The 57671-nt window shown below is 50.6% G+C and carries 46 protein-coding genes (1 of these 46 only partly in view); 18 read left to right on the plus strand and 28 right to left on the minus strand.

Features of this window, described 5'->3' with window-relative positions:
• Positions 1-677 precede the first annotated feature (677 nt).
• The 7 genes from DW896_RS18460 to DW896_RS18490 form a co-directional block, all read right to left on the minus strand.
• On the minus strand, positions 678-1151 hold the full coding sequence (locus DW896_RS18460) for an N-acetylmuramoyl-L-alanine amidase (RefSeq protein ID WP_008664709.1): 474 nt from the start codon (positions 1149-1151) through the stop codon (positions 678-680).
• 46 nt (positions 1152-1197) lie between these two features.
• The gene (locus DW896_RS21550; RefSeq protein ID WP_005837396.1) at positions 1198-1299 is read right to left on the minus strand and encodes a smalltalk protein; all 102 of its coding nucleotides are present in this window, start codon (positions 1297-1299) and stop codon (positions 1198-1200) included.
• Between the two features lie 156 nt (positions 1300-1455).
• Positions 1456-1968: an HU family DNA-binding protein gene (locus DW896_RS18465; RefSeq protein ID WP_005837397.1), complete on the minus strand. Its 513-nt coding sequence runs from the start codon at positions 1966-1968 to the stop codon at positions 1456-1458.
• A 252-nt stretch (positions 1969-2220) separates the two neighbouring features.
• A complete protein-coding gene (gene dnaB, locus DW896_RS18470) occupies positions 2221-3600 on the minus strand; it encodes a replicative DNA helicase (protein ID WP_035449314.1) in 1380 nt (459 codons plus the stop codon).
• The gene (locus tag DW896_RS18475) at positions 3590-4246 is read right to left on the minus strand and encodes a hypothetical protein (protein ID WP_005831106.1); all 657 of its coding nucleotides are present in this window, start codon (positions 4244-4246) and stop codon (positions 3590-3592) included. The genes dnaB and DW896_RS18475 overlap by 11 nt, the downstream gene beginning before the upstream one ends.
• A gap of 187 nt (positions 4247-4433) precedes the next feature.
• Positions 4434-4736 carry a DUF4248 domain-containing protein gene (locus DW896_RS18480; protein WP_022400565.1) on the minus strand — a complete coding sequence of 101 codons (303 nt, stop codon included), beginning with the start codon at positions 4734-4736 and terminating at the stop codon, positions 4434-4436.
• 320 nt (positions 4737-5056) lie between these two features.
• Positions 5057-5494: a hypothetical protein gene (locus tag DW896_RS18490; RefSeq protein WP_022400566.1), complete on the minus strand. Its 438-nt coding sequence runs from the start codon at positions 5492-5494 to the stop codon at positions 5057-5059.
• Positions 5495-6029: 535 nt separating this feature from the next.
• On the opposite strand from DW896_RS18490, the gene DW896_RS18495 reads away from it, so the two are divergent.
• The 8 genes from DW896_RS18495 (at position 6030) to DW896_RS18535 (ending at position 15437) form a co-directional block, all read left to right on the plus strand.
• Positions 6030-8051: an LruC domain-containing protein gene (locus DW896_RS18495; RefSeq protein WP_009038283.1), complete on the plus strand. Its 2022-nt coding sequence runs from the start codon at positions 6030-6032 to the stop codon at positions 8049-8051.
• Between the two features lie 144 nt (positions 8052-8195).
• On the plus strand, positions 8196-8675 hold the full coding sequence (locus DW896_RS18505; RefSeq protein ID WP_119993676.1) for a hypothetical protein: 480 nt from the start codon (positions 8196-8198) through the stop codon (positions 8673-8675).
• Complete coding sequence (bioA, locus tag DW896_RS18510; protein WP_119993678.1) at positions 8672-10906, plus strand: adenosylmethionine--8-amino-7-oxononanoate transaminase; 2235 nt, start codon at positions 8672-8674, stop codon at positions 10904-10906. The genes DW896_RS18505 and bioA overlap by 4 nt, the downstream gene beginning before the upstream one ends.
• Before the next feature lie 34 nt (positions 10907-10940).
• The gene (locus DW896_RS18515; protein WP_119993680.1) at positions 10941-12131 is read left to right on the plus strand and encodes an 8-amino-7-oxononanoate synthase; all 1191 of its coding nucleotides are present in this window, start codon (positions 10941-10943) and stop codon (positions 12129-12131) included.
• A gap of 6 nt (positions 12132-12137) precedes the next feature.
• Positions 12138-12827, plus strand: coding sequence for a pimeloyl-ACP methyl esterase BioG family protein (locus tag DW896_RS18520; RefSeq protein ID WP_057252819.1), 690 nt, complete (start codon positions 12138-12140; stop codon positions 12825-12827).
• Positions 12812-13588 carry a malonyl-ACP O-methyltransferase BioC gene (gene bioC, locus DW896_RS18525; RefSeq protein ID WP_057252817.1) on the plus strand — a complete coding sequence of 259 codons (777 nt, stop codon included), beginning with the start codon at positions 12812-12814 and terminating at the stop codon, positions 13586-13588. The genes DW896_RS18520 and bioC overlap by 16 nt, the downstream gene beginning before the upstream one ends.
• Complete coding sequence (bioD, locus tag DW896_RS18530; protein WP_119993682.1) at positions 13588-14235, plus strand: dethiobiotin synthase; 648 nt, start codon at positions 13588-13590, stop codon at positions 14233-14235. Before bioC ends, bioD begins: the two co-directional genes overlap by 1 nt.
• A 29-nt stretch (positions 14236-14264) precedes the next feature.
• The gene (locus tag DW896_RS18535) at positions 14265-15437 is read left to right on the plus strand and encodes a glycosyltransferase (protein ID WP_119993684.1); all 1173 of its coding nucleotides are present in this window, start codon (positions 14265-14267) and stop codon (positions 15435-15437) included.
• Positions 15438-15442: 5 nt separating this feature from the next.
• Here the strand turns inward: DW896_RS18535 and DW896_RS18540 are convergent, their stop codons facing one another.
• Positions 15443-16687 (minus strand): ABC transporter permease, encoded by a 1245-nt coding sequence (locus DW896_RS18540; protein WP_008664730.1) that lies wholly within the window; start codon positions 16685-16687, stop codon positions 15443-15445.
• A gap of 10 nt (positions 16688-16697) precedes the next feature.
• A complete protein-coding gene (locus tag DW896_RS18545; RefSeq protein ID WP_005837410.1) occupies positions 16698-17903 on the minus strand; it encodes a pyridoxal phosphate-dependent aminotransferase in 1206 nt (401 codons plus the stop codon).
• A 262-nt stretch (positions 17904-18165) separates the two neighbouring features.
• Here DW896_RS18545 and DW896_RS18555 point away from each other — a divergent pair, with 262 nt between their 5' ends.
• Positions 18166-19401 carry a fucose isomerase gene (locus tag DW896_RS18555; protein ID WP_005831144.1) on the plus strand — a complete coding sequence of 412 codons (1236 nt, stop codon included), beginning with the start codon at positions 18166-18168 and terminating at the stop codon, positions 19399-19401.
• Here DW896_RS18555 and DW896_RS18560 read toward each other — a convergent pair whose 3' ends face one another.
• The 13 genes from DW896_RS18560 to DW896_RS18620 all read right to left on the minus strand — a co-directional run bounded on the left by DW896_RS18560 (position 19402) and on the right by DW896_RS18620 (position 36276).
• Positions 19402-22005: a PAS domain-containing sensor histidine kinase gene (locus DW896_RS18560; RefSeq protein ID WP_044467993.1), complete on the minus strand. Its 2604-nt coding sequence runs from the start codon at positions 22003-22005 to the stop codon at positions 19402-19404. It abuts the gene before it with no gap.
• A gap of 93 nt (positions 22006-22098) precedes the next feature.
• Positions 22099-23346, minus strand: coding sequence for an ABC transporter permease (locus DW896_RS18565; RefSeq protein WP_044467994.1), 1248 nt, complete (start codon positions 23344-23346; stop codon positions 22099-22101).
• Positions 23347-23382: 36 nt separating this feature from the next.
• Positions 23383-24615 carry an ABC transporter permease gene (locus DW896_RS18570; RefSeq protein ID WP_016274404.1) on the minus strand — a complete coding sequence of 411 codons (1233 nt, stop codon included), beginning with the start codon at positions 24613-24615 and terminating at the stop codon, positions 23383-23385.
• Between the two features lie 6 nt (positions 24616-24621).
• A complete protein-coding gene (locus tag DW896_RS18575; protein WP_044467995.1) occupies positions 24622-25860 on the minus strand; it encodes an ABC transporter permease in 1239 nt (412 codons plus the stop codon).
• A gap of 31 nt (positions 25861-25891) precedes the next feature.
• Complete coding sequence (locus tag DW896_RS18580) at positions 25892-27190, minus strand: ABC transporter permease (protein WP_005831154.1); 1299 nt, start codon at positions 27188-27190, stop codon at positions 25892-25894.
• Between the two features lie 52 nt (positions 27191-27242).
• Complete coding sequence (locus tag DW896_RS18585) at positions 27243-27866, minus strand: GIN domain-containing protein (protein ID WP_005831156.1); 624 nt, start codon at positions 27864-27866, stop codon at positions 27243-27245.
• A 41-nt stretch (positions 27867-27907) separates the two neighbouring features.
• On the minus strand, positions 27908-29167 hold the full coding sequence (locus tag DW896_RS18590) for an FtsX-like permease family protein (protein WP_005831158.1): 1260 nt from the start codon (positions 29165-29167) through the stop codon (positions 27908-27910).
• 15 nt (positions 29168-29182) lie between these two features.
• Entirely contained in the window at positions 29183-30457 is a 1275-nt protein-coding gene (locus DW896_RS18595; RefSeq protein ID WP_009038276.1) for an ABC transporter permease, read from the minus strand.
• A 51-nt stretch (positions 30458-30508) separates the two neighbouring features.
• Complete coding sequence (locus DW896_RS18600; RefSeq protein WP_022400800.1) at positions 30509-31174, minus strand: ABC transporter ATP-binding protein; 666 nt, start codon at positions 31172-31174, stop codon at positions 30509-30511.
• Positions 31175-31333: 159 nt separating this feature from the next.
• Complete coding sequence (locus DW896_RS18605) at positions 31334-32629, minus strand: ABC transporter permease (RefSeq protein ID WP_022400801.1); 1296 nt, start codon at positions 32627-32629, stop codon at positions 31334-31336.
• A gap of 16 nt (positions 32630-32645) precedes the next feature.
• Complete coding sequence (locus DW896_RS18610) at positions 32646-33965, minus strand: ABC transporter permease (protein ID WP_119993686.1); 1320 nt, start codon at positions 33963-33965, stop codon at positions 32646-32648.
• Complete coding sequence (locus tag DW896_RS18615; RefSeq protein ID WP_061411533.1) at positions 33962-35209, minus strand: efflux RND transporter periplasmic adaptor subunit; 1248 nt, start codon at positions 35207-35209, stop codon at positions 33962-33964. The genes DW896_RS18610 and DW896_RS18615 overlap by 4 nt, the downstream gene beginning before the upstream one ends.
• A gap of 143 nt (positions 35210-35352) precedes the next feature.
• Positions 35353-36276, minus strand: a complete 924-nt coding sequence (locus DW896_RS18620) for a glucosaminidase domain-containing protein (protein ID WP_008664751.1) — start codon at positions 36274-36276, stop codon at positions 35353-35355.
• Positions 36277-36377: 101 nt separating this feature from the next.
• Here DW896_RS18620 and cdd point away from each other — a divergent pair, with 101 nt between their 5' ends.
• The 6 genes from cdd (at position 36378) to DW896_RS18650 (ending at position 44504) form a co-directional block, all read left to right on the plus strand.
• Positions 36378-36860 carry a cytidine deaminase gene (cdd, locus tag DW896_RS18625; protein ID WP_005837423.1) on the plus strand — a complete coding sequence of 161 codons (483 nt, stop codon included), beginning with the start codon at positions 36378-36380 and terminating at the stop codon, positions 36858-36860.
• A 358-nt stretch (positions 36861-37218) separates the two neighbouring features.
• Entirely contained in the window at positions 37219-38853 is a 1635-nt protein-coding gene (locus DW896_RS18630; RefSeq protein ID WP_119993688.1) for an ABC-F family ATP-binding cassette domain-containing protein, read from the plus strand.
• Positions 38854-38958: 105 nt separating this feature from the next.
• Complete coding sequence (locus DW896_RS18635) at positions 38959-39498, plus strand: flavodoxin family protein (protein ID WP_022400806.1); 540 nt, start codon at positions 38959-38961, stop codon at positions 39496-39498.
• Between the two features lie 32 nt (positions 39499-39530).
• Positions 39531-41027 carry a 4Fe-4S binding protein gene (locus DW896_RS18640; RefSeq protein ID WP_119993689.1) on the plus strand — a complete coding sequence of 499 codons (1497 nt, stop codon included), beginning with the start codon at positions 39531-39533 and terminating at the stop codon, positions 41025-41027.
• A gap of 48 nt (positions 41028-41075) precedes the next feature.
• Positions 41076-42479 carry an aldo/keto reductase gene (locus tag DW896_RS18645; RefSeq protein ID WP_005837427.1) on the plus strand — a complete coding sequence of 468 codons (1404 nt, stop codon included), beginning with the start codon at positions 41076-41078 and terminating at the stop codon, positions 42477-42479.
• Between the two features lie 153 nt (positions 42480-42632).
• Complete coding sequence (locus tag DW896_RS18650; protein ID WP_371413398.1) at positions 42633-44504, plus strand: TonB-dependent receptor; 1872 nt, start codon at positions 42633-42635, stop codon at positions 44502-44504.
• On the opposite strand, the gene DW896_RS18655 is transcribed toward DW896_RS18650, so the two are convergent.
• Together DW896_RS18655 and DW896_RS18660 are read right to left on the minus strand one after the other, a co-directional pair.
• Positions 44501-45952, minus strand: a complete 1452-nt coding sequence (locus DW896_RS18655) for a hypothetical protein (RefSeq protein ID WP_022400810.1) — start codon at positions 45950-45952, stop codon at positions 44501-44503. The genes DW896_RS18650 and DW896_RS18655 overlap by 4 nt on opposite strands.
• Before the next feature lie 22 nt (positions 45953-45974).
• Positions 45975-47528 carry an AAA family ATPase gene (locus tag DW896_RS18660; RefSeq protein ID WP_008664763.1) on the minus strand — a complete coding sequence of 518 codons (1554 nt, stop codon included), beginning with the start codon at positions 47526-47528 and terminating at the stop codon, positions 45975-45977.
• A gap of 528 nt (positions 47529-48056) precedes the next feature.
• Between DW896_RS18660 and DW896_RS18665 the strand changes: the two genes are divergently transcribed.
• Complete coding sequence (locus DW896_RS18665) at positions 48057-48695, plus strand: HU family DNA-binding protein (protein ID WP_005832241.1); 639 nt, start codon at positions 48057-48059, stop codon at positions 48693-48695.
• 105 nt (positions 48696-48800) lie between these two features.
• Positions 48801-49607 carry an NAD(+) diphosphatase gene (gene nudC, locus DW896_RS18670; protein WP_016274387.1) on the plus strand — a complete coding sequence of 269 codons (807 nt, stop codon included), beginning with the start codon at positions 48801-48803 and terminating at the stop codon, positions 49605-49607.
• Positions 49608-49897: 290 nt separating this feature from the next.
• Here the strand turns inward: nudC and DW896_RS18675 are convergent, their stop codons facing one another.
• The 3 genes from DW896_RS18675 to DW896_RS18685 form a co-directional block, all read right to left on the minus strand.
• Positions 49898-51640 carry a phospho-sugar mutase gene (locus tag DW896_RS18675; protein WP_119993693.1) on the minus strand — a complete coding sequence of 581 codons (1743 nt, stop codon included), beginning with the start codon at positions 51638-51640 and terminating at the stop codon, positions 49898-49900.
• 81 nt (positions 51641-51721) lie between these two features.
• Complete coding sequence (locus DW896_RS18680) at positions 51722-53365, minus strand: C69 family dipeptidase (protein WP_008664769.1); 1644 nt, start codon at positions 53363-53365, stop codon at positions 51722-51724.
• Between the two features lie 36 nt (positions 53366-53401).
• Positions 53402-55069, minus strand: a complete 1668-nt coding sequence (locus tag DW896_RS18685) for a M23 family metallopeptidase (protein WP_044468296.1) — start codon at positions 55067-55069, stop codon at positions 53402-53404.
• 198 nt (positions 55070-55267) lie between these two features.
• Here DW896_RS18685 and ald point away from each other — a divergent pair, with 198 nt between their 5' ends.
• Complete coding sequence (gene ald, locus DW896_RS18690) at positions 55268-56374, plus strand: alanine dehydrogenase (protein ID WP_009038263.1); 1107 nt, start codon at positions 55268-55270, stop codon at positions 56372-56374.
• A gap of 76 nt (positions 56375-56450) precedes the next feature.
• On the opposite strand, the gene DW896_RS18695 is transcribed toward ald, so the two are convergent.
• On the minus strand, positions 56451-57671 hold the 3' portion of the coding sequence (locus DW896_RS18695) for an MFS transporter (protein WP_005832250.1). 3 nt of this gene lie beyond the right edge of the window; 1221 of the gene's 1224 nt are visible here — the last part of the coding sequence; its start codon lies off the right edge, out of view — the gene reads right to left on this strand; it ends in the stop codon at positions 56451-56453.

Genomic DNA, 57671 nt, shown 5'->3' on the forward strand with positions numbered 1-57671 from the left:
AAAAGTTTATCTTTACCTATTTATATAAAACAGGTATTGACGGTTCTTTTGTTTTACCCAGGTACGACGCGCCTTAATCATTAGTTTCCAATTATTAATTTGCGAAGCACCTGCTCTTGTACTACTTGTATTGTTTATGTAAATCTGTTCAAAGATCGCTCGTTTCACGATTGCTGTTCTTTTCAGAAAGCGGATGCAAAGGTAAGAACTTTAAAGCATATCTTCCAAATATTTTCGGAAGTTTTTTTTTCATTTTTCTCTTTCCTGTATTTTCAAATCCTTTAAACAAGGATAAGAAAAGCAAAACAAGAAAAGTTCTTTTTCTTTGCGAGTCGGACTGCAAAGATAAGGAGAATTATTAATAAGTTCCAAATGTTTTTCGAAAAATATTTTTATCTCTTTTTATTTCTCTGTGTCACCTTCCACACTTCTGTTTCAGTATTTCAATCTTACCACTTTCCTTCTCTTGGAAAGCGGGTGCAAAGGTATAGGATTTAACAATACAAGCCAAACATATCTATCATTTTTTTTAATAAAAATGAAACTTTTTTGTAACTTACTGATTCATAAATGCATTTCGCATGAACAATTTTGAAGAAAGGAAAAAGAGAGAAAATAACTATACATTATATATATACGTGCGCGCGAAGAGCACGAAGAAAGAGAATAAAAACATTTTATAAGCATGCCGGATTGGGTGGTGGCGGTTCTGTCAGTATAGTCGCCGCATCAAAGCAGGGACATTGTTTCACCCACTCTTCCGGCTCTATCTCCCCGTTATGGTTCAGGTCGGGGCTCAGGTCGCGGTGACCGCACAGCCGGGAACCGGGATAATCCTTCAGCAACAGCAACACAAGCACACGCAGGGAGTGCCTTTGGAAAGGGGTGCGTGTATCGGCAGGGCGACCACACTCGTCAAGACCGCCTTCGTAACAGACCCCGATGCTCTTGTCGTTCCAACCGCGGGCATGGGCACCGGGCAGGGCCAAGGGACGGAGGGACTTGATGTCACCGTTCTTGCGGATATAAAAATGATAGCCTGCGCCGGAGAAGCCCCGGCGCAGGTGGTCTGTCGTCAAGTCGTGCTCCGTATAGCAGCGGTCGCAGCGGGTGGCGGAACAATGGACGACGATAAGATTGATGAATCTCATGAGAATTAAAAATTAGAAATTAAAAATTAAAAGTGAAGGAAACCCGCTACACTGTCATGGCATGGGCGCTCAGGGCACCAATAAGCGCGGAGGCTACAGCGATTATCACTTTCAGAATCTTATCCCAAACAGATGATTTTGTACTCATAAAATTAAGGATTAATAGTTAAGAATTAATGGTTAAGGATTAGTGATTAAGGATTAAGGGCTAATGATTAATGGTTAATCATTAGGGATTGATTAGCGATAAGCGATTTGCTTGTGTTCATTAACCATTAATCACTAACCCTTAATCATTCCTTCTTTATCCCAGCGGATTTTCGCCCTGGTCGCCGTCGTCGCCGGAGCCGCCTCCGGAACCACCGCCTTGATTGCCGCCGCCGGAGCCGCCCTCCTCGGGCTTGTCGAGCACAAAGCCCACATTCGCCGGGCTGCGGGTCACGGCGGTACTGCCGTTCACCAGCTTCAGCTCCTTGTCGGGGATAAAGCGGATATTCACCTTCGAGATATTGCGCACCGTACATTTGTCCGAGGCCTCCATGCCGGGACAGCGGAACGTCATGTGGAAAGTGCCCAGCTGGTTCAGCTTCACCTTGTCGCCATTGGCAAGGTTGCCTTGAATCTCCTCCACCAGGGCTTCGATGACGTGCTTCACGTCGCCCTTCGTCATGGCACAGTTTTTCTGAATGGAGGCGGCAAGGACATCGATGTCCACGGTGCCGCAGGTCTTGGGTTTCTGACGGAGATAGTACAACATGGGCGAAGCCGGGTTGCTCACGATTTTACGGCGCTGGAAGCGCTCTACAATTACATCCATAAATTTAAAAAGTTAAGGTTTAAGTTAAGAAAAATGAGTTATAAGAGAGAAGTGGGTAAGGGAAGGGATAGGGCGCCCGAATCAATGATTATTCCTTTTCTTAAGCACATTACAAAGATACAACATTAAGAAGCGGAAGTCAAGTGTTTTGCCATTTTTTTTACTACAAAAAACACGGAGACACAGAGTTTTTCAAGCAATAAGAAAAATCTCCGTGTCTTTGTGTCTCTGTATTCTATAAATTTCCATCCATCACTTTGCATTCCTCGTCAGCCACTCCAATGGTGGTATGTAGTCCACCAGTTTTGTCATGCTTTGGTTATGATGGAAATAGACTTCACCGGTTTTGCCATTACGGTGCTTGGCTATGATGACGATACCCAGGCCATCGGTGGGATAAGTACTCTTCTTATCGACGGTCTTGCCGTAGAGGGCAGGGCGGCAAAGCAGCATTACCATATCCGCATCCTGCTCTATGGCGCCGCTCTCGCGCAGGTTGCTCAGGGTGGGGCGATGGTCTATGCTACCGTCGCTCGCCCGGTTCAGCTGACTCAGCAGCAGTACGGGGATATCCAGCTCCTTGGCCAGCAGCTTTGCCTTGCGGCTTGCCTGCGCCACTTCCTGCTCGCGGTTGCGGTTTTTCTGGTCACTCCTCATGTCACATAGTTGCAGATAGTCCACAATCACCATGTCACAGCGATTCTTGCTCTTCAGCAGGCGGGCGGAAGAACGCACGCGGTCCATGCTCGTCATCGGATGGTCGTCTATCAGTATGGGCAACCGCGACAACTCGGCAGACGCCTCATGCACCTGCCTCACCTCGCCGGGTGTGAGCTGACCGCTACGCAGGTGTTGCGGGTCTACCCCCTCCGTAGCTGCAAGCAGCCAGCGGTCTCCCAGGCGCTCGCCTTGCATTTCGAGGCTGAAGACCACCACATGACGCCCCGCCATGGCAGCGGCACGGGCTAGGTGGAGGGCAAAGGCCGTCTTCCCCACCGACGGACGGGCAGCAAGGATGTTCAAGTCGCCGCGCTGCCAGCCCGCCGTAACGTGGTCCAGAGCGTCAAAACCCGTAGGGATACCCGTAATGCCGTTGCATCCGTGCTCCATACGCTGCTCCACCTCGGCCAGCGTGTCGTCCATCAGCCGGTCTATGGAGCGAAGGTGGTCGGCTACGCCGCTCTCGTCCTCCAGCCCCTCCAGCAGTCGATGGGCTTCCACCAGGATGTCGTCAATATCCATCGACTCGTCGGCACTGAACGCCAGCAGTTGCTGGAATCCCGTACGCATGATACGCCGCGTGTGCAATTGCCTAAGGATGAGCGCATGATACTCCAGATGAGCACTGGAGCTGACCTTCGAGCTGATGCGTAACAGTTCGTAAGGCCCGCCCACGGCATCGAGTTTGCCACGGGCTGCCAGTTCGTTCTTCAGCGTGATGGTATCTATGGACTTCACGCTGCGATACATCGATTGCAGGGCGGCAAAAATTTCCAGATTCTTCTCCTCGTAGAACATCTCGGGACGAAGTTTGTCCGCCACCAGAGGCATGGCAGCGCGCTCTATCATGCAGGCACCGATGACAGCTTCTTCGAGGTCACTGTCGTGGGAAAAAGTAGTTTCAGTCATCATATTCATTTTCAAAAGATTTGTCCGCCAGATAGGTGGCGGCTTGTTTACAATATTTTTGGTTGTTCAGATGGTCGTAATATTCGTCGATGTTGTCCAGTGCCCGCTGTTTCTCGCCTGCCGTCAATTTTTTCCATTCGCGACGGGCCCGGCCGATGTTTACTTTGGGATGCTCGGTGATGTCATGAAACTTTTCCCAGAAGATGCAGAAGTCCTCTCCCACCCCAGCCACCGGCGCTGCCTTCTTCTTCCGCGGGGCTGCTTTAGGACGGGCATTGCCAGTAAGGAAATCATAATCGGGGATACGGATGTGCATCACGTAGGGGTTGGCCACCCGCTCCACGATGCCGGCGTCGAACATCTTGTTGAAGAAGTAGCGCGTACGGTTGCGAGGCCACCCCAATATCTCCATCCAGCGGGCCAGGGAAAGTACGGACTCGCCACGTACACAGTCGAAAAGGTGTCCCCTGACGTTGCAGGTCACCGTGCTGTAGTTGACGTGTGTCAGCACAAAGACAAAGGCTTCGAAGGCATCGGCGGCTTTCTCTCCGGTTTTCATATTCATTTGTTCCTCAAACAAGGCTTTGGGGAAGAGGAGATAGCCTTTCTTCAGCATCTCCGTTGTCATGGGTCTCATTTCTTTTTCCATTTTTGTCTATTCTTAATTCGATAATGCGACAAAGGTAAGGGACCAGCCAGGGGGATACAAATAAGCAGTTAGAATCGGCTAAAAATTAATGAAATACATAAGGTGGCGAGAGAGGGTTTCACCTCATCCTCCACCACCCTATATAATAATATACTAAAATAATCAGAATGTATTAGAAATACATTCTCTATTTCGCATATTTTTTAGAGACCAGAAGATACGGATTTTTCACGGCCATATCCTTCACGTGGTCGGGCATCCCCCAGTAGCTCAGGAGGATGCCTATCTGTACGGGGGTGAGGTGGGCAGTCCTGGCGGTATAGCCCTGGTCCGTCAGATCCTTCAGCAGGCAAGCGTGTTCCGCAATGGAACGGCGCAGGGCCTTTACGGCCGAGCAGGCATACGCGTAGTTTGGGTAATAGGCCACTGCCACATCTGCAATGCGATGGCATCCCTCGAGCAGCCATTCAAAACTTTGTTCTTTTATCATTTTGCATATATTTATTAATAAAACATGTTGCAAAGTTAGAATGGGAGGGAAAACTGGGAAAGTTCGAGTGGCAATAAGAAAACTTGCTCAAGAAAAATGAATGTGTCAAAACGGTTGATGACACACCCTCACTGTCTTATTGATAAAAGCAACACTTTCATACTATAATAGTAAAGCACACATTTTGTGTATTTCATGCAACTTATCGGTCAGCGATTTTTCTTTAAGAGAGACAGCCATATTATATCTCGCCTGCCTATTAACGAGAAGTTCCGCACTAATCCCTAAGGCTGCTTCTACCATAAGAGCGAAGTCACTGGTTACATCTCCCTCTCCCTCTTGAAGTACCCCAGCACCGTGGCCGGTGTAAGACAGCAGCGTTCCACGCTTTTCAGGCGGCTCTGAAAAGTATATCGGGAGCATAGCACAAGGCAGAACCAAGTATAGTTCAAGCTACGGTGCAAGCGGTGCTGAAGGTGGTCGAAAAAACGGGAAACACGGGCAAAGAAGCTAGCGATATGCTCGCGGGGAACAAAACGGGAAGGCTGTACGGCAGCATTACGGGAGCGCTTGGCGGTACGTTCCATCTGTGCAAGGGTATACTCCAGTTGCTCGATGTCATTGCGGGTGTTCTCCATGGTTTGTTCCAATTTCTCGCGTCGTACCTGCTGCTTGGCATATCGTTCTTTTCTGTCAGCGATTCGATTTTTGAGGTCTTCTGCGGTGAGGTTTATTCCTTTGTTCTGGATTGATTTCATTATAAATGTATGTTTTATAGTTGTTTGTCTGTATATAAGTTCACGAAAACACATCATCCGTCTGCACCGAATGCATAATGCATAAAGGGCAAACGGATGATATATCAGGAGCAAATGTACGATGAATATTGCAGATAAAGTTCTTAATGACCATTAAGTCTTGTTATAAAACATGATATTATCTACTGCAAATTTGGAGATTATCAGAAAACACGTACATTTGCAATGTGTTTTTCATAGTATTAGATTTAAGGTTAACAAAAGATTGGCTGTCTGGGATAGATAGCCTTTTTTTATGCCCGCACCATTCGATTCATCCAATTAGTATCAATTCACTTTATACAACTTTTTAACCCACCAAAAGTGTTTTTAAACCCCAAAAGTTGTAGATTATAAATACTATGTTTATATTTGCAACATGAAAAAAGCGCTCGAGAAAATGTAGTATCTACAACTCGTCTGTGAAGTGGGTGGCGGTTGTGATATAGACAGCGTTCATAAGACAAACAAGCAAGCAATCTACAACAATAAAAATATGAAAGTTAGACTTATGACGAAAGTTAGTGCTGCAACCCTCATTTCAGCAATTGCCTGCAGCATATTCACGGGATGTACCGAAAAAGACCTATACAATCCCGAACGTGGAAAAACAGAACTAAAGCCGGAGAGCGAATACTTTGACTTTGCAACAACAGCCCAGGTAGCTTTTGACGTGAATTATGGAAAAATCGCAGGAGGCGCATTAATAGAGGTGTTTACAGAAGACCCCATCACCTATCAGACAAACAACCTCTACTCCATCAACGGCGAAGCGGTTTTTAAAATCTTTGCAGATGCAGACGGACGCTTCACCGGCAACGTAGAACTGCCCAAAGCGACAGAAAAGGTATATATCATCTCACAAAGTTGGGGAGCCCCCATGTGTGTGGAAGCGGATGTGGAAAACGGCAAAGTGGTGGTAGATATGACCGAGGACAATGCCAACACTCGCTCAGCTGCCATGACACGTGCAAAATCCAACCTGACTATCGACCTAAAGGATAGGAAGGAACGGGTATACTCCATCGTTGGATGGGGACAATCTCACGGTGAGATTATTGATAATAATGACATTGTAACTACGGGAAATTTCAATGACGGAACTTTAAAGCAGTTACAACACACACTGTGGAAAGGTTATGACAGCAAACCCAGCAATCTGGACAACAGAGCTTTGGTGAGCGATACAAAGCATGTGAACACCACCATTGCCCAAGCATATATCAACAACCAGGGACAACACGTAACGATTACCGATGCAGAACTGTATCTGACCTTCCTGACCGAACGTGCCGGTTACCTGACTTCCATCGGCTATTATTACTACAAGACCAATGAAATTCCCAACAGCCCTGACAAGGTAGACAAATTCATTATCATTCCCAATGCATCCATTGCAGGAGACGACCCGTATACCGGATGGTCTGGAAGTGGTAACAAATATTCCCGATATGACGCTCCCATACAGAAGAATACAAAAATACAACTTCTGTATCAGGACGAAAACGGTAATGTCTCCACCAAATTCCCGGCAGGATATACCATAGGATATTTCATCATCCCCAATGGATATACCCCCAATAAAGGTATCGACTACTCTATAAATTATATATATTCCAATAAAGAATGGAACAAGATATATGCAGGCCAACAAGCTCGCTTTATCTCCCTCTCCACCAGCAACGGCACGGTAGTCTACGGAGTAGAAGATGGCGATGATACCAGCTACGAAGACATACTGTTCTGTATCGATGCCAACCCCAATGAAGCCATTCAAGACCCGGACCGTCCGGTCATAGACCCGGAAGAGCCTACGGTGACGAGCTCCGAAACAACCTACCGCACGTATGCCTACGAAGACATCTGGCCCAATGGCGGTGACTATGACTTGAACGACGTGATTATCGAACACAAACGGGCCATTTCATTCAACAGCAACAATTATGTGCTGAAGGTGGAAGACACCTTTGTACCCGTACAGCAAAGTGGTGCCGCCACATACTCCAACGCATTTGCCGTGCAATATGTGGCCAGCCAGCGAGGCAGCATAGAACTGCCTGCCGGAGCAGTCGATGAAACAGAGACCTCTTCTGTCATCCTATTCCCCGATGCAAAGTCTGTGCAGGGCAACGAATTTACCGTAACCCGTACATTTGCAGACAACACATTGCCTAAGAAGAATCTGGAGAGCGACTTGAACCCGTTCATCATTGCCCAGTATACAGCCGGAGCCGACAACCGGACAGAAGTGCATCTGCCCAAGAAGAAAGCGACCGGTAAAGCCAACGCAGAGCAAATCGGAGCCGAAGACGATGCCTACTACATCAACAAGGACGGCAAATATCCATTCGCCATCATGCTGCCGGCCACAACCGGCACGGAAGGCCCCATCCGGTTCACTCCGGCAAAGGAAACCGTACGCATCGACCTGGAGTATCCCGATTTCGCCAAATGGGTAGAGTCCAATGGCGCCACCAATAATGACTGGTATCTCTACTACCAGTCGTCCAAAGAGTGAAATCCTACGACATTCTTTAAAGAAGAGCCGCGCAATAGTTGCATTTGCACGGCTTTTTTCATGCATGAGCATTACCGTTATGAAATTATTTTTTCTACATTTGCATCCGTTAAAAGGAAACAAAACCGTATCAGGCTGAAAAACATGAGGAATACATCACCCGCCGCACCTACCATCCGCTTTCGCCGCTGGAGCAGAAAAGCCTACGCTGCATTTGCCAGCATAGGGCGGTGTGTCACCATCGGTTGCCTGCGCAAAAACGTGGCAGACAGCTCTCTGTCCAAACAGAAGGCTGCGGGAACCGCAGGACATGCCGGATGCGGGGAAGAGAGTGCCTGGAAAGGGGAAACGGAAGGAAGAGAAACCGACACCGGCATTCCGCTGGGTAGCAGCAGCGCCCTGACAAGTATCCTCACGGAGCTGGGAACGAACCGGCACATTCTTTTTGAAACACAAGTCATCCGCCCCTGCGGGAATACGGGCAGACAAGACACATATAGCCTAAAACAAAAGAGAACAAGAGGTACGGATTACCGGAAGCCATGCAGCAGAGTGACAAGCTGCACCGCCCCGGCAATCCGTACCTCTGTCTTTATCCACGAACTTAACCCAAGAAAGATATGACCCTACAGAAGTTGAAGGAACAAGTGCTGCGCGGCAGCCACATCAGTAAGGAAGAAGCCGAATGGCTGGCTGTGCAACCCGACAAGGAAGCGCTATACGAAGCTGCCCACGAGATAACCCGGGGCCTGGCCTCGGAGGAGTTTGACATGTGCTCCATCATTAATGCCAAGTCCGGACGATGCCCGGAAAACTGCAAGTGGTGTGCACAGTCGTCGCACTACAAAACCCAGGCAGACGTGTACGACCTGGTGGACAAAGAAGAATGCCTGCGGCATGCCCGGCATAATGAAGCCCAGGGCGTGGCACGTTTCTCGCTGGTGACCAGTGGACGGAAGCCCTCCTCCAGAAACATGGAGAAACTGTGCGAAGCCGCCCGGCACATGCGCCGGCACTCGTCCATCCAGTTGTGCGCATCACTGGGACTGCTCAACGAAGACGAAATGCGGGCACTGCACGACGCAGGCATCACCCGCTATCACTGCAACCTGGAGACAGCCCCCTCCTACTTTCCCCAACTGTGCAGCACGCACACGCAGGAAGAGAAGCTGCGCACCCTGCAAGCCGCCCGCAATGTAGGCATGGACATCTGCAGCGGCGGCATCATCGGCATGGGCGAGAGCATGGAGCAACGCATCGAATTCGCCTTCACACTGCGCGAGCTGGAAGTACAGTCCATCCCCATCAACCTCCTGAGCCCCATCCCCGGCACACCGCTGGAACGGCAGGCACCACTCAGCGAGGAGGAAATACTGACCACCATCGCCCTCTTCCGCTTCATCAACCCGACGGCTTTCCTCCGCTTTGCCGGAGGACGCTCGCAACTGAGCAAGGAGGCCGTAAAGCAAGCGCTACACATCGGCATCAACTCCGCCATCGTGGGCGACCTGCTGACAACGCTCGGCTCGAAAGTGTCAGAAGACAAGGTACTGATAGAAGATGCCGGATACCGGTTCTGCGGCTCGCAGTTCGACAGAGAGCACCTATGGCACCCCTATACCTCCACCACCAACCCGCTACCGGTGTACAAGGTGAAGCATGCCGAAGGCGCCACCATCACCCTGGAAAGCGGAGAAACACTCGTAGAGGGAATGTCGTCGTGGTGGTGCGCCGTCCACGGGTACAACCACCCTACACTGAACCGGGCGGCAGAGAAACAGCTGGGCAAGATGTCGCATGTGATGTTCGGAGGGCTGACACACGACCCTGCCATTGAACTGGGCCAGTTGCTGCTACCGCTTGTCCCGCCGTCCATGCAGAAGATATTCTATGCCGACTCGGGCTCGGTGGCAGTAGAGGTGGCCTTGAAAATGGCCGTGCAGTACTGGTATGGCAAGGGAAAGGCGAAGAAGAACAATTTTGTGACTATCCGTTCGGGCTATCACGGGGATACATGGAATGCCATGTCTGTCTGCGACCCGGTGACGGGCATGCATTCGCTGTTCGGGGCATCATTGCCGATGCGCTATTTCGTGCCGCAGCCGCGCTCGCGCTTCCACGGCGAATGGGATGAACGGGATACGGTGGAACTGCGGAAACTGGTAGAGGAGCATCACGAGGAACTGGCAGCGCTTATCCTCGAACCTGTGGTGCAGGGCGCTGGCGGCATGTGGTTCTACCACCCCCAGTACCTGCGCGAAGCGGCACAGATATGCAAGGAACATGGCCTGCTGCTGATATTCGATGAGATAGCCACGGGCTTCGGACGGACGGGAAAACTCTTTGCCTGGGAGCACGCGGGTGTAGAACCGGACATCATGTGCATAGGAAAGGCCATAACGGGCGGATACATGACGCTGTCTGCCGTACTGACGACGAATGAAGTGGCGGATACCATCTCCAACCATACACCGGAGGTGTTTATGCACGGACCCACCTTTATGGGGAATCCACTGGCATGCGCCGTAGCGTGCGCTTCGGTGAAGCTGCTGACCTCGCCCGAATACGACTGGCAAGGCAAGGTGACTCGCATCAGCCGGCAACTGCAAGAAGAGCTTGAACCGGCACGCCGATTACCGCAAGTGACGGATGTACGTGTGCTGGGAGCCATCGGGGTGATTGAGACAAAAAAGCCCGTAGACATGGCGTGGATGCAAAAACGCTTCGTTGAGGAGGGAATCTGGGTACGCCCGTTCGGAAGATTGGTATACCTGATGCCTCCGTTCATTATAGAGCCGGAACAGTTGAGGAAGCTGACGGGAGGGTTGATGAAAATTATACAGGAAATGAATTGAGAGGATAAAGGGAAAATTATTATATCAAGAATTTATGAACGTAACTAACTATATGCAGCAAGAGCTGCAAACATTGAAAGAACACAGCAACCTGCGCCGCCTGCCGCAACTGACACACGAGGGACGCACGGTTGTAGCCGATGGCCGGCATATGCTGAACCTTTCGTCCAACGACTATCTGGGTCTGGCTGCCGACCGCCAGCTGAAGGAAGAATTCCTGCAGACACTGACACCGGACACCTTCCTGCCGACTTCCTCCTCCTCCCGCCTGCTGACGGGGAACTTCGGGATTTACGAAGAGCTGGAGACGGAACTCGCCACACTTTTCGGCACAGAGACAGCACTGGTGCTCAATAGCGGCTATCATGCCAATATGGGGATTCTACCCGCCGTGAGCGATACACAAACCCTGATACTGGCAGACAAGCTGGTGCATGCCAGCATCATCGACGGCATCCGCCTATCCACCGCACGCTGCATCCGCTTCCGCCACAACGACCTGGTACAACTGGAACGCCTGCTGGAACAACACCATGCAACATTCCGGCAATTGATTATCGTCACAGAAAGCATCTTCAGCATGGACGGTGACCAAGCCGACCTCACGGCATTGGTGCGTTTGAAAAAAAGATACTCCAACGTACTGCTCTATGTGGACGAAGCCCATGCATTCGGCGTAAGGGGACTGCGCGGTCTGGGCTGCGCCGAAGAAACCGGATGCATCCGGGATATAGATTTCCTCGTGGGCACCTTCGGCAAGGCAGCGGCGTCTGCCGGCGCATACATCGCCTGCTGCCGGACGATACGCGAGTATCTCGTCAACCGGATGCGAACCTTCATCTTCACCACGGCATTGCCTCCGACAAGTATTGCCTGGACACTGTTTATCGTGCGGAAACTTGCCGGAATGCAGAACCGCCGCGAGCATCTGGCAAGAATCGGCCGGACGCTGCGCGAAGCATTACAAGCCAAAGGGTACGGATGCCCCAGCGCAAGCCATATCGTCCCACTGATTATCGGCCCCAGTGCCGACACCGTGCTGTGTGCAGAGCTGCTGCAGAGGCATGGGTTCTATGCACTGCCGGTGCGCCCGCCCACGGTGCCCGAAGGAACATCACGCATCCGCTTCTCATTGACAGCGGACATACGGGAAGATGAGATTGGAGAACTGATCCCCCTTATTCCCCTAAAGGAAGAGAAGAATACTAACGCTATACGATTCTAAAAACAGATGAAACAAAGTTACATTATACACGAACATCATCCCCGGCTATTGCTGTTCTTTGCCGGCTGGGGAGCCGATGAGACTCCTTTCAAAATGTATCGTCCGGCAGCCAGCGACTTCATGGTGTGCTATGACTACCGCACACTGGATTTTGACGCCTCCGGACTGGAAAAATACCGCGAAATCAACCTCATCGGCTGGTCTATGGGGGTATGGGCGGCTTCGCAGACCATGCCACAGCTCTCATCGCCAGGTACGTCCGGCGAAGGTATCCATATGGCAAACAGCATCGCCATCAACGGAACACCCTACCCCATAGACCAGCATATGGGTATTCCACCCGCCATCTACCACGGGACATTGGACGGACTGACCGGGGCTTCACTGCACAAATTCCTCCGCCGCATGTGCGCCAACGGAGCAGCCTTCAAAGCTTTCCTGGAAATCACTCCCCGCCGTCCGCTGGAAGAGTTGAGAGATGAGTTGACGGAGATTGAGAAGATGTACCACACACTGCCTGCTGCCACCTTCCACTGGCAGCAGGCAGTAACGGGAGGCAACGACCGCATCATTCCACCAGCCAACCAGCTGCAAGCCTGGGAAACACTCGGCACCCCCGTGCTGCAAACGGAGGATGCCCACTATCAGGAAGAGTTATTCAGACATTACCTGCAAGACCTATGGACAAGCCACTGAACCCGATGGACAAACAACTGATAGCCTCCCGCTTTGCCAAAGCCCGGAATACCTATACCCGGGAGGCCCGCGTGCAGCAACAAGTCGCCGAGAAGATGATGCAGCTCATAAAGGAACCATACACACGTTTCCGCCGTGTCGTAGAGTTTGGCTGCGGAACGGGAAGCTACTCGCGTATCCTCCTCCACACCTTGCAACCGGAAACCCTGCTGCTGAACGACTTGTGCCGGGAAATGGAAGAGTGCGTCAAGGAACTTTGCGACGGCACTACCGTGCAGTTCGTCCCCGGTGATGCCGAAGCCATCGACTTCCCCGGAGAAACCGACCTGATAACCTCGTGCTCCACCCTACAATGGTTCAACGACCCAGGTGCTTTCTTCACCCGCTGCCACCAAGCACTGGTGGCAGACGGCCTGCTTGCCTTCAGCACCTTCGGCACCACAAACATGCACGAAATACGCCAACTGACGGGGCATGGGCTGGACTATCTCTCCGTTGAGGAGCTGCAAGCCCTGCTGTCTCCCCACTTCGATATTCTCCATGCCGAGGAAGAGGTAGTAACCCTGCCCTTCCCCACCCCTCAGGCAGTGCTGAAGCATCTGAAGCAAACCGGAGTGACGGGAACGGAAAAAAGGATATGGACGCGCAGCCGCCTGCAATCCTTCTGCAAAGAATACACAACCCGGTTCAGTGATGCCGCAGGCAACGTAAACCTGACCTATCACCCCATTTATATCATCGCACGAAAAAAAACAAAATAATGGAAACAAAAAACATCTACTTCATCAGCGGCATTGATACAGATGCCGGAAAAAGCTATTGCACCGCCTGGTATGCCCGTGAGCTTATGCAACGCGACCTGCGCGTCATCACCCAAAAGTTCATCCAGACCGGCAACACCGGCCATTCCGAGGACATCGACCTGCACCGCCGCCTCACCGGAACCGGCTACCTGCCGGAAGACAAAGAGGGGCTGACCATGCCCGAGATATTCTCCTACCCCTGCTCCCCCCACCTCGCCGCCCGCATAGACAAGCGCCCGATAGACTTCGAAAAAATAGAGCGTGCCACCAGGGAACTTTCCCATCGCTATGATACCGTGCTCGTAGAAGGCGCCGGCGGTCTGATGGTTCCCCTTACCGAAGATTTCCTGACGATAGACTACATTGCGGAGAAGCAGTACCCGCTTATCTTTGTCACCTCCGGAAAGCTGGGCAGCATCAACCACACCCTGCTGAGCTTCGAAGCCATCAAGAACCGGGACATCGCGCTCGATACGGTACTCTACAACCTCTATCCCACGGTAGAGGACAAGACTATCCAGGAAGACACGATGAAATACATCAAGCAGTATTTGTCCAAGCACTTTCCCGGAACAAAGTTTGAGGTAGTGCCGGAAATTGTGTAAATTTGCAGCACATAAACGTCCTACTGCACATGGAAGCATTTACATTAGATTCAACTGAAATTATCGTACTCGCTACGGCGGGTGGTCTGTTCCTTATTCAAATTATCTACTACCTCTGTCTCTACAACCGTATTCATGCGCGCAGCCGTGCCGTGAAGCAGGGAGACACGCACTTCACCCAGGAACTGCCCCCCATATCCGTCATCATCTGCGCCCGCGAGGAATCCGAGAATCTGCGCCGCAACCTGGGCGCCGTGCTGGAGCAGGACTATCCCCAATTTGAAGTCATCGTCATTAACGACGGCAACACCGATGAGAGCGAGGATTACCTGACCATCCTCGAGGAGAAATATCCCCATCTCTACCACAGCTTCGTACCCGATTCCTCCCGTTACATCAGCCGCAAGAAGCTGGCCGTGACGCTTGGAATCAAGGCCAGCAAATATGACTGGCTGGTGTTCACCAATGCCAACTGCATGCCCCAAAGCAACCAATGGCTGCGACTGATGGCACGCAACTTCACATCACGTACCCAAGTGGTGCTGGGATACAGCGGCTACGAACGCGGCAAAGGCTGGCTGCACAAACGGGCGGCATTCGACAATCTGTTCACTTCCATGCGCTATCTGGGATTTGCCCTGGCAGGCAGCCCCTACATGGGCATCGGGCGTAACCTGGCCTACCGGAAGGAACTCTTCTACCAACAGAAAGGATTCTCCGCACACCTCAACCTGCAACGGGGAGACGACGATTTGTTCATCAACCACGTGGCTACCCCGGAGAACACGCGGGTAGAAACGGATGCCAATGCCATTGTGCGCATGCAGCCGCTTCTGCGTACCAAGGACTGGAAAGAAGAGAAAATAGGCTACGCCTCCACAGCACGGCTGTATCATGGAATGCAACGCTGGCTGGCCGGTTTTGAGACCCTGACCCGCCTGGCATTCCACGCATCCTGGATAGCCGTGATGGTCATCGGCATTCTGCACTTCCACTGGCTGGCAGCAGGCGTCGCTTTTCTTTTGTTCCTGTTCCGTTTCACCATGCAGGCAGTCATTGTCAACAAGACTGCCCACGACCTGGAAGAACAGCGCAGATATTACTTCACACTACCGGCTTTCGACCTATTGCAGCCGATACAGTCTTTACGTTGGAAATGGTACTGTCTGTTCCGCAAGAAAAGCGATTTTCTGAGAAAGTGATTCTCTTATTCGTAACGGATGGAAGTTGCCGGATGGATGCGTGTAATCAGGAATGATGGGCCCAGCAACATCAGGACCGAAGCCAGCAATGTGCCGGCATTCAGCAGCAGGAACAGCCAGATATTGAAAGATACCGGAACAGTAGCCATGTAATAGGTTTCAGGGTCGAGCTTGAACAAGCCGGACCAGCGCTGCACGAAATAGAACGCAAGGCCGATTATGTTCCCCCAAAGCATGCCTTTCCCAATGAGGAAGACCGAAAACCAAAGGAAGACTTTACGGATGGTAAAGTTATTGGCTCCCAAAGACTTCAGCACGCCTATCATGGAGGTACGCTCTATGATGATAATCAGCAGGCCGGATACCATGGTGAAACCCGCCACCCCAATCATCAGAATGAGAATGACCCAGATGTTGACATCCAAGATGCCCAGCCAGGCAAAGATTTGGGGATTGAGCTGCTCTACATTACGGACGCAATACTCGGCACCATAGCGGTCGGGATTCTCATCCGTATCGGCAGCTATCTCATAGGTGGTTTCTTCCAGCTTGTCATAATCGCGTATTTCCAGCTCCACACCGCTCACCTGGTCCGGCTCCCAGTTGTTCAGGCGATTCACCAGATAGAGGTCGGTAAGCAGGAATAGGTTGTCGTATTCGGAGAAGTTGGTTTGGTAGATACCTACAATCTTCAGGCGGCGAGCACGCACATCGTCCTGGATGAAGTAGGTGTCTATCTTGTCACCGAGTTTCAATTGCAGCTTGTTGGCAAGAGACTTTGAGATGACTACGCGGTTGGACGAAGCGGAATCGCTGAATTGCGGAAACTCCCCCTCCAGCAGATGGCGGTGGAAAAAGGTGCTGTCATACTCCTGCCCCACACCTTTCAGCACCATTCCCTGAAAGGCATCGGCGGTCTTTATCATCCCCGGCTTGGTGGAGTAGCGTTGTACATGCTTCACTTCGGGATAATCGGAAAGCGCAGCCATCATGCTGTCGCCCACCACCACCGGGCGCGTCTCATAAGAGCGTGCAGCATCCAGGTTGCCTATCTGGATATGGGCACCGAAACCCACGATTTTATCCCTTACCTCGCTCTTGAAGCCAACAATGACGGACACGGCAATAATCATCACCGCCAGTCCGAGGGCAATACCCACCATGGCAATAAGGACAGCCGGACGGGAAACTTGCTTGCCCGGCTCCGAGTTGCGATAAATGCGCAACGCTATAAAGCGAGATAAGTTCATAAATTAATCCCTAATCCTTCATTTCTCTTCCCGGATAGGCTTCCAATGCTTTTTGCAATACAAACAAGGCGCGGTTCAAGTCATCTTTCTTCAGTACGTATGCGATACGCACTTCGTTGCGACCGGAACCCGGCGTAGTATAGAATCCGGACGCAGGCGCCATGAATACCGTCTGTCCCTCGTATTCGAACTCCGACAGACACCAGGCACAGAACTTGTCCGAATCATCTACCGGAAGCTTTGCCACCGTATAGAATGCTCCCATCGGGATGGGCGAATATACGCCCGGTATACGGTTCAATCCGTCAATCAGGCATTTACGGCGTTCTACATATTCATCGTATGTGTCGCGCAGATAATCCTCACCGGCATCCAGCGATGCTTCTGCGGCAATCTGGCCTATCAACGGAGGACTGAGACGCGCCTGGCAGAACTTCATGACAGCATCCCGGATTTCCTTGTTCTTCGTTATCAGGGCACCGATGCGGATGCCGCACTCCGAATAGCGCTTGGACACGGAATCAATCAGCACCACATTGTTCTCAATGCCCTCCAGATGGCAGGCAGAGATATAGGGAGAACCCGTATAAATAAATTCACGGTACACCTCGTCCGAGAAGAGGAACAAATCGTACTTCTTCACAAGGTCGCGAATCTGGTTCATTTCACGGCGTGTATAGAGGTAACCCGTAGGATTGTTAGGATTGCAAATCAAAATAGCACGCGTGCGCTCGTTAATCAACTCCTCGAACTTCTCTACCTTGGGCAACGAGAAACCCTCTTCGATGGTCGTGGCAATGGTGCGTATCTTGGCTCCGGCAGAGATGGCAAACGCCATATAATTGGCATAGGCCGGCTCGGGAACAATGATTTCATCCCCCGGATTGAGGCAAGCCAGGAAAGAGAACAACACCGCCTCCGAGCCACCGGAAGTGATGATGATGTCGTCTGCAGTCAGATTGATATTGTACTTTGCATAGTAACCCACCAACTTCTCGCGGTAACTGCGATATCCCGCACTGGGACTGTATTCCAGAACTTTCCGGTCGATGTTCCGTATCGCTTCAATCGCGACTTCCGGAGTAGGCAGGTCGGGTTGACCGATGTTCAGGTGAAATACATGTATACCCCTCTGCTTGGCAGCATCTGCCAGAGGAGCCAGTTTTCTGATAGGAGATGCGGGCATCTCCATTCCGCGAATAGATATTGTTGGCATGAGGTTTATTTACTATTTGACGATTTATGATTTACTATTTAATAGAGTATTTATAGGTGATATTGCTATCACTTTATCATTAAAGTTGCAAATGTAGCGAATTATTTGAAACCAAAAGGAAGGCAAGACCATAAAAACTTTAAAAAACTTATCTATCGTAAAAACTCTATGATATGTAAACAGAAACTTGTATCTTTGAAAAAGCAAACGAGCCAAGTAGAATCAATTGTAAATAGTAAATAGTCAAATAGTAAATAACACCATGGTCATCAACCTTATAACTTTTGCTTCCATACTGCATAAACAAGCATCAGTCCGTAGCTCCCACGAAGTGATATTGACTGAATTGGAAAAATACTTTACCGTCAACTTCATTGATTACAAAGACATAGACAAGTTATCACCCGATGACTTCAGTATTATATTCATTGCCACCGGAGGTGTGGAACGGCTGGTAATCCAGCATTTCGAATCCCTTCCCCGCCCCGCCATCCTCTTGGCAGACGGCATGCAGAACTCACTGGCCGCCGCTCTCGAAATATCTTCCTGGCTGCGCGGCCGGGGAATGAAAAGCGAGATTCTTCACGGAGAGCTCCCCGAGACCATCAAGCGTATTTTTGTCCTGCACAGCAATTTCGTGGCACAACGCAGCCTTTTCGGCATGCGCATCGGCGTAATGGGCACTCCGTCCAGCTGGCTCGTTGCCAGCAATGTGGATTATCTGCTTGCCAAACGCCGCTGGGGTATCGAGTACACAGACGTCTCATTGGACCGCATTTATGAATACTACGGACAGATAACGGACGACGAGGTGGGCGAAGCATGCGCCGGACTGGCAGGAAAAGCGCTTGCCTGCCGAGAGGCAAGCCCCGAAGACATGATAAAAGCCATGCGGCTGTATCGAGCCATCAAGAGGATTGTAGAGGAAGAGCGACTGAGCGCCATTACCCTCAGCTGCTTCCGCCTGATAGACCAAACGGGAACCACCGGCTGCCTTGCCCTTGCCTTGCTGAACGACGAAGGAATCATTGCCGGATGTGAAGGCGATTTGCAATCCGTCTTCACCATGCTGGCCGTAAAAGTGCTGACGGGGAAAAACTCCTTCATGGCCAATCCTTCCATGATAAATGCCCGTACCAATGAAATCATATTGGCACACTGCACCATCGGCATCGCACAAACGGAGCAGTTCATCATACGCAACCATTTTGAGACGGAAAGCGGCATCGGTATTCAGGGAATCCTGCCGACGGGAGATGTAACCATCGTAAAATGCGGAAGCGAAAGCCTGGACGAATATTACTTGAGCACCGGCACGCTTGTTGAGAATACAAACTACATCAATATGTGCCGCACCCAAGTGCGGATAAAAATGAACTCCCCTGCCGACTATTTCCTCAAGACACCGCTGGGCAACCACCACATCATGCTGTATGGCAATTACGAGGATATATTGGAAGAGTTCCTGCAAGCCAATGCCTGCAAACGGATTGAATGATTACTCGTTCGCATCCGGTATCACCACCTCGAAACGCGTTCCTTTTCCCAACTCTGAGGAGACCGAGATAGAACCATGCAGGCGGTCTACGATGGTCTGGCAAATGCTCAGCCCCAAACCGGCGCCCTGCGTAAAGCTGTCTTCTTTGTAAAAGCGTTCGAAGATATGTTTCTGGGCGTCTTCAGAGATACCGCTTCCCGTGTCTTCGACAAAGATGGTGGTATATCCTTCCCGGTTCGTGACATAGCCGAAGGTGATGCTGCCCGTTACCGTGAATTTCTTGGCATTGTTTATCAGGTTGTTCACGACCTGCTTCAAGCGGACGGAATCGGTGATGACCAATTTGTCTTCCCCTTCCGGAATCTCTATACGCAGCTCTACATCCCGAGGCATACTCAGACGCTGGGATTCATGGACCTCCTGCATGATAAACGCCAGGTTGAATGCTCCGAACTTAAAGTCCATCGTGCCCGATTCTATGCGCGAGAGGTCCAGAATATCGTTTATCAACGCCAGCAGCAATGTACAGTTGATGTTGATTGTTTCGACGAACTGCTTTACCTCTTCCGGAGAAAAAGCGTCCAAATCCTTCAACAAATCCGAGAAGCCGACAATGGCATTCAAAGGGGTGCGTATCTCATGGCTCATATTGGCAAGGAACGCAGATTTGAGCTTGTCGGCCTGCAAGGCACGGTCACGTGCGGCAATCAAGGCCTCTTCCGTATCCTTGTAACGCTGGATGCTCTGGCATACTCCCAATACCATGTATGGGGTATCAACCGTCAGTCCGTCATAAGCGGTACTGCGGAACTCCCACCATTCATAGCTCCCATCCACACTCTTCAACCGGAAACTCATCCGTGAATTGATTTCATTACCCAACAGAATGGCATCAAAATTCCTGCGCGTATGCAGCAAGTCTTCCGGATGTATAAGGGTGTCCATCTCATCACGTGCCAGCAAGTCCGTATCATCGGTATACCCGAAACGGCGCAGCAATCCACCCGGGAAATGGAAACGGTTCATATGCATGTTGTACTGCCACGGATAAATGGAGCTTTCCTCCACCGCCATATTGAAGAAGCGTCTCTGCATCTCTTCTTCGGAGATATTGCGGCATACAATCGCCATTCCCGTCATCTTTTCATTGGCAAAGATAGGTACTACCTCGCCGGAAACGGGGAAATACGTTCCCTGATGGTTTTCCTGCATGAAGGCTTTCTCCGGAATAGGAATAGGTCTCTTTCCGGTACGTACTTTCTTCAACAAGTCCTGCAGGATGTTTTCTCCATTCATGTAAATCCTGAAAATGGAGCCGGCCATCTGCCCTTCATAGAAACGGGACGTATAGGTTTCGGAAGAAAGTCCCAACATCTGTAACAACGGACGGTTGACAAAATGGATGCGCAGGTCGGTATCATACGTAATCAAGCCGTCGCGAATGGAACAGAAGATATTGTCGAACTCGTCGCGCTGCTCCACCAGGCGGTGCTGTATCAACAAGCGGGTCTGGGCATGTATGCGCTTACGCGACTCCCTGCGGTTGGCACGGAAAAGCCAGGCAACCAGCAGCACCAATGCCCCGACAATCAGCGAATAGAACAGAATGAACCAGACACGGTAACGCTCCATCAACGGTATATTCAAAATGATGCCCTTGCTCTCCGCACGGTTCGTGTCCACACGGAAAAACTGCAACTGTTTGTAATCGAACAGCAACTTGCCCCCAAAGTCCTTTACTTCCAATGAGGCGGGTGACTTGCCCTTCAAAATACTTGCAGCCTGCCGGCCGGCAGCAAAAGCATCCTCTCCGGGAACGGCATCATACACACACAGAACACCGTTCGTCATAGCCAGGTTCTGGCTGGTAAACACGGGGGCCTTCAACTTCAAGGAAAGAAAGGGAATCCATTTGGGAGCAATGACAATATGCTTGTAGGCATTGTAGTCATAGCAAATGGAAGTGATGATAGAGTTCAAGGACTTGGCCTGCACATTCAGCACTTTCAACTCATGCTCCGGATAGTTGCTCTTTATGCGTTCCCAGGATTCCTCCACAGCCTTAACCCCTTTAAGGCTCAGGAAACTGCTGTCGGACAGACAGACCAACTCCCTGCGGGAAGGAAACATGCGGACAGCCGCATCCAGCAAGACATCGAAATCCGTTTTCGAAACATAGCCGGAGACGTTGGGCATTCTTTCAAAGACTCTCTCATCCGGGTATTTGATACCCGAAACCACTACCGGTATCTGATAAGGCAGGGAATCACCGCAATGGGTCAATGTGAAGAAAGCCTCATCGCTGGAGGTCACAATCAAGTCCGTTTTCCGTTGCCTGGCACGCTCGCAGATGCGGCGCATGATGAAGCACTCGGAAGCGAAAGACCAGTAATCGGCATTCAGATATTCAGTAGTGATATTGGCTTTAACTCCCCCCTTGTCCAGTCCGTTCTCCAAATTTTCTGTCAGAAGGCTGTGCCAAGGAGTATTTTTTGTATAGGACTGTATGAAAAGTACATTGTACGTACGTTCCGTAGCCGAAAGTGTTCCCGACATCAACCACAACAAGCCTGCAAACAATGGAAAGAAAAGGCGTTTCATCATAATATAGATTTTGTATACTCAACGCAAAACTCTTATTCGTCACGCAAATATACAAGTTATATTGAGAATGAGCACAGATTATTCAAAAAAAACTCACTCATCGTGCAATGCTTCGGCAGGCTGTACCTTCATGGCCCGTGAAGCCGGATACCAGATTCCTGCAATCACCATCAATGCCATCAATATCCAGACAATAGAAACGCATATGACAAATCTCCCCCAAGTGGCATCCGTGGCTTCCGTAAAAGTGACATCTGCCATAACCATATTGATACATATCATCAAAGCGGGGATGGAAGCAAGTGCCAACAGCAGCAACCCTTCACCCAGCAATTGCCAGCGTATTCTTCCGCGGCTGCTGCCCATGGCCATGCGCAAAGCAATCTCGCTGCGACGGTGGCGGGTACGGAACCAGAAAGTTCCCATCAGCCCGATGAATACATTGAAAACGAAGAATACTACAATGAGCCTTGCACTGCGAATGTATGGAGTTATTCCTTCAGCAGCATCCCGTTCTATTTTCTGTTCTTTGTAGCTCTGTATGTCGAAAAGATAGAATGGAGTGACCTGCAACTGCGATGTCATATCCTGATAAAAACAGGCTGCAAAATTATCCGTATCCGCCTCCGGGCGTATCCGTAGGGAAATGAACGGAAGGTACTGGTCCTTATAAAACCAACTGGGGAAAGGAGTCAGTACAAAAGGCCCGTAACGGGCATAATCATCCGTCTTCTGCAAAGCACAGACTGCGGAAACACGGTAACGAAGACCTCCGTTGTAATAATCCAGGAACTCGCGACCCACCGCCTCGGCACTTGTCAGGAAAAGGCTGTCTGCCAAATCACGGGTCACCACGGCAGGCAGAGGACTGGCAGTGGAATTCCAATCCGAGACATTCCCCTGCAACAGCGGAATGCGCATGACGTCGAAATATTCGGGAGACACATAGCGCACTGTAGTCTCGACAACATGCACGCTGTCCGTCGTATACCCCTGGTAAACACGCCCGCGGGTATAAGTATCGGTACCCAGCCACGTGGCAGCACTTTCCACTGCAGGATATTGCCTGATACGCCGGAGCACTTCCTCCATCGGCTTGAACCAGAAGGTCTGCAGGCTGTCTTCCGACGTGCACGGCACTATCTGTGTGGGATTGCAGGAAATCCTTATCTTATAGACATGCTCCAAATCATACCCCTTAGGCTGCCGTTCTGCATGGGCAAAGCCATAGAGTACATCCACACAATACCACATCAATGTAAATACAATCAACAGCTCGGCAAACAGCCAGCCGTTACTGCGGCGCTGGTTCCATATCTGGTGTAAAATAGAATGTATCATACTCGTTACTGTTTTAATTGGGATTCGTTTATCCGCTCATTCTCCGCCAAGAACCTCGGCTATAGGGCGACGGGTGGCATGCCAGGCAGGAATAAACACAGAAAGCAGGTTGAACAACAGACACACCACCAATACAGCCACGAAAACCGCAGGACGGAGGAAGAGCCAGACGCTTACATCAAAATTCGTTCCGGGAGCACCATCGCCAAGCATCCAGTCCTTACCCAGCCATAGGAATATGCACGAAAAGAGAAAACCGAGCAATGCGCCGGCAAATGCCAAGGCCAGGTTCTCGCGGAGCAACTGCACCATCAAGGTAGAACGGCTGGCGCCGTATGCTTTCCTTACCGCAAGCTCAGCCATGCGACGGGACATTTGCGAAGATATAAGTCCGCTGACATTGATAGCGGGCACAATAAGCAATATCAAACCCAGGATGATGCAGGTTACGGCAGGACTCATCGTGTCATTACGGAAGAACTGCCGTTCCGTATAGGTGCTGAGGTCGGGAAGCTCCAGTTCATATTCGACCAGTATCTCGTTGAAGCGGGCAAGCGACTGTTCTATCTGCCGCTTGAGTTCCTCTCTGCCGACACCGGGCTTGACAAGGGCCACAGCCTCGAAATCTCCCCGTAGCCCTTCACTGCCCAGACCGGAATCCCGGGTGGAATAAGGCATCCACAACTCTCCATAGGCAAATGTGAACAGAGAGCTCACATCCTTGGTGACCCCGACAATGCGCTTAGGGCGAAAGTTGACAAAATAATTTTTGCCAATGGCTGCTTCGGCAGACCCGAAAGCTTCGCGGGCAAGCTGTTCGCCTATAACCACGACATCCCGGCAAGCATCGAACTCTTCGGTACTGAAAAGACGGCCCGCCACAAGAGGGATATCGTAGACACGCCAATAGTTCAAATCCACCTGACGAACCGTACGGCGCATTCCCCGCACGGGCGAATCCCCACAGTATCTAAGATAGGTAGGTCCCAGATAGGTGACAAGTTCCGCACCCGGAAGTTCTGCAAAAATAGCGTTGACAGCCCGATAAGACATGCCCGTATTGGAATTGCTGTGGTCGGACTTGCGGTAAGAGTATCCATAAGAAGAATATACCATGCTACTGCGGTGCGACTCGGGAGCCAAGTCAGCCGTCTGGATGTCATACACCATGTAAATGACCATGACAAAGGTTATACTCACTGCCGTACCGATGACGGAAACAGCACTGAAAAAGGGATTCTGGCGGATAAGAGCTAAAATTTGTTCCATAGCTTTCTATTCATCGTGCAATGCTTCGGCAGGCTGCACCTTCATCGCCTTGCGGGCAGGAATACCTATACCGATGACAATCATTAGGGTAATCAGCACAAAGCTGATGGCAGCACAGAGCAGCAGGCGGTCCCACTCCAACGTCGTACCGTTCCTCCAGGAATTCAACTCCAGGTGTGCAAGATTATAATCGATGAGCAATGCAACGGGGGTGACAATTGCCAACAACAATATCCCTTCACTAAGCAGCCGGCTGAAGATGGCACGGTCTGTCGCTCCATGCGCTTTGTGCAGTGCTATCTCCGAACGGCGTTGCTGCGTACGGAACCAGAATGTTCCGAGCAAGCCGAGGAAAATGTTCAGCAGTAGGAATCCCATACCCATCACATAGTTACGGATGTCATTGGTCCATGCCTGCTGGTAGTTGCGACGAATATCCTTGAAAGAACGTATCTCCGAAATGAAGATGTTGCCTACGCGGAACTGGCTCTCACTGTCTGCCTTCAGCTTCTCAATGAAGTCATTGTCCTGCCCTTCACGGACGCGGACACAAAGTTCGAGACCGATATAGTAGAAACTCTGCTTCACCATCATGGAATATGAGCTTCGCGCCTGGTCATAATCGTGATAGCGTACATTTTGCAGTGCAGCACCCAGCCGGTAGGTCTTCGTAGTATCACCAAAAAGATAGAACCGCTGGCCTACGAGATCTGTCATCCGGCGGTCGTATTTCCGGTAGAGGTTATCCGAAGCCATAAACTCCCCGCGCTCCAACATTTCAGCCAATTGTTCGGGTGTCTCGCCACGCGTGCCCCGATAGCGGAATACACGGGGAAAGTCCGGTGTCACTAACCTGCGGATGGTCCAACCGGGAGAACGCAAAGTGTCATAGCTTACTTCAGCGCCTGAATTGCTTCCGTTGTAAGGATACGAATTCTGCGAAAGGCTGACCGCTTCTATCTCCGGCCGACGACGCAGACGCTCCAACAACTCGGCTATGTCATCGTGGGTCTGCTGAGAGGTATGCCCGGCTATGTAGTCGGGACTTTTGGGTGTCAGTTCCCCCAACTCTATAAGGTAGCAGTGCTCTATATTAAAGCCTCTCGGCTCCAGATAGGTGGCGGCGCGCGTGTAGAGATAGTCTACCACGTACCACATCACTACACTCACTACCAATAACTCCAACACCAACCATAGGTTTGAGAGCCATTCATTCTTTATCTGTGTAAGAAGTTTCTTAGTCATTTTCTTCAATGATTAATGTTTTGTGATGGAGTTATTTATGCAAACGTCCGCCCAATGCATTTACAATCCCTATTCTTGATGCACGCCATGCGGGAATACCGGAACTTAGTAAGTTCAGCACAAAGCAGAACAACAACGCCCAGCCAAAGGTGGAGCCATGCAGCAATATGCTTGCATCCACTGCCGGAGGACTCAGCGTCTGGCTGAATTCCTGCGCAAACAGCAGTGTATTTCCCAAATAAGCGAATGCTACACTCAGCAACAATCCCATCACCCCTGCCAGCAATGTCACCACCAGATTTTCTGCAATGATTTGCCCCATCAGTTCCAGTCTCGTTGAACCGAATGCCCGGCGCACACCAATCTCTGCCACACGCTGGCGCAGACGGCTCTGCGTCATCGAGCTGAGGTTGATGGCAGGAACAATCAGTAGAATGATGAAGATAATGAGACGCTGCCTGCGTGCCTGGTCCACGTCCGGTTCGATGTTGGCAGCCATTCCTGCGGCATTTTTCTCCTGGTCATAAGGACGGTTACGGTAAATCAACGAATAACCATTCTCGCCAATTACAGTGTCGTACTCCTGACGGCGGCGTTCCGTCTCCTCACGAATAGCAGGAAAATCATCACGGCTTTTCGCCAGAATGGTAACGCTCATCATCCCCATATGCTCATCACTCCATGTGCTTTTCGTTATCTCAGTAGAAGTATAGGGCACCCATACCTGCGCATAGGCAGTGTTGGCCAAAGTAGAAACATCCTTCACTACACCGGACACTGTATAAGGAGCATGGTTCAAAAGGAATTCGCGACCAACAGCCTCCGTTGTCTGGAATAACCTGCGCGCTACACTTTCCGTAATTACCGCTACAGGTAGTCCGGCATCGAATGTAGCCTGGTCATAAGGTTTCCCGGCAACAAAAGAGAAATCAAACACACGCCAGAAAGTATCATCTGTCTGCAACAGGTCGATACCCGTTGCAGGTTGTCCCGGCAGATTCACGGGGGTAGAAATGACCATACAGGTATAAATCGTTACTGCTTCGGGGGTCTTCAGCGATTTGAAGCACTCAAGCGCAGTCTTTATCCCCATCGGTCCGTTGGAACTGTTTCCCTCTCCCCAGCTTTTGTTGGTGATGCTCATATAATGCACATGTAGAAAGCGGTCGCGGTTGCTCTCCGGAGCAAACGGAGCTACCTTCACCTGCTGCATCATCACCACCAGCATGATGAGGAAGATGGCAAGTGCCGTACCGGCTATGCTGACGGCACTAATCATCGGTTGCTGCCGCAACTGTGCCCAGGCTTGTGTGAAGTATTGCTTTATCATATTGATATTTACGATTAGACGATTTACTATTTACGATTGGTGTTACCGCTACTCAACGGCCCACCTTCAGGTTACATGTATTCACTCCGCCTATGCCTCCTTTAGAAATGTCAGCATGCCCGGCAGTTCCGCTCAAAGTGACGTCACCCACACCACTCATTCTGGCAGTCAAATAATCGCAGACTACATGAATATCGGCGCTACCTACTCCGCGTAAAGTAACTTTCAGCTCGTCACACGTCAAATCGGATACATTCACTTCACCCACTCCCTTTACCTCAAATGACACTTCATCCAGTTTCAAGGGCTTCTCACAATTGAATTCCCCTACACCGGTAAACTCCACCTTCTTCAAATCAGGAGCCGAAATCCAAATGGTCACGCCATCTTTCTGATTTCTCATGCTCTTGTTTTTCCTATCCTTGAAGCCTATCAGCAGACAGCCGTCCTTCACTGTGGTTTCTGTATTCTTCACGTGCTTCTCCTTACCTTCAATCTTGAAAGAATAAGTGTCACTCTGTGTAAAATAAATTGTTCCCACAGACGTTATCTCAATGGACGAAAAGGCATCCACTTTGCGCACTTCACTCACTTTGGTATCTTGTGCATAAACACTCAGCATACCTACAAATGTCAATATCAATGCAATGATAATACCTACTATATTAGTTTTCATTTTTCTTCTTTTTTATTGTTAATCCTCTATTGTTTTTCATACTACTCTTCATGCAACGCCTCTGCCGGCTCAATCTTCATAGCCTGCCGTGCCGGAAACCATATTCCAATCACTACCATCAGAGCTATCAGTAACCAAGCCCCTAGAGAACCTGCAAGGAAGCGTATCACACTCCACTCTATCGGCCAAGTGGATATGAGAGAGGTACGTCCTATAGTAAATTCCGCCATCCCCACATTGTAGCATACAACCATGGCAGGCAATGTCACTAACGCCAATAACAGTAACCCCTCACCTATCAGTAAACGAAACACACCGCCACGCGTACTGCCCATCGCCATCCGTAGAGCTATCTCCGAACGGCGGCGGCGAGTACGGAACCAAAAGGTGCCTATTAACCCCAAAAATACATTCACCAGCAGGAAGAGCACCACCACAGCCTGACTGTTCACCTTATCCGTATCGCCATTCATCACCTCGAACTGCAACTGTTGTTCAGTATAGGGAGCGGCATCTGCCACAAACGCATTGTCCGTGTCCAGTTTAGGCGCTATTTCGCGCAGAAACTTCTCCCGATAATCCGGTCCGTCGGCAGCAGGCTTCACGCGGAAAACAATCTGCGACCAATTGTCGGCAAACTCTGCCTTAATCATATTCTCTCCCAAATGATAAAAGAACCAAGGTTCCTCAACTCCATAACGATAGGAACGGAAAGCACCGGTCTTCCCCATCTGCTTGATGATTGTAACAGAATCACCATTACCTAACGGCGTAGTCTGCGAAAACTCCGGCATTTTCTTACGAAAACGTTCAAAAGCGGCATTACTCAGTGTCACATTGTTCCATCCTGCGGGAGTGTCCCGGAACGGGTGACGCGGGTCCTCACTTATCCGGAAAACATCCATATATCCTCCAGTCGTATAAATACAGCGTCCTTGCACCCAGGAAGTATCTTGCACAACCAACGCATTGTAACTATTACTGCCACTCATCGGAAGGCTCCAATAACAAAGGGCAGCTGCCTCTACGGAAGGCTCTTGTTCCAATTTCGCCAATATACCCAGATATTTATCGGCATCAGTCAGACTCGTATCCCGACTTTCTCCACCTACAACGGTGGATAATTTATAGACATGTTCAATATTATAACCCAGCGGACGGTAGAAAGTATATTTCATGCATCCCAGTGAGTCACAGAGGAACCACATCACGATGAATACCAAGAACAATTCAGCCAATACCCAGCCGTTACTGCTGAAGCGTGCCTTTATCATACGTAAGTTATGTATCGTAAATTTCATATCAAGTACCTCCTTCTATTTATCATTCAAAGAATCTACAATAGTGTGCCGTGCCGCTATCCATGCAGGCAGTGCCGCACTCAACAGATTGATGACCACACAGAAAACAAATGCCAGCAGGAATACCCACGGACTAAACAGCGCCTCCATGTTCAAGCTGAGCTCGCCCGACGTACCCACATTCTGATTATTGGTGAACAGCCACATACGCATGGCATATACTGCCAAATAACTGAAAAGCAGTCCCACTACTCCACCCAGTAATGTCAACATCAGATTTTCGTTCAGTATCTGCCGCACAAGCACGCTTTTCGTTCCTCCAAAAGCCTTACGTACACCTAATTCGGTAATACGTTGCTGCATGCGGCTGTTACTCAAGCCACACAAATTGAGTGACGGTACCAACAAAATGATAAATAAAGCTACGGCATATTGAAGATAAAGCATTGTCAAGTCTGGCCCTACATTAGCCCATACGTGGTTGACGTGCGCCACGATATTGTCCGGCTGTTCCATGATGTCTATCTGTTTGTTGCCCAATCCGGCATTAACACGTTCCACCTGCTTGGCAATGCCCTCCCGGATGGCAGGAAAGTCATCAGATGTACGTGCCAATACAGCAATCTGCATGCCTCCCAAATAACTGTGGACTCCGGTAATTTTCAGTTCGTCGGCACTGTACATACCCCACACTTGTGCGTATGCATCCTTAGCAGTGACGGAAACATCTTTCACCACTCCCACGATACGTGCAAGTTCCCGGTTCAGCAGGAATTCCTGTCCCACTACATCTGTACTTCCATACAGTTTCCGCGCTACAGACGCACAGACTACTACAGCCTTGCTTTCTCCAGCACGGTCGGCTTCGCTGAAGCCGCGTCCGGCAAGAAACTGCATGCTGAACACTTTCCAGAAGTCGGGATCTGTCCGCATAGCATCCACTTTCACCCGATTGTTACCGTCAGTCAACGAAGCCAACGACAAACCGGCTGGGGAAAATGCCGTACAGTATTCCACTTCGGGCACCGGCTGCACGCATTCTTTCATAAATGCCGCCGAAGGATTACTCCAATTATTATTGCCGTCCTTTTCCTTGTCGTATACGTGCATAGCGGAAAAGTAAAGACACCGACTGCGGTTCACTTCCGGTTCCAAGTCAGCATATTTTGTCTGCCAAGTAATCACAATAGCCATAATCATGGTGATAGCAAAGGCCGTACCCAATATGGAAATCGTACTTAGCAGCGGATTCTGCTTCAAGATTGTAAAAGCTTGTCTTACGGTTTGCATTTCATTTATTGATAGTTGATAATTAATAGTTGACAGTTGACTAAGCAGTAATTATTCCACCTGACGTCCGTCGAAGAAGCGGACGGTGCGTGAGGTCTGTTTGGCCTGCTCTTCATTGTGGGTCACCATCACGATGGTACGTCCGTCTTCCTTGTTCAGTTGATGCAACAGTTCCATGACTTCGGCACCCATCTTGGAGTCTAGGTTACCGGTGGGCTCATCGGCGAGGATTATCTCCGGGTTGCCGATAATGGCACGGGCAATGGCTACACGCTGGCATTGACCGCCGGAAAGCTGTGTAGGCATGTGGCGCATGCGGTGGCTCAAACCGACCTTCTTCAATACCTCTTCCGCCAGATGACGACGTTCCTTGGCAGACACCTTTCTATAGAGCAAAGGCAACTCCACATTATCCAGCACATTCAGCGAATTAATCAGATGGAAAGACTGGAACACAAAACCCAACTTCCGGTTACGGAAAGCAGCCAGCTCCTTGTCCTTCATGCCGTCTACTTTCGTACCGGCTATTTCGATAGTGCCGCTGGTGGGTGCATCCAGTAAGCCCATAATGTTCAGCAACGTAGATTTTCCGCAACCGGAAGGTCCCATGATACTGAGAAATTCTCCCTTGTTCACTTCGAGGTTTACATTTTCCAATGCCACGGTTTCAATCTCGTTTGTACGATAAATCTTGTTGATGCCAGTTAACTTAATCATAATGGTAAGTATTTAATTGTTATTATTCTGTTCTGTTTCTATTCCGCACAATTTCTGTTTCAAGAGGTCAAAAGTTGTGCCAAAATCGTTTATTATTGATTATCTGCTATTTATACATGCAGTAAGGTGTCCGAAAATGAACACCTTGTCCGTTTTCATCTATTCGTCACGCAGGGCTTCCGTAGGTGGAATGCGGCTGATGTTGCGCGCCGGGATATAGATTCCCACCAACACTACCACCAGCAGTATCAGAAAGATGACGAGCGACACGAGCAGATAATGCGAGGTGAAATCCGACACCCAATAGCTCTCTGTGCTCTCCACCCAATTCTGCCCTTTGGCCAGCCCTTCTTTCAGTGCATATTGCAAATAGAGCAGAAAACCAGTCAGTGAAGCGACCACGGTCAATACCGTGCCTTCGCCCATCAGCAGGCGGACAATGTCGCTGCGTGTAGCTCCGAACGACAGCATCACTCCCACTTCCTCGCGCCTCGTACGTGTCTGCAACCAGAAGGTACCGATGACACCCAGGCAAAGATTCACCAGGAAGAAAGCCGCCATCGCCAGATTACGGCGGTAAATCGGTGTGGAATTGCTGGCTTCGCTCTCCGTTATAATCTGCTCATAGGAACGGACACTGCGGGCAAACAGATTGCCCCGCCTCATCTCCTTCACCATCCAGGGACGGAAATCGTGCAGAAAACGCTCCATGCTGACACCTTCTTTGAGGCGTACCAAGATATGGGCACTTTCAGGGATATAACTTGTATCGATGGTAAGCATCGGCATAAATGCAACGGGGACGGGACGCCACTCGCTATACATCTTCATGGCTCCTATCGTACCGACAACCGGCATGTACAAGGTATCTCCATGGTCTCTGCTTACACAGCGTTTGCCATGCGCGTCTTTGGTATGGAACAACTGTTCGGCAGCATTCTCCGTCAGTACAATGTCATTCGGGGCATAGGCGTAGTCGGACAGCTGTCCGAGTGTCCGCCCCTTACCGGAACGGAAACCATACGTATCAAAAAAGTTTGTATGAGGCAGAAATTGTATCATCATAATAGATAAGGGAATCGTATCCCCTTCGGCAAACAATTGACTATTCGAACTTCCCGAAGAATTGGGATAACAGAATCCCAGCACGGGAGTGGCCGATTCCACACCGTCAAAGTCCTTGACATAACGCATCAGATTATAATAGTTGTCCACCAACGTAGCAGAGTCCTGCGCTTCGGCGTCGTATCCCGGTGCCTGGGGCTGCAATGCGCCCAATGAAATGAGGCAAAGCCGCTCCGCATCATAGCCCAACGGGATATTACGGTCGTGCGTGACCACAATCACCGGGTCCAATACAACCCAACTGATGATACTCACCAATATCAATTCGGCCAACAACCATCCGTTCTTGCGGCGGCGCGCCCAAAGATTCTTCCATATTAACTTAAACATACCAACCTCCCGTGTCTTATCGTTTTTCATTCAGTGAGTTCACAATCGGTTTCCGCAAGGAATACCACGCCGGTATAAGGGCCGACAACAGATTCAGTACGACACACAGCACCAATGCTGCGAGAAAAACCAACGGAGCAAACAGCATCTCACCCGATACGCGGACATCCACTCCTTCGGGCACCATGCCCGGCCAACTGTCGAGTACCGTAAATATCCACTCGCGTCCCGTGTAAAGTGCCAGCCATGCCAGCAGCAAGCCCAATGCTCCACCCAGTGCAGTCAACAGCAGGTTTTCCCACATCACTTGTGAAAGCAGTATCTTACGTCCGGCTCCAAACGACTTCCGCACCCCCATCTCTGCCAGGCGTCCCTCCATACGGCTCGATATCATGCCACTCAGATTCAAGGCAGGCACCAATAGCAATACGAGCAGGACAAGCAGGAAGTGGCGCACTGTGGCCCAAAGGTCAAACTCCATACCTGAATAAGTCTTAAAGACACTCAACAGATGGGAGGTGGGCTGCTCCCAAAAATCCACTTGCCATTCATCGGGATGCATAAGATTCTCCTTACGGCAGATTTCCTTTATCTCAGCCCGCAGAGCATCTCCCTGCTTACCGTCCTTCACCAGAAAGGTAGCGCTGAAAGCTCCCAGATAGGGAAGGTCGTACTTGGGAGTGCTGTAATCGGGCGACACCGTATAAGGTATATAAAGCTGTGCATAGGATTTAGAGGTGAGGTAACTGGCACTGCGCACCACCCCACAAACCCGATAGTCGATATAGTTCAGGCTGAACGAGCGTCCTACTACCTCTTCCGTCGTACCGAACAAGCGGCGTGCCAAATCATCGGTAATGACAGCAGTGGAAATGCCACTTGCCAGGTCGGATGCCGTGAATGGACTACCTTCCAGGAATTGGAAAGAATATATCTTGAAAAAAGCAGGGTCTGTCAACTTTACCATAACCGGAAAATCACCGCTGCGGTCGGCAGGCTGTATATAACTGTTTTCCGACAAATCATTATGCAGCTCGGCCGAAACGACAAGGGCATTCTCTACGGGATAGAACCAGTCTTGCAGTGCCTTGTAGGAAACAGCCCATTGCATGGTCCTGGTATTGTTGCCGCTTCCCTGCGTGAATTTTGAATTGCTGAGGTAAAGCGTATTCATGCGGTTTGCCTCTGGATAGACGGGCGCAATCTTCACATAATACACCACCGCCATAATCATTGTCATGGCAATGGCCAGCCCCGTACCCACAATGTAGAGCATGCTGAACAGTTTATTCTGCTTCAACAGCTCCCAGGCTTGTTTCAAGTAAACCTTTATCATTTTAGCTTCAACTTATTCTTGTTCTTATAGTTACTCATATCGCTCACCACCACTTCATCACCCGGTTGCAAGCCACTGACCACTTCTACAAACTCAAAGTTGGAATCGCCCAGCTGCACCTTGCGCTTTACAATTTCCTTGTCGGAATTGCGTACAAAAAGTTCATACTCCCCACGTCCCACATAATAGCTGGCATTGGCTATGCGCATCACGTCTTCCTTCACTGCATTCATCACATAGACGTCGGTTTTCAGACCGGAACGCAGTCGGCGGTTGTTGTCCTCATTCAACTGCACGGTAAAGGAGATGACGCCATTCTTTGAAAGCGGAGTAACACTGCTTACGGAACCTTCCAGCTTTTCGCTGCCAATCTTCACAATGGCCTTGCCGCCGGCAGCCACACGGTCACCGTAAGTATCGGCAATCTCGCCTTCCACCTTGAAGTGGCTCAAGTCGGAGATGACGGCAATCTGGGTCCCTTCAGGAACCTGGGCACCAATCTGATTGTTGATATAAGTAAGGATGGCCTTCCGGGGCGAACGCACCTGCGCATCGTCGAGCGTACGTTTGGTTTCGGCCAGTGTCTTCTGGAACATGCTGAAATCCAGTTCCTGCACTTGGTATTCTGCAGCCAGCACTTCCTTCTCGTTGGCATACTGCTGCTGTAATTGCTCGTATTCCAGTTGTGCTACGTTGTAGCTCAGTTCGGCTTGGCGCACTTTGTCGGTGGTGCCCGAACCGAGGCTATCAAGGTACTGCTCGTTACGCAGTTCCACCTTCATGCGGTCCAGCTTCATGGCGGAGACTTTGATTTTCATCTGAAGGTCGGTCAGTTTGGTCTGGTTGTCAAGTTTCAGCTGTTTCAGCTTGTAGCTGCGCATCTGCTCTTCATCCAGCATCTTTTTGTAGTCGGTTTCGGCACTCTGTAAGTCCAGTTTCAGGATAGGGGTACCGACATCCACACTATCACCACCTTTTCTGTACACTTCCAAAATGCGGGTATTAATAGGTGAATTTATAATTTCCTCGAATGCAGGAACCACTTTTCCGGAGGCACTGACACTGACTTCAATCGTACCCTTGCCTACTTTGGAGAATACAAGGTCTTTCTCCTTCACTCCCGTACGCATCAATGAAATGAGTACACTGACCACTACGATACCTGCCACGCCGATAGCACCGTAGCGGATGATTTTCTTATTGCGTTCTTTATTACGCACTTCTTTCGGAATTTCTCTATCCATATCTTTTAATTTTATTGTTTGCGAACATAACGCTTAATATATACTAAATCCATGCCAAAATCATAACCCCCTGAAAGTAAGCGAAAAGACAAAAAAGAAGGGTGTCCGTTTTCGGACACCCTGTACATTTTCGGATAGCTTCTTTATCTTAATCTCAAGCGGTCTCCCACCTCGGGCACGTATTCCGCATCCTTACGATTCATCTTATAAAGGTTCTTCAGACGAATACCGTACTTTTGGGAAATGGAGTGCATGGAATCGCCGTCCTTCACAATGTAGACAGTATGGGGTTTGGCAGCTTTCTTGCGCTTTTCTTTCAAGTAGATGATGTCTCCCACCTCCAGTGTATATTCTTTATGGAGGTCGTTGTATTTCACCAGTTTCTTCCAGCTGATGTCAAACTCCTTGCCCAACACCTGGAAGGTGTCTCCGTCGCGCGCCACGACATAAGCTATATCGTTGGCAATGTACACCTGATGCGGATTGGCCAGCCAAGGTTTCTTTTTCAGTTCCTTCTCCCAACTGCGGACATCGTGTTTGCTCATGCCACGGCTGTCGTACTTATACAGTTCATAGTCCTCAATAATGGTTATCAGGCGGTTGGCATACGACGGGTCGGTAGCATAGCCGGCCTTCTTCAAGCCGCGCGCCCAACCCTTATAGTCCGTAATCTTCAGTTTGAAAAGAAAAGCATAACGTGCTCCCCGTTTCAGGAAATCGGAATGGTCTTCATAAGAGTCTTTCGGATTGCGATAAGCGCGGAAACATTCATTGCGGGCATCGTCATCATGCCTCACCGTCCGTCCGCGCCAGTTGCCTCCACACTTGATGCCGAAGTGGTTGTTGCTCTTACGCGCCAGCTCGCTGTATCCGGCACCACTCTCCAACAGCCCTTGGGCCAGCGTGATGCTGGCAGGTATCTTATGACGTTGCATCTGCTCCACGGCAAGGGGAGCATACTGTTTGATATACTCATTGTAGCGGGCATTCCGGCGTTGTGCCTGCACTGTTGTAATGGAAATAAAAAGAAATGCTATGATAGCAGTCAGTCTGAAAATCCGTTTCATGCTTAAAATGTTGAGTTCTGCACAAAAGTCCGTAAAAGAATTGAAATAACCAATCTCTTTTCTATCTTTGTAACATTAATTACAATATAACCCTTTGCCTTATGAAAGAATTAAATATCGAAATCGCCGTCAAGATATACGACTATGAAGAACTGGATGCCGCCGACCGCGAACTGATGGATGCCGCCCGCGAGGCTACCAACCGCAGCTATGCCCCTTACTCCCACTTCTCGGTAGGAGCTGCAGCCAGACTGGCAAATGGTATTGTAGTGACCGGCACCAACCAGGAAAACGCCGCCTATCCTTCCGGGCTGTGTGCAGAACGCACCACCCTATTCTATGCCAACTCCCAACATCCCGACCAGGCAGTAACCACCCTCGCCATTGCTGCACGCAACGAGCACGACGAGTTCCTGGAGTCTCCCATCCCGCCCTGCGGCGCCTGCCGGCAAGTGATGCTCGAAACGGAGAAGCGCTTCAAGCAGCCAATGCGGGTGTTGCTGTATGGCAAAAAAGGAATCTACGAGCTGAAGAATGTGGGAGAATTACTGCCACTCTCGTTCGATGCTTCGGCCATGAAGTAACAGAACCAATAAAGTATTAACATCGTGTCTGCAGGAAGTTAATTTCTTGCAAACACGATATTAACTTCTTGCCGACACGATATTAATATCGCAAAAAGCCTTTGTTATTCAGTGGAAATCATTACCTTTGCGCCCACTAACCAATTAATTCCACCGATGAGAATATCCGACTAAAGACAACACATTTCGGTAAACATCACTATCAACATGCTTTTTCAGACTGAACGCTGAGCATCACCTATATAGATGTTTAGCCAATACTGTGTTTGTCTGTACCCCTCCCCTTCGAGAATTTCAATTTCGGGGAATGCTTGCATCTCCCCTATCATTCTTACTTCTAAAAACACAGTAGAAACTTATGAGCTTTATCATTAAAGACCTTAGCTATATCCATGCAGATAAGGAAATCTTGTTTTCACACCTCCACTTGAGTATCAACTCCGGAGATAAAATAGCCCTGACCGGAAATAACGGTTGCGGCAAGTCTACCCTCATGCGCATTTTGGCAGGAGACTTGTCACCAAGTTCGGGAACGGTGCTACGCCCCGAACATCTGTACTACGTGCCCCAGCACTTCGGACAATACGACCGGCAGACAATAGCACAAGCTTTGGGAATCAGCCACAAGCTATCTGCCCTGCATGCCATCCTAAGCGGTGACGCTACCGAAAAGCACTTCAATACGCTCAATGATGACTGGAACGTGGAAGAACGCGCCCAGACTTCTCTCGACAGCTGGGGACTGGACGGTATCCCACTCTCCCGTCCGATGGAAGGACTTAGCGGCGGCGAAAAGACCCGCATCTTCCTGGCAGGCATGGAGTTGCACAACCCAACAGCCATCCTGCTGGACGAACCGACCAACTATCTGGACGCGGATGGACGGGAACGTCTGTATAACTTGATACGACGGACATCGGCTACCGTGCTCGTCATCAGTCACGACCGCACGCTACTGAATCAGTTGCCTGCCATCTGCGAACTCTCCTCCCAGGGATTGACGTATTACAGCGGAAACTACGACTTCTACAAAGAACAGAAGGCCCTGCAACAGAAAGCCCTTACCCAACAACTGGAAGAGAAGCAGAAAGCCCTGCGCCTTGCACGCAAAGTGGCACGCGAAGTAGAAGAACGGAAGGCCAAACAGAATGTGCGGGGAGAAAAAAACTCCATTAAAAAGGGGATTCCCCGCATCATGATGGGAGCACTGAAAAACAATGCGGAAAACAGCAGCAGCAGACTCAGCAGCATTCATACGGAGAAAACGGAAAAATTACAGGCAGAAATGTCAGGTATCAAAAGTTCACTGCCACAGACAGACAAACTGAAAACAGACTTCAATGCCTCTCATCTGCATGTGGGGAAGGTTCTGGTCAAGGCAAAGGACGTCAACTTTCATTATCCCAGCCTCGCGGCTTCTCCTATGGAGACAACCCGTCCGGAGGCAGTAAAGGAGCTCTGGTCTTCCTCCCTCACCTTCCAGTTGAGAAGCGGCGACCGCCTCAGCCTGAAAGGAAAAAACGGCAGTGGAAAAACAACCCTGCTGAAACTCATCATGGGCGAACTGCACCCCACCGGCGGAGTGATGGAGCGTGCCGACTTCACCTCCGTCTATCTGGACCAGGAATACTCCCTCGTCCGTAATGAGCGCAGCGTACTCCAACAAGCAGAAGCCTTCAACCACCGCCACCTGCCGGAACATGAAATGAAAACCATCCTCAACCGTTATCTCTTTCCCCACGACGTGTGGAACAAGCCGTGCAGCAAACTGAGTGGCGGCGAAAAGATGCGTCTTTCCTTCTGCTGCCTGATGATTGCCGACAACACCCCGGACATGTTCATTTTGGACGAACCCACCAACAATCTGGACATCGAGAGCATAGAAATAATAACGGCAACGATACGCGACTACGCCGGCACCGTAATTGCCATCAGCCACGACCGGGAGTTTCTGAAAGACACCGGCATCGAACGGGAGATACTTTTGGAATGAATCAGTAATTTAGGTAACAACAACCGTAATTTGTATACTGCCATTCTCATAAAACCTGCCTATTTTTGCAGCACGTAATCATTTACTAACTAACGAACAACGAATATGAGCAAAAAAGTATTAATCCTCTCCTCCAGTCCCCGCAGGAATGGAAACTCCGACCTCTTGTGCAATGAATTCATGCGCGGTGCCGCAGAGGCCGGACATCAAGTAGAAAAGATTTTCCTGAAAGACAAGCACATCAACTACTGCACGGGATGCAGCGTATGCAGCATGTACGGCAAACCCTGCCCACAAAAGGACGATGCCGCCGAAGTGGTGGAAAAGATGATTGCCGCCGACGTCATCGTCATGGCAACCCCCGTCTACTTCTACACCATGAGCGCGCAGATGAAGACACTGATTGACCGTTGTTGCGCACGCTACCTTGAAATAAAGGACAAGGAGTTCTACTTCATCATCGCCGCCGCCGAAGAAAGTGTCCCCATGATGGAGCGTACCATCGATGGTTTCCGTGGCTTCCTCGACTGCCTGGAAGAGCCCAAAGAATGCGGCACCATTTATGGCGTGGGTGCCTGGAAGGTGGGCGAGATAAACGACAAGCCTTCCATGCACGAAGCCTACGAGATGGGAAAAAAGGTATAAAGAACGAATACTAATCGCTATACAATACATTTATGCTACGTACCATCAGACTGACCCTTGCCGTCATCTTCTTCGCACTCATCACGCTGTTGTTCCTCGACTTCACGGGAACACTGCATGCCTGGTTCGGATGGATGGCGAAGATACAATTCCTGCCGGCCGTGCTGGCACTGAACATCGGTGTAGTACTGTTTCTTGCAGTGCTGACCTTGGTATTCGGACGCATCTACTGCTCCGTCATCTGCCCGTTGGGAGTATTCCAGGACATTGTTTCCTGGCTCTCCGCCAAACGGAAGAAAAACCGTTTCCGCTACTCGTCCGCACTGAAATGGCTACGCTACGGTGTGCTGGGAGTATTCGTACTTGCCATTATCGGCGGACTGAACTCTTTTGTCGTGCTGCTGGCCCCTTACAGCTCATACGGGCGCATCGTTTCCAGCCTTTTCTCCCCACTCTACCAGTGGGCAAACAACGGACTGGCCTACCTGGCCGAACGTGCTGACAGCTATGCCTTCTATGAAACGGATGTATGGATGAAGAGTCTCCCTACCCTGCTGATTGCCACGGTCACTCTGGTGGTCCTCATCGTGCTGGCATGGCGAGGTGGACGTACCTATTGCAACACCATCTGTCCGGTAGGTACAGTGCTTGGCTTCCTCTCGAAGTATTCCTTGCTGAAACCGGTGATTGACACAAAGAAGTGCAACAGTTGCGGACTTTGTGCCCGCAACTGCAAGGCATCGTGCATCAACATCAAGGCACACGAAATAGATTACAGCCGTTGCGTGGCATGTATGGACTGTATCAACAAGTGCAGGAAAGGTGCCATCACTTACACACGCCGCAAGTCGGTCTCCGCTGCAGTCTCCCAGGACTCCCCCGTGGCACCGGAGCAGGTAAACGACGCCCGCCGCGCATTTCTCTCTACAACTGCCGTGTTTGCTGCTACGGCAGCCCTCAAGGCGCAGGAGAAGAAAGTGGACGGTGGACTGGCTGTCATCGAGGACAAAAAAATCCCCGAGCGCGCCACTCCCATCACTCCTCCGGGCTCACTGAGCGCCCGCCACTTTGCACAACACTGCACAGCCTGCCAGCTCTGCATATCGGTATGTCCCAACCAAGTGCTCCGTCCTTCTTCGGACTTGACAAAACTGATGCAGCCGGAAATGTCCTACGAACGCGGTTACTGCCGCCCCGAATGCGCCAAGTGTGCGGAGGTGTGTCCTACCGATGCCATCCATCTGACGAGCCTCGCCGAGAAATCGGCCGTCCAAATCGGTCATGCCGTATGGATTAAGGAGAATTGCATCTGCATCACAGACAAGATGGAATGCGGGAACTGTGCCCGCCATTGTCCGGCCGGTGCCATACAGATGGTTCCTTCAGACCCGGAAGACGAAGCCTCCATCAAGATACCGGTAGTCAACGCCGAACGCTGTATCGGATGCGGAGCATGCGAGAACCTTTGTCCGTCGCGTCCGTTCAGTGCCATTTATGTGGAAGGCCATGTGATGCACAGAACTGTCTGAAGCAGCTTTATCACCCTAATATCCATTTATAATTTCAGTCCTATCACAATGAAAGAAGACAATAAGAACAAGATAAACCGCCGCGATTTCTTCAAACTCGCCGGTGCAGGAACGCTTGCCTCGGCAGCAGCCCTATACGGCTGTTCGGGCAACAAGAACAACGGGGAAAGCGAATCGGCCGCACTGGGCGAGATATCAACCGACAAGATGACCTATCGTACCAACCCCAACACGGGCGACCGGGTTTCCCTGCTGGGATACGGATGCATGCGATGGCCCACCCGGAAACGCGCCGACGGGAATGGAGACGAAATAGACCAGGAAGCCGTGAACGACCTGATAGACTATGCCATTGCCCACGGAGTGAACTATTTCGACACCTCCCCCGCCTATGTGCAAGGTCTGTCGGAGCGCGCCACAGGCATTGCCTTAAAACGCCATCCACGGGAGAAATTCTTCCTTGCCACAAAGCTGTCCAACTTCAGTCCCAGCACGCACAGCCGCGAAGAGTCCCTTGCCATGTATCACCGCTCCTTCCGCGACCTGCAAGTGGACTACATCGACTACCTCCTGCTGCACGGCATCGGCATGGGCGGCATGGAAGCCCTCCGTTCCCGCTATCTGGACAACGGCATGCTGGACTTCCTGCTGAAAGAGCGCGAAGCCGGACGCATCCGCAACCTCGGATTCTCCTATCATGGAGACATCGAAGTCTTTGACTACCTGCTCTCCCGCCACGACGAACTGAAATGGGACTTCGTACAAATCCAACTGAACTACGTGGACTGGCGACATGCCAAAGAAGTGAATACCCGCAACACGGATGCCGAATACCTATATGCCGAGCTGGTGAAGCGCAACATTCCCGCCGTTATCATGGAGCCGTTGCTGGGCGGACGCCTATCCCGCCTGAACGACCACTTGATGGCACGTCTAAAACAACGCCGTCCGCAGGAGAGCGTGGCTTCCTGGGCCTTCCGATTCGCAGGTACTTTCCCCGATGTGCTGACCGTACTAAGCGGAATGACGTACATGGAGCATCTGCAAGACAACCTGCGTACCTTCTCCCCGCTTGTTCCATGTACGGAAGAGGAGTTTACCCTGCTGGAAGATACCGCCCAGCGAATGCTGCAATACCCCACCGTGCCGTGCAACGACTGCAAATACTGTATGCCGTGCCCCTATGGACTGGATATTCCAGCCATCTTGCTGCACTACAACCGCTGCATCAACGAGGGCAACGTGCCGCAGAACAGCCAAGACGAGAATTACCGCGAGGCACGCCGCGCCTTCCTGATAGGCTATGACCGCAGTGTTCCCCGTCTCCGCCAAGCCAACCGCTGCACCGGTTGCGGCCAATGCAACCCGCACTGTCCGCAAGGCATCGACATCCCGGCGAAACTGCAGGAGATAGACCGATTTGTGGAAGCGCTGAAGCAGGAAACCCTTTAACGGACTTACCTTCAACCCTGGTTGTCCATTTTAAGGATTACCAATCATATACAGATTCTTCTTTTTGTATAACTTTGCAAAAAGAACCATAGATAAACGATGAATAAAAAGATTTTAACCGCAGTTTTAATAAGTATCGCCCTTCCGGGTAGTATGCTGTCCGCACCTGCCGACAGCCTCCGGCTGAAAAGCTACAAGCTTGATGAAGTCGTGGTGACCGGGACGAGAAATGAAACAGACATCCGCCACCTGCCAATGGCCATCTCCGTAGTGGGTCGTCGGCAACTGGAACAGACCTACCAGCCCTCCATCCTGCCTGCACTGACCGAGCAGGTGCCCGGACTTTTCACCACAAGCCGCGGCATCATGGGCTACGGCGTATCCACGGGAGCCGCAGGAGGCATGAGCCTGCGCGGCATAGGCGCCGGGGTGAATGCCGCCGGAGGACCTACGACCAGCCTGCTGGTGCTGATAGACGGACATCCGCAATACATGGGCCTGATGGGGCATCCCATCGCCGACGCCTACCAGAGCATGATGGCCGAACGGGTGGAAGTGCTGCGCGGTCCCGCCTCCGTCCTCTACGGGTCCAATGCAATGGGCGGGGTTATCAACATCGTCACCCGCAAGATGCAGGAGGACGGGGTGAAAACCAATGCGCAGATAGGATACGGTTCCTACAATACCCTGCAGACGGAAGTCTCCAACCGCGTGAGGAAAGGGCGTTTCAGCAGCGTGGTGACCGGCTCGTACAACCGTACCGACGGACACCGTGACGACATGGAGTTTGAGCAGTATGGCGGCTATGCCAAACTGGGATACGACTTCAGCGACACCTGGAAGCTGTGGGGCGACGTGAACATCACCCGCTTCAACGCCTCCAATCCCGGCGAAGCCGACAATCCGTATATAGACAACGACTCGCGCATCACACGCGGCATGACCTCCTTCGCACTGGAAAATCGTTACGACCGTACTTCCGGCGCCGTGAGCTTCTTCTATAACTGGGGCCGGCACAGGATTAACGACGGCTACCACCCCGGAGAAGAGCCCCAGAAGTCGCACTTCAACTCCAAGGACCGGATGCTGGGCATATCGTGGTATCAAAGCGCCACGCTCTTCACCGGCAACCGCCTGACCGTAGGTTTCGATTACCAGCACTTCGGCGGAGAGTCCTGGAACAAGGTTGTCGCCATCGACGAGGCAAAACCCGGACAGCAGATTGGTGACCGCATCCCCGGCGTGGACAAGCAGATGGATGAATTTGCAGGCTATGTGGATTTCAGGCAGGACATCAACAGTTGGCTTTCACTGGACGCCGGTGTCCGCATAGACCACCATTCGCACGTAGGCACGGAATGGATTCCCCAAGGGGGACTGGCTTTCCATCTGCCGCGGCAGGCAGAACTGAAAGCAATGGTGAGCAAAGGATTCCGTAACCCCACCATCCGGGAGATGTACATGTTCCCTCCACAGAACCCCGATTTGAAAGCGGAGAGCCTGATGAACTATGAACTCTCCTTTACGGGGCAGCTTTTGGGAGGGGCCATGTCCTATGGGGTGAACCTCTACTACATCAACGGGGACAACATCATCATGACGGACCCTGCCCTGCGCAAGAACGTCAACTCCGGCGAGATAGAGAACTGGGGTGTGGAAACCAACCTCGGATACCGCATCAACCGCCACTGGCAGATGAATGCCAATTATAGCTGGCTGCACATGGAGAATCCGGTACTGGCGGCTCCCGAGTACAAACTCTATGCCGGTGCGGACTTTACGCAAGGACGTTGGGGCCTGTCTACCGGTATACAATACGTGAAGGGTCTCCATACCTCGGTCACCCCGGGTAAGGAGAAGCAGGAAAGCTTCGTACTCTGGAACCTGCGTGCCAACTACCGTCTGTGCAGTTTTGCCGACGTCTTCGTCAAGGGTGAAAACCTGCTGGCGCAACGCTATGAAATCAATGCAGGCTTCCCCATGCCGAAAGCCACGGTGATGGGAGGCGTAAATATCAACTTTTAATACTGTTGCGAAGGAGTATATTCTACTCGATAGATATGGTCGAAGAATGGTGCCCACTCATTGTCCGTGATGCCAATCTGCAGACCGTAGAAGTGTGTACCAGCTTCCCGACAACGGCGAATCTCCTCCATAAAGGCAGGTGAAGAGTGAGGAATCTTGAAATCGCTGACCCAAAGCACATCGGCATTCATATACTCCTTGCCTTCTTTGAGAAGGTGGAACGTGGCTTCCAGCATGCGGGTGGCATCTGTATCCCCGCAAGCTGTCTTTGAGAAGAATTCGAGCAGCCTTGCCCGCTCTTTCCTTACGTCAATCGGATGGATGGAGACGGAAAAGGCTATCAGAAAGCAGTTCCGCCGTTGACGGTCGGCTATCTCCAGGAGCTTTATCAGCAGGGAGTGGGTAATCTTCTCCGGCTTGCCAGCCATGCTTCCCGAGGTGTCCAGACAGACAATCATCGGACCTTTGGGACGGGCGGGCTTGGTTTCGATGCGCCGGGCAGGCTGCATGATTTCCGATTTATAACGGAAGGTCTGGAGCTTGCGAGTAAGGTATTTGTAGACGAACAAATCTTCCAGTTCACTGTCGGCGGAATGGGCAAGCTCAATGGGAAGCAGAGCATTGAGGTCGTTGCCGGTACTGATGCCCAGGATGTCACATTTAGAGGAGTGCTCCATTTTGTAGACGTTTCCCTCGGCAACGCGGATTTGCTCACGTCCTTCGTCGTCTGCCATACGCCCCATCTTGCGGGCCACTTTCACTATCTCGGGGCAAGAGCGCTGGATGCGCACGATTTTCCGTATACGCTCAAAGTCGACAGTATTCCACAAGCCGCTCATCATGCCCCAGGTCTGGAAGAATTCGTCCTTATCCACCCGGTTCTGGCGGATGTACTCGGGGATGTCTTTCAGATTGGAACGGAGCCTGCGCTCGAGGGCATCTTTGCGGAAAGCAATCTCTTTCTCCTTTTCTTCGTGCATCTTCAGTTGGAAGGCGTCTTCCCAGTCGTCCACCATTTTCTCCCAGACTTCATCGTCCGCATATCCTCCTTCTGTGCCGAAGTGGCTGCGGTAGAAACGGGAGTCGAAGCCGTACTCCCGGTATTTGTCGGAAATCTGCTGGAGCAAGGCTTGCCAGCCGTCTTTCCGCTTTGCCATGGACCATTCCAGCACGAGTTTCATCCCGGTCCGTTCCGACTGGCTTTTCCGGAGGTTGTACCTCTCCTTCTCCAAGTTCAATTGGATGAACTGAATCATGGTGTCGTAAAAGATACGTGCACAGACCTCATCGCCCAGCACCTGCACCTTGACCATGGAGTCGTTCATCACGGAGAGCAGATAGGCATACAAGGGCTCGGTATCCGTCTCAGCACACTCTCCGGTGGCTACAAAACGGTCCAGTGCCTGCACATAGAAGGCGGTGTCATATCGGGTGACGGTGGTGTTCATCTTCTTCTTGGTTACTGGAGGATTATTCGTCTCCATATCTCAGTTTGCGCATGTCCACACGCGCCCAGGCTATTTCCTTGCGGACGATGGAGACGTATTGAGCTACGCTCTTTTTGTCTTCTTCGGAGACGAAAAGGTTGTCGGACAAATCTCTTACCAGGCGGTCTATGCTGGTGGCGGCGGCGTCCAGTTCCGTCTCGTAGTCACGGTCGGTGACGGAGAGGTTTCCCAGCCAGAGTTGTTGCTCCTCACCTCGTTGCAGACGCCGCATGGGGAAGCGCACACCGTTGATGTAGAGATGCTTGTCGTCGCGGTAGAGGGTGACGCGTTCGGTGCCTTCCTCTTTCACGGCGCCGGTGTCGGCAAAGGCGCGGATGATGGTACGCTTGGGATTGATGGGGTCGGCATACATTACGCCCAAGGTGGGGGCATCTTTGGCGCTGTACTCCTTCAGATTTTTGTAGTCCACGATAAAGATGTAGGTGTTGCCCGTACCATGTTTCTCCACCTGGTAGTAGAAGTGTTCCGTTATCAGCAGGTCATCGTCCCTACGGTCGCCGGCAAGGCGGGCTTTGTCGAGGGCTTCGCGCACACGGCTGACTTTCAAATCGGATTTCAGCGAGGAGGCGATACCAGCAATCTGTTTTGTGTGGGACACGAATAAGGCACGGATAACGATGTCACGGATGGCAACGCTCTCATCAGGCTCACTCCATAGGCAGTGGTAGACGGGAAGCAGGTCGGTCATGGAGACTTCCGTGCGGCCGTGGACGAAGGCGGAGGTCTTGAGCAGCTTCACGATGTTTTTCCAGCGGCGGTCGCTGACGTAGACATTGCGGCGCAGGTCGGAGTCTTGCATCTCTACGCTTGTCAGTCCGTGGCGAATGGCTGTGATGCAGGAAAGAACATCGAGAGGCAAGGTTACGCGGCGTATCTCAGCTTGCCATTCGGCATACTCGCGGTCGGAGATTTGCCATTCGCAGGCAGTCGTTTCCGGATGGTCGGCAGAATCGTCCAGCAGCATTTTGTAGAAAGACTCTTCCTGCTTGACGCAGGTGCAGAGAATGCGGATAAGGAAGCGGTCCCATAGGGCTTCCAGTCCCTCGCCTTGAGCGGGCAGTTCGTTACTGGCAGCTACGAGCAGTTTGAGGGGGAGATGCAGTTCCTTGTCGCCGTTGCGGAAAAGTTTCTCGTTGATGACGGTCAGCAGAGTGTTCTGTATGGCAGGGCCTGCTTTCCATATTTCGTCCAGAAACACGACATCGGCTGTGGGCAGATAGCCGTCGATGGCACGTTCATACTTGTCGGATTCTTTCAGTCGGCTAATGCTGACAGGACCGAAAATCTCGTCGGGCGTAGAGAAGCGGGACATCAGGTATTCAAAGGCACGGGCATCTGTAAAAGCCGACTTTAGCCGCCTGGCTACCATTGACTTGGCTACTCCCGGAGGTCCCAGGAGCAGAATGCTCTCGCCTGCCAGAGCTGCCAGCAGGGAGAGGTTTATTTCAGTTTCTTTTTCGTATACTCCCCGGTTCATTTCGGAAAGGAGGAGACGAATGCGTTGGGTTATTTCCACAATATGATTTATTTATAGTCAGTACTCATGTATAAAGAAAAGTGTGTAAAGATACAAAATAGTAGGGAAATCAGAGAGAGTCTTATTAAGATTCACTATCTTTGGAAAACAAATACACACAGACACGCACACACGTTGTGATTTGCTTTCATTTCCTATATCTATTACCATTTCTACCTGGAGACAAATTGTCCCCAGGTAAGTGACCAGTCCTTCATCGGGTCAGTCCCTATTATTGGGGATTTAACAATCCCCCCTCTTTTGCCGAAAACTAAAACTTTCCTCCCCAAACACTACCCTTCGTATCACAATATTTTATACCTTTGTTCACTAAGAAATAATCGTCCCATACCCATTTCTGTTTCGTCCGACAGCTGTCGGACGATAATTAAACAACTGTTGGACGATAATGCAACAGTTGTCGGACGATTAGTTTTTAGGAAGAAGAAAATTAATCCGCTTAGCGACAAAAATAATTCCCCGAAGCGACGAGAACTGTTTATCGCTATAAACAAAAATAAATATCTTATGAGCGCGTATTACGACCTTTACGAAACGCCTTCGCCCGACGGGAAAGAAGACAAGAAATCACTCCATGCACGTATCTGCCCGAAAAGGACTTATACCCAAAAGGAGTTTGTGGAACATATCGCAACTTTCCAACATCTGCCCAAGAATGTGATAGGGGCAGCATTGGATGCCTGCATTGACGAGTTGTGCGACCTCCTTGCCAACGGAAACATCGTGGAGCTGGGAGAACTCGGATTCTTCAGCACTTCACTGAAATGTTTGCGCGAGACCGACGACGAGAAAAAGAAAATCCGCTCCGAATCCGTCCAATTCCAAAACGTACACCTGCGCATCAGCAGCACGTTCCGCAACAACATCAAGAAGAAAATGACGTTGGAACGTGTACACTCCACTACCAAGAAATCGAAAAAAGTAGTAGAGACCACCGAAGAAACAAGAAAAGCCGAACTGGAACTGTTCCTCAAGCAGAATGTATGTATCAACAAGAACGAATACATCCAGCTAAGCGGACTAACCAGACATGCCGCCATAGACGAACTGAACAACTTCATCCGGCAAGGGTTCCTGCGCCGCCGCGGAATGGGAAGGTCAACGGTCTATGTGCGACAAGAAAAAGACACAGCAAACGAAATTTAGGGGGGCAAGCACAGAGACACAGAGACATAGAAATTAATTTGAAAAGAATCTCTGTGCCTTTGTATTTTCGTGTTCATCCCCCCCAAAATAATAAAACAACAAACAATGGAAAAATCAACAGAACCCCAACCCTCCACGCAGTGGTTCGTCTTCTTCAAAGACCAACTGCTGCTGAAAAAAGGATATACAGACAAAGGAGAAATAAAATACAGCGTACCCGTCAGTATAGAGCCTCCTCTGACACCGGAAGCCGGAAGTAATATACACGAAGTGTTCCCCCCCAACGGCAAGCAAGTACGTGCATTCGCCTTGGAACAGCCCGTGGCCGAAACCGACGAATGGGTCATGATAGGCCTGCGCGCATCGTACGACTACATCTCGCCGGACGAGTACCGTTCTGCAGGAAAGGCCTTCCAGATACTCTATTGGGACGAGCACAGCCACTTCTGCCCCGTGTGTGGTACCGCCATGGAGCACCAGACCCCCATCATGAAGAAGTGTCCCAACTGCGGCAATGAGATGTACCCTCCCGTTTCCACCGCCATCATCGTACTGATACGCAAAGGAGACGAAATCCTGCTGGTGCATGCCCGGAACTTCCGAGGAACCTTCTACGGACTGGTGGCAGGCTTCCTCGAAGCCGGCGAGACACTGGAAGAATGTGTGGAACGGGAAGTTTTTGAGGAAACGGGGCTGAAGGTAAAGAACATCACCTACTTCAGCAACCAGCCCTGGCCCTACCCCAGCGGATTGATGGTGGGTTTCATTGCCGACTACGAAAGCGGGGAGATAAAACTGCAGGAAGATGAGCTGACCGCTGCCGCCTTCTATTCCAAAGACAACCTGCCCGAAATTCCACGAAAACTGAGTATCGCAAGAAGGCTGATAGACTGGTGGATGGAGAACAATTAAAAATTAAAGAATTAAAAAGAGGGGGGGAAGAAATTTTAAAAAGCAGATTGCGGAAAACACACACTCACAAACGAACAACTACGAATGAAACGACTCTCATTCACATCAACCAATCGGTGTGTAACCGCAATCTGCCTATACTTAACTTCCCTGCAAACGTTTTGTTCATCAACCATCGGGTTTAAGTCTTTATTTAAGTTTTCTTTCAACACAGAAGCAAAAGGAAGAGGCGCAGCCCTCACGGGTTACGCCTCTCCGAACACTATATACACATTTTTTCCTCTTTCCTATCAAATGCCGAGTGACTTGCGCACTGCCTCCACTTTCTTCTCAGCTTCGGCATCGGCGCTGGTATAGCATTTCGGACAACCCATCTCGCCCTTCACCTCGATATAGAACTTTATCTTCGGTTCCGTACCGGAAGGACGGACAGAAATCTTCGTGCCGTCTACAGTGAAATATTGAAGTACATTGGAAGTCTCGGGCATATCCAGCTTGCTTACGTTGCCCTGGACATCAGTAAGTTCCAGCGTCTTGTAATCCTTAATCAGACTGACAGCCGAACCGCCGATTTCCTTCGGAGGATTGGCACGGAAGTTATCCATCATCGCCTTGATTTCCTCGGCACCGCTCTTACCCGGTTTCACCACATTCACGGTGGTTTCCTTTGAGAATCCATATTCTACATAGATTTCCATCAATACGTCATAGAGCGTCTTACCCTGGTCTTTGGCCCAAGCACAGATTTCGGCCAGCAAGGAGCAGGCAGAAACCGCATCTTTATCACGGACAAAGTCTTCGGCCAGGAAGCCATAGCTTTCTTCACCACCACCGATATACTGCTGCTTGCCTTCGCTCAGACGGATTTCGCGAGCAATCCACTTGAAGCCGGTGTAGCAGTCGCGCATTTCAATCTTGTTCTTGTCTGCCACAGCCTTGATGAGTTCAGTGGTCACGATGGTCTTCACGATGAAGTCGTTTGGCTGCATCTTGCCCATTGCAATACGGTTCTTGATGATGTAGTACAAGAAAATGAGACAAGTCTGGTTACCATTAATAAGCACCCACTCGCCCTTATCGTCCTTGCAGGCCATACCGACACGGTCGGCATCCGGGTCACTTGCCATCACGATGTCAGCGTCAATCTTCTTGGCCAGCGCAATGGCCATGGAAAGGGCTTCGGCATTTTCGGGATTCGGAGAAACCACCGTCGGGAAATTGCCGTCCTTCACCATCTGTTCGGGCACGCAGTTGATATTCTCAAATCCCCACTCCTTCAATGAGTCCGGAATGAGCACGCGGCCTGCGCCATGAAGCGGAGTATACACAATGCTGAGGTCTTTCTGGCGACGGATGACTTCGGGGTCGATGGAGATGGAGTGAACCATGTCCAGATAAACCTTATCCACTTCCTTGCCGATAATCTGAATCAAGTCCTTGTTGCCGTTGAACTTGATGTCGGCCACCGTCACCTTATTCACCTCGTCTATGATGGCTGTATCGTGCGGAGCGAGCACCTGCGCACCGTCATCCCAATAAGCCTTGTAGCCGTTGTATTCTCTGGGGTTGTGGCTGGCTGTAATGTTGATACCGCTCTGGCAGCCGAAGTGGCGAATGGCAAATGAAACTTCGGGCGTAGGACGAAGGTCATCAAAAAGATATACCTTGATGCCGTTTGCAGAGAAGATGTCGGCAGAAATCTTTGCGAACTTGTCGCTATTGTTGCGGCAGTCGTGCCCCACAACAACGGAAATATCCTTCTTTCCGGCAAAACATTTGTTCAGATAGTTGGACAAGCCCTGTGTTGCGGCACCTACGGTGTAGATGTTCATGCGGTTTGTACCGGCACCCATGATGCCACGCAGACCACCCGTTCCAAACTCCAGGTCTTTGTAAAAACTGTCTATCAATTCGGTTTTATCTGGATTTTCCAACATGCGTTTCACTTCTGCCTGAGTTTCGGCATCATATGCCGGGGTAAGCCATTTTTCGGCTTTCTCAGTCACCTGCTTAATCAGTTCCTGATTTTCCATAAGACTGTTATTGTTTTAAGGGTTAATATAAACTTTTTTGTAAGACACAAATGTAGAAGAATAAGTTCAAATATCCTAATTTTATTCAGGCATTTTATATCTGTCTCCCGTCTGCTTAACATACTCTTCAAGGAACTCCTTCGGGTATCCCGGGCGGATTACGCCTGCCGGCTGGCCGATGGAATTACGTTCGAATTGACCGTTTTTCATACGTTTGACAACGCCGTCATTATACTTTACGACAAGAAACTCGCCAAGACGTTTCCAAGTATCGAAAGTGCTTTGGGCAGTCATGTTCGTATAGTTGGTAAGGAATGCCTTTGCTTTGGCAGGGTCTTTTTCCAGTAGTTTGGCAGCAGCAGCCTCAACGCCTTCCTGCGCTTCGTTGAAGGTTGTCTCCAACTCTGTCTGAGTGGCACGCACGTCGCCCATCATCAAGTCATAACGGGGATAAACCATATTGGCCACCCAGTTGAAAATCCAGAAAGCGGAGTTCCAGGAGAAAGTGATGTAATCGGCGCCGTCCACACGGGTGTAGCATACGGGAACCTTGTCCGTACAGCAGTATACGGGCGTAAATACCGTCATGTTGGCATCATCTGTGCCGAACCACAATACTCCACCGATAGGATCGGGCAACTCGGAGCGCATCTGTGCCACGAATACGAAACCGCTCTGCTGGGTGGAGATGGGACGTTCATTGAAGTATTCCTGGTCACCCACCTTGAAAGAAAGCGGGGAAAGGCGGTACGGGGTATGATACGGGCCTGCGCCGAAATCTTTGCTGATGTCGAGAGGAGTACCTTCATAATGGTCGCGCATGGCGTTCTTCACATCCTGCACGGAAACCTTGCGGTTGGGCTTCACAAACAGAGGCATCGGAGTGTTCGTCTCACCTAATATATAAGGCAGGAACTCGTTGCCACGGTCGGTAAACATATTGAAATAGCTCCATACACGGGCCTCGCAATAGCGACGGGCACCGAAATCGAGCGGAGCGTAGGCATCGGCAAAGCTGAAATCCTTGTTCACACCGTCAAAATAGCCCTTCTCGCGTGCAAAGGAGATGACGTCGGCGGAGTACATACAGTTCTCCTTGTCGTTCATGTTGAACTGATGAATGCGGCTCTGGTTGGCATGAGCAGAGATACAATCATCGGGCACGCGGACAGCCACCCATACGGCACCGCGCACACCGGGTCCCTTGCCAATCATCTCCATAATCCATATTTCGTTGGGGTCGGCAATGGTAAAGGACTCGCCACTGCTGTAATAGCCGTATTCCTGCACCAACTCCGTCATCACCTTAATGGCCTCGCGGGCGGTGCGTGAGCGTTGCAGACCGAGGTAAATCAGGCTGCCATAGTCGATGATGCCGGTGGTATCCACCAGCTCGGGACGTCCGCCGAATGTCGTCTCACCGATAGTGAGCTGGAACTCATTCATATTGCCGATGACATTGTACGTCTGGCGGGCCTGCTCTATCTGCCCGAGGTATTTGCCGGTGTCCCACTCGTGTATGTCAATCAGCGTACCTTTCTTGTGCATACCGGCAGGATAATGATATAACTCGCCGAACAAACCATAAGAATCGGCAGAATAGGAAACAATGGTAGAACCGTCCGCGGAGGCGTTCTTGCCTACGATAAGATTGGTGCAGGCCAGCGCATTCGCCACGGCTGCCACAACAAACAAGACGGAAAGAGTCAGTCTTTTACTTTTCATACTTCTAAATTATAATGTTACTAAATATTTCAGTCTTTACCATACAAAATCAAACTGTTCGGTAGTACGGTTGCCACAGCCATCCGTCACCGTCATCTCCACCACATGCTTGCCGCCTTTCTCCACATATTTCGGGTCGAGCTCGCACACCAGGTTACCACTGATGGAATTGGGCTTTCCAAACAAGGCATACTTCCCGTCAATCGTACCCCGATAGGTATTGATGCCGGTTTCCTTGTCCTTGGCCTTGAAGATGATTTTTCCCGTACGTCCCCATTGGGCTTGGTTCACGGGAGTTATCACCGGCGGAACCGTATCCACCGCCACGGTATAAGTCCCCAAATCCCGTATACGCACTTTCATGACACCATCCTCATACTTACCGCCGATACGGTATTTTCCACCGCGTGCCGTTACGCCCGCCACATAATATTTGGTCACATCCTCCACCGGACGCCGGCGCAAGCCGATACGCAAATCGCAGGCATTGTGCATAGGAATACGGGTATCGTTTAGTTGATAGGTGAAAGCGATGTCGCCACTATCAGCCCGCACGGAGTAGTTCAGCAAGACGTCATCGTAGAGCATTCCTTTCGGGATAACCAACTCCAGCCCCGGCTCCTGCAGATAGTTCACCTTGTCCCATTTGAGGGCATATTTCTCACGATGTTCCACCGGAGCAATTATCGTCTTCTGTCCCTGGACTGTAAAGCGGACTTTAGAGGTATTTCCCAGCGCATCGCTCAGTGTATAGACAAATCGGTAAGGGCGTTCTTCGTTGATTTCCACCAGTCCGCGATTGCCGTTGGATGCCTGCAGCATGCGAAGACGGTTGCCCGGCTCTATAAAAGACTTCATGTACTGACCGTGTGTCCACGAATTGATATAGCGGTTCTCCTCATAGGCAAAGCGGTCTATCGTACTGCGGAAGACTTCCTCACCGTCCACTTCGAGAATCACCGTCTTCACGCCATATTTATTCTGCACTCCGTCCATATAGTCGTAGGCACGGATGCCTGCACCAATCAGTCCCCAGGCGGTAATGGGTTTCGTTGGATGTGCCGGAAAAGCCCGTCGCGTCTGCTTGCCCTCCACCACTCCTTTTCCCGGCTGTGGAAACAGCATGATACCTTCGGCACGCGGGGCAGTCTTGTCTTTCACCTTGTTCATGAAGAAAGGCAGCGGGTCGATATATTCGTCCGTAGCCGTCTCTATCATATCCAGATGCAGGTGCGGACCGAAAGAGTATCCGGTGTTTCCGCTCAAAGCTATTATCTGACCGGCCTTCACGGGATATTCATCGGGTTCGGGAGTAATTTCCACCTCCCAACTTTCTTTCTCGTACTGCAAGTCTTCAACCCGGCGGGCCACATCGCCCACAAAGGCACTCAAATGGCGGTTTATCGTCGAATAACCATTGTCATAAGCCACATCGAGCACATAGCCCGAACCGTGGGTAACGCGGATACGCGAAATATATCCGTCGGCCAGAGCGCGTACCGGCTTGCCTATGGTTCCACCGGTCTTGAAATCCAGTCCGCCATGAAAATGGTTGGCACGTATCTCGCCGAAGTTACCGGAGAAAGTGATGGGAAAATCAAAAGGCGGGATGAAGGAGGGCTTGTCTGTATCGGTTTCTTGGGCATAGCCGCTTTGCACACTACCAATAAAGAACAAAAGAGAGAAAAATATAGAATATTTCATATTTTGTACAGTCAATATTATTTTAAATGCATGCAAATATAAAAAGAATAGTTCTCTCTACCTACAGAAAGCTACAATTATCATTGATTAAAACATGCATAAAAATTCTGTTGAAGAACATAGATGCACCGATAACACCCAAGCCGGGAAATCGCTATATTGCGCCATGTTTAACCCCCCAATTAAAACTTTAAGGTTATGATTATCGGAGTACCTAAAGAAATCAAGAACAACGAGAACCGCGTGGGAATGACCCCTGCCGGAGTAGCCGAATTGGTGAAAAAAGGTCATACGGTGTATGTGCAAGCCACAGCAGGCGTAAACAGCGGTTTCTCCGACGATGACTACATCGCCGTAGGTGCAAAGACTTTACCGACCATTGAAGACACGTATGCCGCAGCCGACATGATTGTCAAGGTAAAGGAACCTATTGCACCAGAGTACAAACTGATTAAAAAGGGACAAGTGGTATTCACCTATTTCCACTTTGCAGCCGATAAATTACTGACCGAAGCCATGATTGAAAGCGGTGCCGTCTGCATCGCCTACGAAACCGTGGAAAAAGAAGACCACTCACTTCCGCTACTTACTCCTATGAGCGAGGTGGCAGGACGTATGGCTACCCAAGTAGGAGCCCGCTTCCTTGAAAAGCCACAAGGCGGCAAGGGAAAACTGATGGGTGGCGTGACAGGCGTACGTCCCGCACGCGTACTTGTCCTCGGAGGCGGTATCGTGGGCACCAATGCCGCACAGATAGCTGCCGGAATGGGTGCCGAGGTGCTGATTACAGACATCAACCTCCCTCGCCTGCGTTACCTGAGCGAAGTGATGCCGAAAAACGTAAAGACACTCTATTCTTCCACCCATAACATCAAGATGGAATTGCCGAACATCGACATGGTAGTAGGTTCCGTCCTCATCCCCGGTGACAAGGCCCCGCATCTCATCACCCGCGAAATGCTGAAGATGATGAAACCCGGCACCGTACTCGTGGACGTAGCCATCGACCAGGGCGGTTGTTTCGAGACCTCCCATCCCACTACGCACAGCGATCCTACCTACATTGTGGATGGAATTGTGCACTACGCCGTTGCCAATATCCCCGGCGCCGTACCCTTCACCTCCACCATGGCACTGACAAATGCCACCCTGCCCTACACCGTTGCCCTGGCATGCAAGGGCTGGAGACAAGCCTGCAAGGACGATCCGGCTCTGGCGTTGGGATTGAACGTAGTGGAAGGCAAGGTAACATACAGAGCTGTAGCCGATGTCTTCGGGCTGAAATATGAGGCGATTGAGTTATAAGTTATAAGTGATGAGTGATTTGTTGGTATTTTCCTTTCAGCATGGTAGCGCAGCACAATTACCAACAAATCACTCATCACTCATAACTCCCCCCCAACAAAGAATCCTTCTTCCTCGCATACTCCCACCACATAGCGAGCAGTGTGATGCAGAGGTTGAAAATAAACGGAAATTCCTTGGAATTAGTGTGGAACAAGGTCTGAAAGAAGTCTGTAATGAACGGGGACAATAGAATCGCCAGATAATTCATTACCATTACAAAGGCCAGTGCCAAAGTTGTTTTTTCCGGTATAGCCGTATCTACTGTCTCGTCATAAATCAGCGGTTGAATGACACCATATCCCAAACCAACCAACATACATCCCGGTATTATCAGCCATTCTTTAGGCGAAATCCATATCAAAAGCAAACCCGCTGCAATGGACAAAAGGCTGTAAAACTTTGTGTGTTTCCCCATCCACTTCACGATATGCCCCAGGAAGAAACCCGGAGCCATAATGGCAAGGAAGAATAAGGAGATCATCAATCCGGAATTTCCGCTGGAGAAGTGATGGGCCTCCATCAAAAAAGGCAAGTCAAAAGTAACCGCCAGCACTACATACGTAGTGACGCCATAAAACAGCATCAACTGTAGCAGATGGCGGACATGGATGCCGTATTTACCGGGAATCGCACGCTTGGATTCCTCCGGAACAACGGTAGCCGTATCTTCTGTTTTCTGCGGCTGACCGGTATCTCCCTTCAAATACCCGACAAGCAGCAGAGAAACCAACGGAAGCAGATATACCACGAAAGGCAAGTGCCAGTTTACCTCTGCCAGATACCCAGTCACCGCCGTTGCCACAACCAGCGTCACATTGGTGATGGCAGAACTGTAACCAAACTGCTTTACCCTATACTCCCCCGTGAAATAACGTGAAACCAAACCGGTAGACAACGGGATTATCAGTCCCGAGCCAATGCCGAGCAAAGCACTGACCACCATCAACTGCCACATTTTGTCCGAAAAAAGATAAAGTACCCCACTGGCGGCAAACATCCAAAGCCCCGCTTTCAGCAGACGCACAAAGTCACGTTTCTCGGCCAGCTTGCCCGCCAACAGCACAAAAGGAATTATCAGCAGCGAAGGCAGGGAGGTAAGCATCTGTATATCCAGTTCCGTGGCATGTGGAAAAATGGTAGTAAGTTGTCCCAAAATAGGTGATACGGCCAATCCCGGCAAGGAAGTCAATGCAGAGACTGACCAAATGCCGACAAGCGTGATAAGGGGGATTGTACCCCTTCCGGTATTGATTTT

The sequence above is a fragment of the Bacteroides sp. AM41-16 genome, from assembly GCF_003603495.1.
GTDB classification, from domain to species: Bacteria; Bacteroidota; Bacteroidia; order Bacteroidales; family Bacteroidaceae; genus Bacteroides; species Bacteroides uniformis.

Excerpts from the sequence above, each read along its gene's own strand:
- DW896_RS18460 (WP_008664709.1), bottom strand. The coding sequence starts at position 1,151 with ATGAGATTCATCAATCTTATCGTCGTCCATTGTTCCGCCACCCGCTGC.
- DW896_RS21550 (WP_005837396.1), bottom strand. The coding sequence starts at position 1,299 with ATGAGTACAAAATCATCTGTTTGGGATAAGATTCTGAAAGTGATAATC.
- DW896_RS18465 (WP_005837397.1), bottom strand. The coding sequence starts at position 1,968 with ATGGATGTAATTGTAGAGCGCTTCCAGCGCCGTAAAATCGTGAGCAAC.
- dnaB (WP_035449314.1), bottom strand. The coding sequence starts at position 3,600 with ATGATGACTGAAACTACTTTTTCCCACGACAGTGACCTCGAAGAAGCT.
- DW896_RS18475 (WP_005831106.1), bottom strand. The coding sequence starts at position 4,246 with ATGGAAAAAGAAATGAGACCCATGACAACGGAGATGCTGAAGAAAGGC.
- DW896_RS18480 (WP_022400565.1), bottom strand. The coding sequence starts at position 4,736 with ATGATAAAAGAACAAAGTTTTGAATGGCTGCTCGAGGGATGCCATCGC.
- DW896_RS18490 (WP_022400566.1), bottom strand. The coding sequence starts at position 5,494 with ATGAAATCAATCCAGAACAAAGGAATAAACCTCACCGCAGAAGACCTC.
- DW896_RS18495 (WP_009038283.1), top strand. The coding sequence starts at position 6,030 with ATGAAAGTTAGACTTATGACGAAAGTTAGTGCTGCAACCCTCATTTCA.
- DW896_RS18505 (WP_119993676.1), top strand. The coding sequence starts at position 8,196 with ATGAGGAATACATCACCCGCCGCACCTACCATCCGCTTTCGCCGCTGG.
- bioA (WP_119993678.1), top strand. The coding sequence starts at position 8,672 with ATGACCCTACAGAAGTTGAAGGAACAAGTGCTGCGCGGCAGCCACATC.
- DW896_RS18515 (WP_119993680.1), top strand. The coding sequence starts at position 10,941 with ATGAACGTAACTAACTATATGCAGCAAGAGCTGCAAACATTGAAAGAA.
- DW896_RS18520 (WP_057252819.1), top strand. The coding sequence starts at position 12,138 with ATGAAACAAAGTTACATTATACACGAACATCATCCCCGGCTATTGCTG.
- bioC (WP_057252817.1), top strand. The coding sequence starts at position 12,812 with ATGGACAAGCCACTGAACCCGATGGACAAACAACTGATAGCCTCCCGC.
- bioD (WP_119993682.1), top strand. The coding sequence starts at position 13,588 with ATGGAAACAAAAAACATCTACTTCATCAGCGGCATTGATACAGATGCC.
- DW896_RS18535 (WP_119993684.1), top strand. The coding sequence starts at position 14,265 with ATGGAAGCATTTACATTAGATTCAACTGAAATTATCGTACTCGCTACG.
- DW896_RS18540 (WP_008664730.1), bottom strand. The coding sequence starts at position 16,687 with ATGAACTTATCTCGCTTTATAGCGTTGCGCATTTATCGCAACTCGGAG.
- DW896_RS18545 (WP_005837410.1), bottom strand. The coding sequence starts at position 17,903 with ATGCCAACAATATCTATTCGCGGAATGGAGATGCCCGCATCTCCTATC.
- DW896_RS18555 (WP_005831144.1), top strand. The coding sequence starts at position 18,166 with ATGGTCATCAACCTTATAACTTTTGCTTCCATACTGCATAAACAAGCA.
- DW896_RS18560 (WP_044467993.1), bottom strand. The coding sequence starts at position 22,005 with ATGATGAAACGCCTTTTCTTTCCATTGTTTGCAGGCTTGTTGTGGTTG.
- DW896_RS18565 (WP_044467994.1), bottom strand. The coding sequence starts at position 23,346 with ATGATACATTCTATTTTACACCAGATATGGAACCAGCGCCGCAGTAAC.
- DW896_RS18570 (WP_016274404.1), bottom strand. The coding sequence starts at position 24,615 with ATGGAACAAATTTTAGCTCTTATCCGCCAGAATCCCTTTTTCAGTGCT.
- DW896_RS18575 (WP_044467995.1), bottom strand. The coding sequence starts at position 25,860 with ATGACTAAGAAACTTCTTACACAGATAAAGAATGAATGGCTCTCAAAC.
- DW896_RS18580 (WP_005831154.1), bottom strand. The coding sequence starts at position 27,190 with ATGATAAAGCAATACTTCACACAAGCCTGGGCACAGTTGCGGCAGCAA.
- DW896_RS18585 (WP_005831156.1), bottom strand. The coding sequence starts at position 27,866 with ATGAAAACTAATATAGTAGGTATTATCATTGCATTGATATTGACATTT.
- DW896_RS18590 (WP_005831158.1), bottom strand. The coding sequence starts at position 29,167 with ATGAAATTTACGATACATAACTTACGTATGATAAAGGCACGCTTCAGC.
- DW896_RS18595 (WP_009038276.1), bottom strand. The coding sequence starts at position 30,457 with ATGCAAACCGTAAGACAAGCTTTTACAATCTTGAAGCAGAATCCGCTG.
- DW896_RS18600 (WP_022400800.1), bottom strand. The coding sequence starts at position 31,174 with ATGATTAAGTTAACTGGCATCAACAAGATTTATCGTACAAACGAGATT.
- DW896_RS18605 (WP_022400801.1), bottom strand. The coding sequence starts at position 32,629 with ATGTTTAAGTTAATATGGAAGAATCTTTGGGCGCGCCGCCGCAAGAAC.
- DW896_RS18610 (WP_119993686.1), bottom strand. The coding sequence starts at position 33,965 with ATGATAAAGGTTTACTTGAAACAAGCCTGGGAGCTGTTGAAGCAGAAT.
- DW896_RS18615 (WP_061411533.1), bottom strand. The coding sequence starts at position 35,209 with ATGGATAGAGAAATTCCGAAAGAAGTGCGTAATAAAGAACGCAATAAG.
- DW896_RS18620 (WP_008664751.1), bottom strand. The coding sequence starts at position 36,276 with ATGAAACGGATTTTCAGACTGACTGCTATCATAGCATTTCTTTTTATT.
- cdd (WP_005837423.1), top strand. The coding sequence starts at position 36,378 with ATGAAAGAATTAAATATCGAAATCGCCGTCAAGATATACGACTATGAA.
- DW896_RS18630 (WP_119993688.1), top strand. The coding sequence starts at position 37,219 with ATGAGCTTTATCATTAAAGACCTTAGCTATATCCATGCAGATAAGGAA.
- DW896_RS18635 (WP_022400806.1), top strand. The coding sequence starts at position 38,959 with ATGAGCAAAAAAGTATTAATCCTCTCCTCCAGTCCCCGCAGGAATGGA.
- DW896_RS18640 (WP_119993689.1), top strand. The coding sequence starts at position 39,531 with ATGCTACGTACCATCAGACTGACCCTTGCCGTCATCTTCTTCGCACTC.
- DW896_RS18645 (WP_005837427.1), top strand. The coding sequence starts at position 41,076 with ATGAAAGAAGACAATAAGAACAAGATAAACCGCCGCGATTTCTTCAAA.
- DW896_RS18650 (WP_371413398.1), top strand. The coding sequence starts at position 42,633 with ATGCTGTCCGCACCTGCCGACAGCCTCCGGCTGAAAAGCTACAAGCTT.
- DW896_RS18655 (WP_022400810.1), bottom strand. The coding sequence starts at position 45,952 with ATGAACACCACCGTCACCCGATATGACACCGCCTTCTATGTGCAGGCA.
- DW896_RS18665 (WP_005832241.1), top strand. The coding sequence starts at position 48,057 with ATGAGCGCGTATTACGACCTTTACGAAACGCCTTCGCCCGACGGGAAA.
- nudC (WP_016274387.1), top strand. The coding sequence starts at position 48,801 with ATGGAAAAATCAACAGAACCCCAACCCTCCACGCAGTGGTTCGTCTTC.
- DW896_RS18675 (WP_119993693.1), bottom strand. The coding sequence starts at position 51,640 with ATGGAAAATCAGGAACTGATTAAGCAGGTGACTGAGAAAGCCGAAAAA.
- DW896_RS18680 (WP_008664769.1), bottom strand. The coding sequence starts at position 53,365 with ATGAAAAGTAAAAGACTGACTCTTTCCGTCTTGTTTGTTGTGGCAGCC.
- DW896_RS18685 (WP_044468296.1), bottom strand. The coding sequence starts at position 55,069 with ATGAAATATTCTATATTTTTCTCTCTTTTGTTCTTTATTGGTAGTGTG.
- ald (WP_009038263.1), top strand. The coding sequence starts at position 55,268 with ATGATTATCGGAGTACCTAAAGAAATCAAGAACAACGAGAACCGCGTG.